The following is a 54661-nucleotide window of genomic DNA, read 5'->3' as shown; positions in this document are numbered from 1 at the left end:
GGTCCGCAAGCTCGTCGACGCCGCGCACGGCGCCGCCCGCATGTTCACCCTCGCCACCGAACTGCCCGGCGGACTGGACTCCGTACGCCTGCTCGCCGAGCACGGCGTCATCGCCGCCATCGGCCACACGGACTCCACCTACGACCAGACCCGCCAGGCCATCGACGCCGGCGCCACCGTCGCCACGCACCTCTACAACGCCATGCCGGGCCTCGAACACCGCGCGCCCGGCCCGATCGCGGCGCTGCTGGAGGACGAGCGGGTCACCGTCGAGCTCATCAACGACGGCACCCACCTGCACCCCGCCATGCTGGAGCTGGCCTTCCACCACGCGGGCGCCCACCGCGTCGCGCTGATCACCGACGCGATGGACGCGGCCGGCTTCGGCGACGGGATCTACCACCTCGGCCCGCTGGAGGTCGAGGTCAAGCAGGGCGTCGCCCGCCTCGTGGAGGGCGGCTCCATCGCCGGCTCCACCCTCACCCTGGACACCGCCTTCAAGCGGTCCGTCACCGTCGACCGGCTGCCCGTGGAATCCGTGGTCCAGGCGATCTCCGCCAACCCGGCCAAGCTCATCGGCCTCTACGACGAGGTCGGCTCGCTGGACCCCGGCAAGTACGCCGACCTCGTCGTCCTCGACGAGGCCTTCGACCTCAAGGGAGTCATGCGGCGCGGCGAATGGATCGTCAAGCCGACCGCCTGACCGGCCCCTTCGCCGACCGACGGAGCCACCGGGGCACCACCGCCGCGCCACCGGTGCGCCCGGTCGGCGGGCGACCGGCGGGCGACCGGCGTCCTTTCGGCTGCCTTTCGGCGGCTTTCGGCCGTACCGAACGGGGCGGCGGGCCCACGGGACTGGGCCCGCCGCCCCGTATTTGGCATGATCCCGGCATTCACCGAGACCGGGGCTGACCATGATCCTCACCGTGACGCTCAACACCGCACTCGACGTCACCCACCGGGTGCCGCGACTGCTCCCGCACACCTCCCACCGGGTCACCGGTGTCACCGAACGCCCCGGCGGAAAGGGCCTGAACGTGGCCCGGGTCCTCGCCGCGCTCGGCCACGAGGTGACGGCCACGGGCTTCGCGGGCGGACCGACCGGCGCCCTCGTCCGCGAACTCCTGGCCGACGGCACGGGCGTCGTCGACGCCCTCGTCCCCTGCGCGGGCGCCACCCGCCGCACCCTGGCCGTGGTCGACGAAACCACCGGCGACACCACGCAGTTCAACGAACCCGGCCCCCAGATCGACCCCGCCGAATGGGCCGCCTTCCTCCACCGCTACACCGAACTCGCCGCGAGCGCCCGCGCGGTCGCCCTGTGCGGCAGCCTCCCTCCCGGCGTACCCGTCGGCGCCTACGCGCTCCTCGTCCGCGCCGCCCGCGCGGCCGGCGCCGCCCCGGTGCTCCTCGACACCAGCGGCGAGGCCCTGCGCCGGGGAGTCGCCGCCCGACCGGAGATCATCAAGCCGAACGCCACCGAACTGGCCGAACTCACCGGCTCCCGCGACCCGCTCCCCGCCACCCGCGCCGCACGCCGGCGCGGCGCGCACGCGGTGGTCACCTCCCTGGGCCCCGCCGGACTCCTCGCCGCCACCCCCGACGGCACCTGGCGGGCGGCCCCGCCGCGCCCCCTGTCCGGCAACCCGACCGGCGCGGGCGACTCCGCGGTGGCCGGCCTCCTGTCGGGCCTCGCCGAGGACCTCCCCTGGCCCGCGCGCCTGACCCGCGCGGTCGCCCTCTCGGCGGCCACCGTCCGCTCCGCCACCGCCGGCGACTTCGACCCCGGCACCTACGAGGAGATCGCCCCGCAGATCACGGCCGTCCCGCTGCCGGCCCCGTAGCCCGCGCCCGAGGCGACCGGCGCGGGAACGACCTGCGCGGGAACGACGGAGGGGGAGACGCACCCGGTGCGTCTCCCCCTCGTCGCGTCCGTCGCCGGCGGGCCGGCGGCCGTCAGCCCCGGGACCAGCCCGAGCCCAGGCGCAGCTGGTCGAATATGGCCTCGCACTGGTTGCCGGCCTCACACGAGATCTTCATCGTGTTCGTGCCCTTCTTGAGGGTGATGAAGGCGAAGGTCCGGGTCCAGCCCTTGTCCCAGGCGCCGGCCTCGGCCTTGGAGAAGTTGGCCAGGTTCAGCGACTGCGTCGGGCTCTGCCCGTTGACCGTCAGCGTGACCTTCGCGTCCTTGCCCGGCACCGCGTAGTTGACGTGCAGCGTGTACTCGCCGCCCTCGGGCACGTCCGCGGTCCAGGTCAGCGCGGCGCCCGTCTGGTTGAAGTTGCCGACGTACTGGCCGCCGGAACTCTTCGAACCCGGAACGGAGTTCTGGAGCAGCGCGCCACCGGTCAGCGCCATGCCGCTGCCGGCCGCCTCCCCCTTGGGGAGCGGGACCTGCGAGGCCTCGGGCGAGGCCGAGTTCTGCGGGGCGGACGGGTCCTGCTTCGGCGGCACCGGCTGCCCCGACTGGGAGGCGGCCTGGTCCTTGCCCTTGTCCTTGTCGTTGTCCTTGCCGAAGACCACCGCCGCGCCGATGCCGATGCCGATCGCACCGACCACGGCGACCGCCGCGATGATCAGGCCCTTGCGGCTGGACCCGCCGCCCGCGCCGCGCGCACCGCGCCCGCCGCCGCCGTGACCGCCGCCACGCGGGGCCGGGGTCGGCTGGGAGTACTGCTGCTGCTGGGGAACGCCGTACCCACCGGCCTGGAGGGCCTCGGGGGCCTGGTACTGCGCCTGGTAGGCCGGACCCTGCTGCTGGGGCGGCACCGCCCCGCGCTGGCCGCCGTACGTCCGCTCGCCGACGGTGCGGACCTGGTTGTAGGAGGTACGGGGCACGCCGGGCTGGACCCCGGGCTGCCCTGCGCCCGTCGGGCCCGGGTAGCCGTATCCACCGCCCTGACCGGGCGGGGTGGCTCCGGCGGCCTGGCCGTCCGCGTAGAGGTAGCCGAACGGATCGTCGTCCTCGGGCTGGTTCGCCCCACCGTGCGGGCCGTTGTTCGCGGGCGTCGTCATCGCAGGTCACTCCTTTCGACCCCCGGGAGCCTACCCCGAACACGTGCACCCACGGGTGGCCGTTCCACTCAGCCGGCGCGACGGTGCGCCTTGGAGCGGGACCGCTTCTCGATGTACATCCGCTGGTCGGCCGAGCGCAGCACCTCGTCCGCGGACATCCCGCAGCTCGCCCAGCCGATCCCGAAACTCGCCCCCACGCGGACCGCCCGGCCGTCCACGCGGATCGGCGGGATGATCGCGTTGCGCAGCCGCACGGCGAGATCGGCGGCGTCCGCCGCGCCCAGCCCGTCGGCGAGGACGACGAACTCGTCACCACCCAGCCGGGCGACGGTGTCACCGTCCCTGACGCAGGTCGTCAACCGTCGGGCCACCTCGATCAGGACCGCGTCGCCCGTGTGGTGCCCGAACCGGTCGTTGATCGACTTGAAGCCGTCGAGGTCGCAGAAGAGCACCGCGAGCCCCTTCGTGCCGTCGTCGATGTCCGTGGAGGGCGCGACGGTGTGCACGTGGTGGTCGTACGGCCCGCCGTCCACCCGGTCCGGGCTGCCCGTCGGCACGGCGCCGGGGAAGTCGAAGGGGTCCCCGCCGGTCCCGGGATAGCCGCCGGCCCCGGGGTAGCCGGCCGTCCCGGGGTAGCCGGCCGCCGCCTCGCCCGGGCCCGTGTGCGGATCGGCGCCCGCGCCCTCGCCGTATCCGGGGTAACCGGGGTGGCCGCCGTATCCGGGGTGGCCGCCGTATCCGCCGTGTTCCCCGGTGCCGGCGGCCGCGCCGGGGCGTGCCTCGAAGGCCGCGTCCAGGGCCTCGACGGCGGTGGCCCGCGCGGAGGACTGGGGCCGCCTGCACAGGCGGGCGCCGAGGCGGGCGCGCAGCTCGGCGCTGTTGGGCAGGCCGGTCAGGGAGTCGTGGCTGGCGCGGTGCGCGAGCTGGAGCTCGTGCCGTTTGCGTTCCTCGATGTCCTCGACGTGCGTCAAGAGGAAGCGGGGGCCGTCGGCCGCGTCGGCGACGACGGAGTTGCGCAGCGAGACCCACACGTACGTGCCGTCGCGCCGCCCGAGGCGCAGCTCGGCCCGACCGCCCTCGGCGGAGGTGCGCAGCAGGGTGCCGATGTCCTCGGGGTGGACGAGGTCGGAGAAGGAGTAGCGGCGCAGCACGGAGGCGGGGCGGCCGAGCAGGCGACAGAGCGCGTCGTTGGTGCGCAGCAGCCGGCCGTGCTGGTCGCCGCCCATCTCGGCGATGGCCATGCCGCTGGGCGCGTACTCGAAGGCCTGCCGGAACGACTCCTCGCTGGCGCGCAGCGCCTGCTGCTCGCGCTCCAGCCGGACCAGGGCGCGCTGCATGTTCGCGCGCAGCCGCGCGTTGCTGATCGCAATCGCCGCCTGGAAGGCGTACATCTGGAGCGCCTCGCGCCCCCACGCGCCGGGGCGGCGCCCGTTGCGCGGTCTGTCCACCGAGATGACACCCAGAAGTTCCCCGCCCGTCGCGTACATGGGGGCGTAGAGGCGGTCCTCGGGATGCCATTCGTCCTCGAACCGCGGGTCGGGGCCGTCGGTGTGCCACTGGGGCACGTCGTCCTCCAGCAGGACCCAGCCCTCGGTGTGCGGGATGAAGCGCAGGCCGTCCCAGTCCTCGCCCATGGCCAGCCGGCGTTCCCAGGAGGGGCGCGATCCGACGCGGCCGGTGATCAGCGCCTCGGCGGCCGGGTCACCTGCGAAGGCGGCGACGACGAGGTCTCCGTCGGGGCGTACGAGATTGACACAGGCGAGTTCGTATCCGAGGCCCTTCACGATGCCGTCGACGACGGTCTGAAGGGTGTCGGCCAGGCTCCGGGCGGTGTTGAGCTCGGCCACCACCTGGTGCAGCTGCCGCAAGGTCGCAAGACGGACGTACGGCTCCGACTCGGTCTCCATTGCTCGCTCTCCCCGAGACCTCGACAGCAACTCCAGGTTTGTCATCGGCGTTTCGTTGCGGTGTCCCGTCCACTGAATCACAGTGAGCTGCGCGGCACGTACACAGGGTCAACAAATCTTGCTCTCTGTGACTCAAGTCACATGAGATGAATAACAGGGCGCGCTGCGGGCGGTGTTGGGTGGGAGCGCTCCCGCTCGTTCTCGCGAGCAAACGATACGCCCGGGGGCCTAGGACGGGAGGTGGGGCGCGGCTCGGACCTCGGCCCGATGTGCCCGGCGCGCGTTCGGCACTAGCGTTCGGGTCGTGCCGAACACGACCGTTGATACGACCGCAGCACCGACCGTCACCCCCCATCCTGAGGGGGTGAGCAACGACGAGTTCCGGGCCGCCATGTCCCGACTGGCCGCGGGCGTGTGCCTGATCACCGCGCACGAACCGCCCCTGACGGCCGGCGGGCCGCGTGGGGAGGACGTCGGGATGACCGCCACCGCGTTCGTGTCGGTGTCGCTGGAACCCCCGCTGGTGCTGGTCAGCGTCCGGGAGGGGTCCCGGATGGACGACCTGCTGGCGGAGCAGCCGCTGTGGGCGGTGTCGGTCCTCGCGGAGGGCCAGGTCCAGGTCGCGGGACGGTTCGCCATGAAGAACCGGATCAGCGACCGGCTGCTGTTCGAGAACCTGCCGCACGTACGGGGCGAGGTGTCGGGGGCGCTGCTGATGACGGACGCGCTGGCCACGCTGGAGTGCCGGACGGAGTCCCGCGTCCCGGCCGGGGACCACACCCTGGTGATCGGCCGCGTCCTGCGCGCCGCCGTGCCCACCCCGGAGGCGCCGCCGCTGACCTACTTCCGCGGCCGCTACCGGCACCTGGCCCCGTAGGACCGGACGCCACGGCTCACGGCCGCGGCGCCACCGGCCGCGGCGTCGCCCGTCCCGGCGTCGCCCGTCCCGGCGTCGCCCGTCCCGGCATCGCCCGTCGCGGCGTACGGATCAAGAGGCGCGGCGTGCGGGGCACGAGGAGCGGCGTACGGATCAAGAGGAGCGGCCCGGCCGTCGTCCGGCCGTCGTCCGGCGGGTCACCGGCGCGGCGGGTCGGTCACCAGTCGCGGCCGGTGCGGCCCCGCTTCGTCTCGGCGCGGGCCTTCTTCTCCCGCAGCCGTCGTTCGTTGATGCCGCGGGGGATCTTCGTGGCCCGGCGGGCCTTCGGCGGTGGCGCCGTCGCCTCCGCGAGCAGCGAGGCCAGCCGCACCATCGCCATCTCCCGGTTGCGCAGCTGCGAGCGGTGCTCGGAGGCCCGTACCGTCACCACCCCGTCCACCAGGCGGGACGCCAACCGCTCCAGGGCCCTCGCCTTCCACACCTCCGGCAGCGCGTTCGTCGCCGCCAGGTCGAACAACAGCTCCGCCCGCGAGTCCGAGGTGTTCACGTGCTGCCCGCCCGGCCCCGAGGAACGCGAGAAACGCCAGGCGAGCTCCCGCTCGGGGAGCACGACGGAACCGCGGATGACATAGGGACCAGGCATGCCCCCCATCATCGGCCCCCGTCGGCCGGCCGTCACCCATATTTCCGGGCCGGTCGGCCCCGTCGGAACCTGACGGCCCCCTCCCCGCGTTATGAAGGACAGCGGTAACTTGACCCCACATCGAGGTCATGTGACGAGGAAGGGACACCAGTCAAAATGGCAGTAAGCCTGTCCAAGGGCGGCAACGTCTCGCTCACGAAGGAGGCCCCGGGCCTCAGCGCCGTCACGGTCGGCCTGGGCTGGGACGTCCGTACGACGACCGGTGTCGACTTCGACCTGGACGCCTCCGCCATCGCGGTCAACCCCACGGGCAAGGTCGTCTCGGACGGCCACTTCGTGTTCTTCAACAACAAGTCCACCCCGGACCAGACCATCGTGCACACCGGTGACAACCGCACCGGCGAGGGCGCGGGCGACGACGAGGCCATCAACGTCAACCTCGCCGGCCTGCCCGCCGACGTCGACAAGATCGTCTTCCCGGTCTCGATCTACGACGCCGAGGCCCGCAGCCAGAACTTCGGCCAGGTCCGCAACGCCTACATCCGCGTCGTGAACCAGGCCGGCGGCGCCGAGATCGCCCGCTACGACCTCTCCGAGGACGCCGCCACCGAGACCGCCATGGTCTTCGGCGAGCTCTACCGCAACGGCGCGGAGTGGAAGTTCCGCGCGGTCGGCCAGGGGTACGCCTCCGGCCTCACCGGCATCGCCCAGGACTTCGGCGTCAACGTCTGATCCAGGCGATCGCCCCACCCCGGCGACACCTCGGCGAAGCCCCCCGCCCCGCTCGGGCGGGGGGCTTCGCTACCGTTCGACGGGTGATCATCCAACCGCTCGTCCCCGCGGACGGCGCCCTGCCCGGCCCGGTCCTCACCGAGATCGCCGCCCTCTACGCGACGAACCACGCGTTCTTCGAGCTCAGCGGCGACTTCCCCGACCCGGGCCGCATCACCGTCGAGCAGGTCGCCGCGGCCCTCGCCGACGAGCTCGCCCACGAAGGCGCCGAGGTCCTCCTCGCCCGCTCCGCCGGCCGCCTCGTCGCCCTGGCCGTCACCCTGGCGCACCACCCCGACCCCGCCGCCGCGGACCCGGACCCCTGGATCGGCCTGCTGCTCGTCGACGCCACCGCCCACCGCGAGGGCCACGGCCGCACCGTCGCCGGCCTGGTCGAGGACCGCTTCCGCGCCGCCGGACGCACCGGCGTACGGCTCGCCGTACTGGAGGCCAACACCACCGGCCTCGCCTTCTGGCGCACCCTGGGCTACACCCCCCTGCGGCAGGCCCGGGACCGCGAACGGGGCCGCCCCTGCACCGTGCTGCGCAAACCCCTCTGACCCCCGCGCCCCCGGCCGCGCACCCGCGACGCCCCGCGACGCCCCGCGACCGGCCGCTACGGGGCCTTCGGGCGCCCCTCCCCGTACAACCACACGTCCCAGACCCGCTTCAGGTCGTGCCCCGTACGCCGCTGCGCGTACGCCGTGAAGTCCGCCGTGCTCGCGTTGCCGTGCCGGTGGTCCGCGGCCCAACCCCGCAACAGGTCGAAGAACCGCTCGTCCCCGACCTCCTGCCGGATCCGGTGCAACACCATCGCCCCCCGCACGTACACCGGCCCGTCGGAGATGTGGTCCGCGCCCGGCGGATCGGCCGGCGGAAACGCCGCCCAGTCACCGTCCGCGCCCGGATCCACGGACGTGTCACCGGCCAGAAAGGCCTCGAAGCGACGCTGCGCGCTCACCCCGCCGTGATCCTCCGCCCACAACCACTCCGCGTACGTCGCGAAGCCCTCGTTGAGCCACATGTCCTTCCAGGACTTCGGCGACACCGAGTTCCCGAACCACTGGTGCGCCAACTCGTGCAGGACCAGCGTCTCGTCCGGCGCCCCCGAGTAGACCGGCTTGGTCTGCGTCTCCAACGCGTACCCCAGCGTCTCGGACGGCATCACGATCGCCCCGACCGTGCCGAAGGGGTACGGGCCGAAACGCCCGCTGCCCCACTCCACGATCTCCGAGGTCTTCGCCAGCGCCGCCGCACTGCCGGCCTCCTCCTCGGGAGAGACCGCGTTGTAGACGGCGACCCCGGACGGGGTGCTCCCCGTCGTCACCTTGAAGGGCCCCACCGCGGCGGTGACGAGGTAGCTCGCCATCGGCTCGCGGCTGCGCCAGGCGAACGCCGTCCGCCCCTCCCCCACCTCGGTACGCGAGGCCAACTCACCGTTGGACACCGCCTCGTACCCCTCGGGCACGGTGAGGGTGACGTCGTACGTCGCCTTGTCGCTCGGGTGGTGGTTGCCCGGGAACCACCCCATCGACCCGACCGGCTCACCGACGGCCACCGCCCCGTCGTCGGTGGTGATCCAGCCCTCCTCGGACCCGTCCGGATCCACCACGGGCTTCGGACGGCCGTGGTACTCGACCTCCGTACGGAAGACCTCGCCCTTCTTCAGGTCCTCCGCCGGACGCACCGTCAACTCGTTCCCGGTGCGGTTGTACCGGGCCGCGACGCCCGCCACCCGCACCGCGTCGACCTTGAGCCCGCTGAGGTCCAGGTTGAAGGAACTGAGCCCCTGCTCGGCACGGGCCGTCAACACCGCCGTACCGCGCAGCTCCCCGTCGGCGGGGTCGTAGTCCAGGTCGAGGGCGTAGTGCTCGACCTGGTAGCCGCCGTTGCCCGCCCGCGGGAAGTACGGGTCCCGCAGCCCGGACGCACCGGGCCGCCCCTGCACCGTGGCGCCCGTACACCCGCTCGCCAGAGCGGCGAGGGCGAGCAGGACGGCGACGGCGGGGGCGGCGAGACGGGGCACTGCGCGGTGGTCCACGGGTTCGATCCTAAGCGGGCGCGCGGGGCCCGCCCGTGGACCGACCGCGGCCCGTCCCCCTACTTGCCGAGGGAGTCGACGCCCGCCTTGGCGAACTTCTCGTCCAGGTCACCGCTGGGAGCGCCGGCCACGCCGACGCCGGCCACCGGCGCGCCCTTGGCCTGCACCGGGACGCCACCGCCGAGGAAGAGGGTGCCGGGGATGTCCTTCAGGTTCGGGGCCTGCGCGAGACGACCCGCGAGCACCGAGGTCGGGGCGTTCCAGGACACGGCGGTGTAAGCCTTGCGCTGGGCCGACTCGTAGGACTGCGGGCCGGCGCCGTCACCGCGCAGGGTCACGACCGTGTTGCCGTTGCGGTCCACGACCGCGACCGTCACCTTCTGGTTCTCCTTCTCGGCCGCGTCCAGCGCCGCCTGGGCGGCACGGGTCGCGGCGTCGATGGTGAGGTGCGTGGAGGTGGTGAAGTTCTTGTCGTCGTCCTTCTTCGCCGCCGCCTGGACGGGGGCCGATTCCGGCGCGGGGGTGGCGCTCGCGCTGACGGCCCCGAAGGCGCCGGCCCCGAGGGCGACGGCGAGAGCGGTACCGGTGAGAGCGGTACCGGTGAGGACGCGGGTGCGGATGTTCATGTCTGCTCCTGGCTGGGGCTGGTCATCGGCTCGACCGGCTACGTTCCAAGCCTGGCCCCGCACCCGGCACCACCCCGTCGCCGTACCGGCTCCCAACGGCGACCGCACCGGTTGACGCGGGGGTCAACCGATCGGCCGATGCGCGACACCCCCCGCCGTCGTCTCCTGGAGGGATCCCCCCGCCCGGGCCCCGTACCGCCCGGCCGGGGCGAAGCCGGGGAAGATGGAACCACCACCCCACCCCAGGAGCCCCACCGTGAGCCGTCCCCCGCGGAAGCCCGACACCCGCGCACTGGCCACCGTCATGCACACCGCGTTCTTCCTGCTCCTCGGCGCCTCGGTGGCCCGGTTCCTGCTCCGCCACCCCGGCGAACCCCGCACCCCCTGGGTCATCGCCCTCAGCATCGCGCTGGCCCTGCTCTACGTCCTCGGCCCCGCCGTCAGCGCCACCTCCACCCCCACCCCGCGCCGCAGGCTCTGGCTGCTGCTCGTCGTCGCCACCTGGGTGGTCCTCGTCGTCCTCGCCCCGAGCTTCGCCTGGTGCGCCGTCCCGCTGTTCTTCACCGCCCTGCGCACCCTGCCCCCACGCGCGGCGATCGTCCTCGTCGCCCTCCTCACGCTCTTCGTCGTCGCGGCGCAGGCCAAGCTGTCCACCGAGTTCGACCCCAACCTCCTCCTCGCGCCCCCGGCCGTCGCCGCCCTCGCCACCGCCGTCTTCGTCCACATGGAACGCCAGGCGGCCGCCCAGCGCGCCCTCATCGACGACCTGATCCGCACCCGCCGGGAACTGGCCGCCACCGAACGCCGCGAAGGCACCCTCGCCGAACGCCAACGGCTGTCCATGGAGATCCACGACACCCTCGCCCAGCACCTCTCCAGCCAGCAGATGCTCCTCCAGGCCGCCGACCGCACCTGGGACACCGACCCGACCACCGCCCGCGCCCACGTCCGCACCGCCAACGGCATCGCCGCCCGCGGCCTCGCGGAGGCCCGCCGCCTGGTCCACGACCTCGCCCCGCCCGAGCTGGAGAACGGCGCCGGCCTCGCCGAGGCCCTGCGGGCCCTGGACGCCGGCCCCGACATCGAGGTCCGCTTCCACCTGGAAGGCGCCCCCACCCACCTGCCCGACCGCGCCGAATCCGCCCTCCTGCGCATCGCGCAAGGGGCACTGGCCAACGTACGGGAACACTCGGGAGCCCGGACGGCCGCGCTGACGCTCAGCTTCCTCGGCGACCAGGTCGTCCTCGACATCGCGGACGACGGAGACGGCTTCACCGAGCCCCGCCCCGGCACGGGCACCGGTGCCGGCACCGGCACCGGCACCACCGGCGAGCGCGAGAGCGACCGCGGCCACGGCCTGCCCGCCATGCGCGCCCGGGTGCGCCAACTCGGCGGAACCCTCACCATCGAATCCACCCCGGGCGAGGGCACCGTACTCTCCGCCTCGATCCCCCTGGAGCCCGCAGGATGACCACGATCCTCCTCTGCGACGACCACGCCGTCGTCCGCGCCGGCCTGCTCGCCCTCCTCGGCAGCGAACCCGACATCGAGGTCCTCGGCGAAGCCGGCAGCGGCGAGGAAGCCGTCGCCCTGGCGGACAAGCTCCACCCGGACGTCGTCCTCATGGACCTCCAGCTCGGCGAGGGCATCGACGGCGTCGAGGCCACCCGCCGCATCACCGCCCTCCCCCACCCCCCGCACGTCCTCGTCCTGACCACCTACGACACCGACGCCGACATCACCCGCGCCATCGGCGCCGGCGCCACCGGCTACCTCCTGAAGGCCGAACGACCCGAGGAACTCTTCGCCGCCATCCACTCCGCGGCAGCCGGCCGCACCACCCTCTCCCCGCCCGTCGCCAGCCGCGTCATGGCCCACATGCGCGGCAGCCGCCCCACCCTCACCGACCGCGAACTCGACATCCTCGGCCAACTGGCACGCGGCCTCGGCAACCGCGACATCGCCCGCGCCCTGTTCATCAGCGAGGCCACGGTCAAGACCCACCTGGGCCGCATCTACGACAAGCTCGGCGTCGACACCCGCGCCGGCGCCGTCTCGGTCGCCAAGGAACAGCGCCTCCTGCCCTCCTGACCCCCTCCCCGACCCCACCCCCGGCCCCGCCCTCGCCCTCGCCCTCGCCCTCACCGCCGACCGCACCGCCACGGGGGCGGAACCGGACAGTCGACCCCGCTCTTCGGACAACCCGACCCCGGATCCCGCCGGAGCCCTGCCCTACGCCCGCCCCCCGATGGCACGCTCACTCGCGCCCCCCACCGCGAAGGAGCCCGCGTGACCCACCGCACCGGCCGCGTCGCCACCACCCTCCTCGGCCTCGCCGCCACCCTCACCCTCGCCACCCCGGCCACCGCCACCCCGACCACCGCCGCCCCGACCGGCGCCGGAACCGGCCACAGCCAGTACTCCGGCACCGTCCCCCTGGGCACCACACCCACCACCGGCGGCTTCCGACTCGTCGACCCCGACCGCGGCGGCCAACGCGTACTCGACGGCCTCAACCAGACCTCCGGCCCCGGCACCCTCTTCACCGACACCGACGACACCTGGGGCAACGGCACCCCCGCCCACCGCCAGACCGCCGCCGTCGACGTCCACTACGGAACCGCCGTCACCTGGGACTTCTACCGAGCCGCCTTCGGCCGCAACGGCGTACGCGGAGACGGCGTCGGCACCACCTCACGCGTCCACCACGGCACCAACCTCAACAACGCCTACTGGAACGACAGCTGCGCCTGCGTCACCTACGGCGACGGCACCGCCGGCCGCACCCCGACCTCCCTCGACATCGTCGGCCACGAACTCGCCCACGGCCTGACCTCCTCCACCGCCGGCCTCCTCTACAGCGGCGAAAGCGGCGGCCTGAACGAAGCCACCTCCGACATCCTCGCCACCGCCGGCGAATTCTTCGCCGACAACAAGATCGACGTCGGCGACTACCTCCTCGGCGAACGCGTCTGGCCCGACCGGGCCCGCCGCCTCGACCGCCCCAGCGCCGACGGCGTCTCCCCCGACCACTGGTCGCGCGACCTCGCCAACCTCCCGCCCCACGCCGCCTCCGGCCCCGCCCGCCACTTCTACTACCTCCTCGCCGAAGGCAGCGGCCCCAAGGTGATCAACGGCGTCTCCTACGACTCCCCCACCCACGACAACTCCAAGCTCCTCGGCATCGGCCGCGACAAGGCCACCCAGATCTGGTACCGCGCCCTCACCGTCCACATGCGCCCCACCACCAACTACGCCGGCGCCCGCACCGCCACCCTCAAGGCCGCCACCGAGCTCTACGGCCCCACCGCCCCGGAAGTCGCCCGCGTCGCCGCCGCCTGGAAGGCCGTCAACGTCGGCTGACGCCGCCCCCGACCCCGCCGCCGCGCCGGGAGCGGGCCGCCCGTGACACCATCGGGTACGTGCTCGACATCGGCTACTCCCTCTCCCGGCGCTTCCCGGACCCCCCGCAGACCGACTACCGCTCCGCGGACGTCCGCACCCTGCGCCACGACCTGTTCTGCGGCGACGTCTACCTCGCGGACACCGACAAGGACACGGAGCTGTCCACAGCCTGGGGATGGGTTCCCGTACTCGACTTCGCCTGGGCCCTGTGCGACATCGTCGAACAGCTCGACCAAGACCCGCGCGGCAGCCGCTCCGCCAACCGCCAGTACGCCGAACTCGACTTCACCGAGTCCAGCGACCGCATGCTCTTCCAGCGCCGCTTCGGCTGGGTCGACGTCGAAGCCGACTGGATGGACCCCGAGGAGGACCCGCTGACCTTCAGCCACCGCCTCCTGCGCCGCGAGGCCCGCGACTTCCTCCACGACCTGATCGCCGACCTCGTCGACATGCACGACGGACTCGCCGACAACCCCGTCATCTGGACGCTCCAGTCCCGCTTCCCCCGCGTACCGGCCTGACGCACCCCGGCCCCGGCCCCCACCCGCCACCGACGCACCGGGCCGGGGCCGGGACGAGCACGGCACGACCCCGGGCACCGGGCACCAGGCACCAGGCACCGGCCACCCACCCGACCGACCGACCGGCCCGCCGACAGGCCCGCCGACCCGGCCAGGCCGGGCCAGGCACCGAACCGCCGACCGGCCGACGCACCAGCCCGCCGACCGGCCAGGCCACGGACCGACAGGCCCGCCGACCCACCGGCGCACCCGCCGACCCACCGGCCCGCCCTACCCCACCACCCGCACCCCCAGCCGCGCCGCGAACGCCGGAGCCAGGTCGAACAACTGCGCCGAGCTGATCACAGCCCCCGACAGCGCCTCCACCCCCCGCGCCACACCCAGCTCCGAAGCCCCCCGCAGATCCACGTCCGTCATCCGGGCCCCCGTGAAATCCGCCCCCCGCACCACACACCCCCCGAAACTCCACCCGCTCCAACACCGCCCCCGCGAAATCCGGCTCCACGAGCACACACCCCTCGAACACCACGTCCCGCAACCGAGCCATACGCAGGTTCAGGTAATCCACCTTCCCGCCCCGCACCAGCACCCGCTCCAACACCGCCCCGTGCAACTGCACCCCACCCAGACGCGGCTCCACCCACTCCACGTCCCGCAACGAAGCCCCCGACAGGTCCGTCCCCACACCCCGGACCCCCTCCCACACCGAATCCAGGAACCGCGCCCGCCCCAGACCCGCCTCGTCCACCACACACCGACGCAGCGCACAGTCCATGAACCGCGCCCCCGCCCCCTCCTGGCCCGCCAGGTCCACGTCGGCGAACTCCACACCGTCGTAGTCCCCGTCCGGCTCCAGCTCCCCGCCCTCCCACGCGACGAGCTCCGGCAACCGCACCTGCGGCCGCCGCGCCTCCTTCACCGTCTCCGGCCCCCGCCGACCCTGCCGCCCCCGCTGCCCGCGCACGTCATCCGCCATCCCCCCATCGTGGCCCACCCCACCGCCATCACCCCACCCCCATCACGACACGCCGAAACCACGCCCCAACAACACCCCCGCCACCGCCACCTCCCGACGCGGAAGCCGCCGGCACCCCTCCTCCACCTCCCACAAACAGTTCTGCAACACCCGCCCCAACGTCCACGCCCGCGCCCGCGCCCGATCCACCCCCACCGCCTCCGACAACAGATCGAACCTCCACCGCACCTCCCGCTCCCGGTACTCGTTCACCAGCGACGGCAACAACTCGAACCCCGGATCCCCCGACAACGGCTTCGGATCGATCGCCAACCACGGCTCCCGCACCCCCGCCAGCACGTTCCCGAAGTGCAGGTCCCAATGCAGCAGCCGATCCCCCGGCTCACCCACCACCTCCGCCAACGCCGCCGCGCACTCCCGCACCACCCGCCGGTCCCCCGCCGAAGCCAACCGCCCCACCGCCCCCGGCACCTCCGCCAACATCCCCTCCGCGATCCCCCCGAGCCCCCGCAACCCCTCCGGCGCCCGCACCCCGCCCAACCGCGACAACAACTCCCCCAGCACCCGCACCGCCCCCCGCGGATCCCGCCGCGCCAACCGCGACAACGGCCGACGCTCGTCCAGCCGCTCCAACAACATCGACCCCGACCCCGCGTCGTACTCCAACAACCGCACGCTCCCCCGACCACCCCACGCCCGCAACGCCAACGGCTCCCCCACCGTCTCCTCGTCCGGCGTCAACACCTTCAACGCCGCCGCCGACCCGTCCCCCCGCACCACCGGCCACACCACCGCCGTCATGCCCCGCATCCCGGCCCCCGTCACCCGCAGCCCCCACCGCTCCACGCACTCCTCGACCACACCCGCGCCCACGTTCACCGCCACCCCGCACACCCCTTCCAAACCGGCACGAATCCCCACCCCACCCTACGGACGCCCACACCCCCCGCACATCGACCAACCAGCCGTCGATCACCCCCCGAAACACGACACCCGACCCCCTGGACACCCCGACGACACCCCGTGTACCAACTCCCCCATGACGATCAACGGCGGGATCTCCTTCTGGTACGCGACCCACCCCACCGGCCCCCGACCACCCCGCGCCCCCCTCACCCGCGACACCACCGCCGACGTCGTCATCGTCGGAGGCGGCTACACGGGCCTGTGGACCGCCTACCACCTCAAGCGCGCCGCCCCCGACCTGCGCGTCACCCTCCTGGAACAGAAGTTCTGCGGCTACGGCGCCTCCGGCCGCAACGGCGGCTGGCTCTACAACGGCATCGCCGGCCGCGACCGCTACGCCGACCTCCACGGCCACGACGCCGCCCAACGCCTCCAGCGCGCCATGAACGACAGCGTCACCGAGGTCATCGAAACCGCCGCCAAGGAATCCATCGACGCCGACATCCACCGCGGCGGCGTCCTCGAAGTCGCCCGCACCCCCGCCCAACTCGGCCGCCTCAAGGCCTTCCACACCACCGAGCTCTCCTACGGCGAGCACGACCGCGAACTCCTCGACGCCACCGCCACCCGCACCCGCATCGACATCGCCGACGCCGTCGGCTCCTCCTGGAGCCCCCACGGCGCCCGCATCCACCCCCTGAAACTGGCCCGCGGCCTCGCCGACGCCTGCGAACGCCTCGGCGTCGTCATCCACGAATCCACCCCGGTCACCGAGATCACCCCCCGCAAGGCCACCACCCCCTACGGCAAGGTCACCGCCCCCTACGTCCTGCGCTGCACCGAAGGCTTCACCGCCGCCCTCAAGGGCCAGAAACGCACCTGGCTCCCCATGAACTCCTCGATGATCGTCACCGCCCCCCTCCCCGCCGCCACCTGGGACCGCCTCCGCTGGAGCGACCACACCCTCCTCGGCGACATGGCCCACGCCTACATGTACGCCCAGCGCACCGCCGACGACCGCATCGCGATCGGCGGCCGCGGCGTCCCGTACCGCTTCGGCTCCCGCACCGACGCCGACGGCCGCACCCAACCGGCCACGATCGCCTCCCTCACCGCGCTCCTGACCTCCTTCTTCCCGATCCTCACCGGCACGGAGATCACCCACGCCTGGTCGGGAGTCCTCGGCGTCCCCCGCGACTGGTGCGCCACCGTCACCCTGGACCGCACCACGGGCCTCGGCTGGGCCGGCGGCTACGTCGGCTCCGGCGTCGCCACCTCGAACCTCGCCGGCCGCACCCTGCGCGACCTGGTCCTGGACCGCACCACGGAGCTCACGGACCTCCCCTGGGTCAACCACCGCGTCCGCCCCTGGGAACCCGAACCCTTCCGCTGGCTCGGCGTCCACGGCCTCTACGCCGCCTACCGCGAGGCGGACCGCCACGAGTCCGCGACCCACACCCCCACCACGACCCCCCTGGCCCGCCTGGCCAACCGCATCGCGGGCCGCCACTGACCCCGAGCACGCGAAAGGCCCCGGGTGATCACCCGGGGCCTTCCACTTCCGTACGAATCCCTTTGGTCAGCAAGCCTCTGACCTGGGACGGAGCCGCCTATCGGAATCGAACCGATGACCTACGGGTTACAAAGCCGTTGCTCTACCAACTGAGCTAAGGCGGCACAAATCGGCCCGCAAACCCGCTGCTCACGGCGCCGCCATCACTCTACACAGGGCCCGTTTCCCCGAGCCATCACATTGAAGCCGCACCCGTAACCACTCACGCAGGTGTTCGTTGAACGGACTGACGTGCTGTTCCGAAGGCCGGATGGGGGGTAGGGGCGATGGCGGACCGAATATCAGGGGAGGAAGCCCGGCGCATCAAGCGCGACCTCCTGGGAGTGGGCGACCGGACCAAGCACCGGTCGCGGGACGCCTCGCCCCTCAAGGGACTGGTCGGGCGACCGGGCGCGCAGCAGCGCGTCTACCGCTACCGCTTCTACCCGACCCCGGAGCAGGCGACGCAGCTCCGGCAGACCTTCGGCGCCTGCCGGTGGGTCTACAACGAAGGCCTCGCACTCCGGGAGCAGGCCTGGGAGCGGCACCGCGTCTCCGTCGGGTTCGCGGAGACGTGTCGCGCCCTGACGGGGTGGAAGCGGATGCCGGGGCGGGCGTGGTTGAAGGAGGCCTCGTCGACGGTCCTCCAGCAGGTGTTGCGGCATCTGGACTCGGCGTTCTCGCGGTATTTCAAGGGTTCCTCGAAGCGTCCGCAGCGCAAGAGGAAGCATCGTTCGAAGGATTCGGCGACCTACGTCCGTACCGGTTTCCGGTGGGTCGAGGATCCGGAGCGCCCGGGTACGGCTTCGGTCACCCTCGCGAAGCAGACGGTGCCCCTGGACGTGCGGTGGTCGCGCGCTCTCCCTCCGGGTGAGTTGCCGGTGAAGCTCACGGTGACCCGGGACCGTGCCGGGCGTTTCTTCCTCTCGGTCCTGGTCGAGGAGGTGATCGCGCCCTTCCCCGAGGTGTTCGCCTCCGGTGGGCGGGAGCCGAAGGCCGTGGGTCTGGACCTCGGTCTGGCGGCTCTGGTCACCCTGGACGACGGGGAGAAGCTCGCGCATCCCCGTCTGCTCGGGAAGTACGAGAAGCGGCTCGCTTCCCTCCAACGCGATCTGCACCGCAAGGCGCGGGGCTCGAAGAACCGGGGGAAGGCGCGGGAACGGATCGCCCGCCTGTACGCGAAGATCGGCGACGTCCGGCGTGATCTGCTGGACCGGTTCACCACCCGCCTCGTGCGCGAGAACCAAGTGCTCGTGGTGGAAGACCTGGCCATCGGCAATCTGATGCGCGCCGGTACCGGTACGGGAAGACGGCGCAAGGCGGCGTTGAACCGCTCGATCGGCGACGCCGCCTGGGGCGAGCTGCTGCGTCAGCTCACCTACAAGTGTGCGTGGTACGGGAGGACACTGGTGGTCGTGGACCGTTTCTTCCCGTCGACCAGGCGGTGCTCCGCCTGCCACGCGAAGGGACCGAGGCTGGACGTGTCGATCCGTGCGTGGACCTGCGCCGAGTGCGGGGCCGTCCACGACCGGGACACGAACGCGGCGGTGAACCTTCGTGACGAAGGGATGCGGCTCTACCGGATGGTGGCCTCGGCCCTGCCGCCCGGTCGAGTGCCGCCGAGCGTGATCCGGGCTTCGGACCTGGAGGATCTCGCGCCGGTGGCGTAACGAAGTGAGGTACGGACCGATGGGCTGTCGGCCGTCATGCCTGTGGAGTCCGTGTAAGACCGTCCGTGTGCGTCCCCCAGGGGCGCGCCGTCCGGCGACGGACGTCGAAGCAGGAAGCACCGCTCGCGAGGGCGGTGAGGTGTCGCAGGCACCCCAGGCCAAAAGTTCGGTGCTCTGGCAGCCGGAGCCACAAGGCAACGGCTCCGCCGCCGCTCCTGGACCGATGTCACGACCCCCGGGTACTGACAGAACGGACTCGGCCGGGTAGCGTCGGGCGGAGTCCAGGGCACTGGACTAGACCTTCCACTCGGATCGTCCGGCACGTTCCTGCCGGTAGAAGGGATTCATCACCATGGCTTCTGTCACTTTCGACAAGGCGACCCGGCTTTACCCCGGCGGCGACAAGCCCGCCGTCGACCAGCTGGAGCTGGAGATCGAGGACGGCGAGTTCCTCGTCCTCGTCGGGCCCTCCGGCTGCGGCAAGTCGACCTCCCTGCGCATGCTCGCGGGTCTGGAGGACGTCAACGGCGGCGCCATCCGCATCGGTGACCGCGACGTCACGCACCTGCCGCCGAAGGACCGGGACATCGCGATGGTGTTCCAGAACTACGCGCTGTACCCGCACATGACCGTCGCCGACAACATGGGCTTCGCGCTCAAGATCGCCGGTGAGGACAAGGCCACCATCCGCCGCAAGGTGGAGGAGGCGGCCAAGATGCTGGACCTCACCACCTACCTCGACCGCAAGCCGAAGGCCCTCTCGGGTGGTCAGCGTCAGCGCGTCGCGATGGGGCGTGCCATCGTCCGCAAGCCGCAGGTCTTCCTCATGGACGAGCCGCTGTCGAACCTGGACGCCAAGCTGCGCGTGTCCACGCGTACGCAGATCGCGGCGCTGCAGCGGGATCTGGGGATCACCACGGTCTACGTGACGCACGACCAGGTCGAGGCCATGACGATGGGTGACCGCGTGGCGGTGCTCAAGGACGGTCTGCTCCAGCAGGTGGACACGCCGCGGAACATGTACGACCGTCCGGCGAACCTGTTCGTGGCGGGGTTCATCGGTTCTCCGGCGATGAACCTCGTGGAGGTGCCGATCACCGATGGTGGTGTGCGGTTCGGTGACAGTGTCGTGCCGGTGTCGCGTGAGGCGCTGTCGGCCGCGGCGGACGCCGGCGACCGTACGGTGACGGTGGGCGTGCGTCCGGAGCACTTCGACGTCGCGGAGACCGGTGGTCTGACGATCACGGTGAACGTGGTCGAGGAGCTGGGCGCGGACGGTTACGTGTACGGCAGTGCCGCGGTGGGTTCGGAGAAGGCTCAGGACATCGTGGTGCGCGTGGGTGGTCGTCAGGTGCCGGAGAAGGGTTCGTCGCTGCACGTGGTGCCGCGTGCGGACGAGATCCACGTGTTCTCGACGTCGTCCGGGGCGCGTCTGTCCAACTGACGGGTTGTCGTGGGTGTTCGGGGCGTCCCGCCAAGGGGCGCCCCGTTCGCGCGAGTTGGGGGTGGGGGTGTGGGGTGGGGTGTTCAACGGGCGTACGAAACCCCGGCAGAGCGGGCCATTCGGCCGTAGTCGTCAACCCTTGAATCGAAAAGCCACGTCGAACCATCCCCCGACCGGGTGACTAAATGTCGCCAAATCTTCACCGAGCGCTACTCTCGCCCTCGTGACCCACACTGCCCGCCGTATCGGCCGTTCCCTCGCCCTGGTCCTGCCCGTCGTCCTGGTCCTGTCCGGGACCCTCGCGGTCACGATGGTCCCTTGGGCGGACAATTCCCCCTCTCAGATCCTGACCGCGTCCGCCGAGGACGTGTCCGTTCCCGCGAAGCCGCGTGCCGCGCATGACGTGCTGCGCGAGAAGTTGCTGGGTGAGCTCCAGCAGGGGCAGGAGCCGGGAGCCGTTCTCACGCACCTCCAGCAGGAGGTGGATCGGCGGCCTTCGCTCGCCGAGCACTGCGTGGGCATCGCGCGGGCCCTGGGCCGGGCCGCCGTGGATGCCTACGGTCCCACGAAGGCGCAGTCGTTCGCGCGTCCCGTGTGCGACACCTCGTACGCCACCGGCGTCGCCTCGATGGGCTGACGCGGGTCGTCCGCCGACGCGCCTGCCGCCGCCGGGGCAGGGGCCGTCCCTACGCTGACGGGCATGACCGAAGTCCCTTCCGTTTCACCCGAGTCGAATGTTCGCGCGGCCGCGTTCCCGGCCCTTCCCACCCAGGCTGTCGTGCTGGCGGGGGGCCAGGGTTCGCGGCTGCGTCCGTTTACGGACGATCGGCCGAAGCCGATGGTCGAGATTCCGGGGACGGGGTTGCCGATCATCGGGCACCAGTTGGCGTGGTTGGCGGCGGAGGGGGTGACGGATGCGGTGGTGTCGTGTGGGCATCTGGCCGAGGTGTTGCAGGAGTGGTTGGCGGGGGCGTCGTTGCCGTTGCGGGTGACGACGGTGGTGGAGGAGGAGCCGTTGGGGCGTGGGGGTGGGCTCAAGTTCGCGGCGCGGCGGTTGCCTTGGGGTGATCGGCCTTGGTACGCGACGAACGGTGACGTGTGGACGCGTTTCCCGTTGCGCGACATGGCGGCGTTCCACGCGGAGCGGGGGGCGACGGCGACGTTGGCGTTGGCGCGGCCGCGGATTCCGTGGGGGGTGGTGGAGACGAACGAGTTCGGGCAGGTGGTGGATTTCATCGAGGCTCCGCCGTCGCCTTATCCGATCAACGCCGGGGTGTATGTGTTCGCGCCCGAATTCGCTTCGTTGTTGCCGGATTTGGGGGATCACGAGCGGACGACGTTTCCGCGGCTGGCCCGGGAGCGGCGGTTGGCGGGGTATCCGCTGCCGCAGGGGGCTTACTGGCGGGCGATCGACACGGTGAAGGACCTGGCGGAGGCGGCGCGGGAGTTGGCGGCGCACAGCGGCGTCTGAGGCTTCGTGGTGGGGGTGTGCGGAAGGGCCCGGCGCGCTGTTGGCGTGCCGGGCCCTTCGGTGTCGGGGTGGGTGGGGGTCAGCCGAGGAGGCCGCCGACGAGGCCGGGCTTCTTGGTGGGGGTGTCGCCGCCGTTGCGGTTGCCGGTGGTGGAGGAGGGCTGCTGTTGGGGGCTGGACTGCTTGGGGGTGGTGGTGCGCGGGCTCTGGCCGGTGCCGGTGCCGGTGCCGCTCTTGGGGGTGCTGGAGGCGCCGGTTCCGTTGCCGGTGCCGGTGCCGGCGCTTTCGCGGGTGGTGGTGCCGGCGGTGCCGCGTGCGGGCTTGGAGGGGGTTCCGGAGGGGGTCGCGGAGGGGGTGGTCTGCTTGGACGGCTGCCGGCCCTGTTGCGGTGCGGTGGGCCGCTTGTCGCCGGCGGGCTGCGGGAGGGGGGTGCCGGGCAGGTAGTTGCTCGGGGCCTGGCCGGGTCCGGGGACGGTGACGACGGTGCTGGAGCGGACGGCGCCGCCGAGGAGGGAGCCGATGAGGAGGGTGAGTCCGCAGACGACGGTGGCCATGACGGCGCCGCGGCGCAGGACGCGTCGGCGCAGTCGCCAGACTTCGGTGCGGGGGCCGAGGGTGCGCCAGGCTTCGCCGGAGAGGCGTCCGTCGAGGGAGTAGACGGGGGCGCCCGCGATGATGAGGGGGCTCCAGGCGGCGAGGTAGATGATGTCGGGTGCGTCGTAGGCGGGGACGGTCTTCCAGCTGACCGTCATGAGGAGGGCGGCGGAGAGCAGGGCGCCGATGCAGGCGGCGAAGCGCTGCCAGAGGCCGAAGACGGTGAGGACGCCGACGATGACCTGGAGGAAGGCGACGGTGAGGCCGGCGCCGACGGGGTGGGCGAGGGCGAAGTCGCGCAGGGGTTCGGCGAGGGCCCAGGGGTGCAGGGTCTGGAGCCAGGTGACCATGGAGCCGCGTTCGCCGCCGTCGAAGTAGACGGGGTCGCAGAGTTTGCCCATGCCGGCGTAGATGGAGATGAAGCCGAGGAAGACGCGCAGCGGGAGCAGCACGACGCCGAGGTTCATGCGGCGGCCGGGGTAGTAGGAGGCCTGGGCGCGGGGGTCGGTGGGGGTGCGGCGGGTGGTGTGGTCCGGGTCGGGGCCGCCGCGGTGGGGGGTGTCCCAGGGGTCGTGTCCGCCGGGCCGTGTGCCGTGGGGGGTGTCGTGGGGTCCGCGGGGCAGGTCGCGTACGGCGGCGAGGGGGCGGGTTTCGTCCGGGTCGCCGTAGCTGCGTTGTTGGCCGATGACGGTGGGGGTGGCGAGGGTGTCTTCGGTGAGGTCGTGTGCGAGGTCGACCCGGGGGATGGTCTGGGTGGCTCCGCCGTCGAACTCGTCGTGGCCGCGGCCGGCCTCCCGTACGGCCTGGAGGAGTCCGCCCATGGCCGCCGCGTCTCCGGGGGCGGATTTGCCGCTCCAGACGACGGGGGCCCGGCGGCGGGAGGCTCCGGCGGCTGCCGCGACGGCGGCGCCGGCGAGGGGTGCGAGGCCGGGGGCATTCGCGGGCTTGGAACGCGCGCTCGGGCTCGGTGCGAGCCGCACGCGGAAGCTGGCGTGGTTGACGATGACCTGTGCGGGGTCGCACGGCACCTTGACCATGCTCAGCGCGGGCTGGTCGTCGAACCCTGACGTTCTGGTGTCCACACTCATCTAACCGAGTGATCAGTGTTTAGGACACTGCCTTGACAGCAGGGATCTGTCCGAGACCCGTCAAGATCAAGTCGCCCCGCCCGGAAGGGGCGGGGCGACACGCTCACGGGTCACTTCCCCTGAGCCGAGTGGATCAAGGGGTCACCCCGGTGGGGGACGCTCAGACGCGGCCCTGGACGGCGCGGCGGCGGGCGGCCTCGTAGAGGACGACGCCGGCGGCGACGCCGGCGTTGAGGGATTCGGCGCCACCGGGCATCGGGATGCGGACGAGGTAGTCGCAGTTCTCGCCGACGAGGCGGCCGAGGCCCTTGCCCTCGGAGCCGACGACGATGACGACGGGGCCGCCGAGCGCTTCGAGGTCCTGGACCTCGTGGGTGCCTTCGGCGGCGAGGCCGACGACGGCGATGCCGGCCTTCTTGTACTCCTGGAGGGCGCGGGTCAGGTTGGTGACGCGGGCGACGGGGGTGCGGGCGGCGGTGCCGGCCGAGGTCTTCCAGGCGCCGGCGGTCATGCCGGCGGCGCGGCGCTCGGGGATGACCACGCCGTGGCCGCCGAAGGCGGAGACGGAGCGGACGATGGCGCCGAGGTTGCGCGGGTCGGTGACGCCGTCGAGGGCGACGATGAGGGGGTCGTCGCCGTTGTCGTAGGCGTCGGCGGTGAGGTCCTCGGGGTGGGCGTACTCGTAGGGCGGGACCTGAAGAACCATGCCCTGGTGGTTGAGGCCGTTCGTCATGCGGTCGAGCTCGGGGCGCGGGGCTTCCATCAGGTTGATGTTGCCGCGCTCGGAGGCGAGCTGGAGGGCTTCGCGGACGCGCTCGTCGTTGTCGATGAACTGCTGGACGTAGAGGGTGGTGGCGGGGACGCCGTCGCGCAGGGCCTCGAAGACGGGGTTGCGGCCGACGACCATCTCGCTGGTGCCCTTGGGGCCGCCGCGGCGGGGGGCCGGGCGGCGCTTGGCGGCCTGGCGGGCCATGGCGTTGGCGATGCGGTTGGCCTTGTGCTTCTTGCGGTCCTCGGCCTTGGGGGTCGGGCCCTTGCCCTCCAGGCCCTTGCGCCGCTGGCCACCGCTGCCGACCGTGGCGCCCTTCTTGTTGGACGTGCGGCGGTTCCTGCGCTGGCTGTTCCCGGCCATGACCTCTACCTGTTTTCGTTGGTGCTGCGATATGTACGTATGAAGAGTGTGCCGCCCGGAGCGCCGGGCGGCACCATCGGATGCTCCGGCCGGCTCAGCGCGGGCCGAGCGTCCAGCGCGGTCCCGTGGGGCTGTCCTCGATGACCAGGCCGGACTGCTGGAGCTGGTCGCGGATCGCGTCGGCGGTCGCCCAGTCCTTGCGGGCGCGCGCGGATTCGCGCTGCTCCAGGACGAGGCGTACGAGCGTGTCGACGGCTCCGTGCAGTTCCTCGCCGCGGTCGGTCTCGCCGGACCAGTGCGGGTCGAGCGGGTCGAGGCCGAGGACGCCCAGCATGGCCCGTACCTCCGACAGGCGCGCGATGGCGGCGTCCTTGTCGTCGGCGGCGAGGGCGCTGTTTCCCTGGCGGACGGTGGTGTGGACGATGGCCAGCGCCTGCGGGACGCCGAGGTCGTCGTCCATGGCCTCGGCGAAGGCCGGCGGCACCTCGGCGGCGGCCTCGACGGGCCCGCCCGCCTTCTCGATGACGCGCTGGTAGAAGCCCTCGATGCGGGCGAAGGCGGACTCCGCCTCGCGCAGGGCCTCCTCGCTGTACTCGATCATCGAGCGGTAGTGCGGGGTGCCGAGGTAGTAGCGCAGGACGATCGGGCGCCACTGCTTGACCATCTCGGAGACGAGCACCGAGTTGCCCAGCGACTTGGACATCTTCTCGCCGGACATGGTCACCCAGGCGTTGTGCACCCAGTACTTCGCGAACTCGTCGCCGAAGGCCTTGGCCTGGGCGATCTCGTTCTCGTGGTGCGGGAAGATCAGGTCCAGGCCGCCGCCGTGGATGTCGAAGGCCTCGCCGAGGTACTTGTGGGCCATGGCGGAGCATTCGAGGTGCCAGCCCGGGCGACCGCGGCCCCAGGGGGTCTCCCAGGAGGGCTCGCCGGGCTTGGCGTTCTTCCACATGGCGAAGTCGCGGGGGTCGCGCTTGCCGGTCTCGCCCTCGGAGGAGGGCTGGAGCAGGTTGTCGAGCTCCTGGTTGGACAGGCTCAGGTAGCCCGGGAAGGAGCGCACGTCGAAGTAGACGTTGCCGTCCGACTCGTAGGCGTGGCCGCGCTCGATCAGGCCGCGCATCATCTCGATCATCTCGGGGACGTGGCCGGTGGCGCGCGGCTCGTAGGTGGGCCGCAGGCAGCCGAGGGCGTCGTACCCGGTGTTGAAGGCCTGCTCGTTCTCGTATCCGATGGACCACCAGGGGCGGCCCTGTTCGGCCGACTTCGTGATGATCTTGTCGTCGATGTCGGTGACGTTGCGGATGAAGGTGACGTCGTAGCCGCGGTAGGCGAACCAGCGGCGCATGACGTCGAAGTTCAGGTAGGACCGGATGTGCCCGATGTGCGGGGCCGCCTGCACGGTGGCGCCACAGAGGTAGATCGAGACGCAGCCCGGGACGAGCGGGGAGAAGTCGCGGATCTGCCGGGCGCTGGTGTCGTACAGGCGAATAGTCACGGCATCCAGGGTAGTGCGCGTAGGGGAGTGCCCCGCGACCCTTGGGGGGCGCGGGGCGGCATTGTTTCCGAAGTGGCGGCTTCCGGACGGTGGGCGTGCGCCGTCGGTGCCGACCGGGTTGTGGGCGTACGCCGTGGTCAGTTCGGGTTCGTCCGGTAGACGAGGGCGGTGGCGATGGCGGCGAGGCCCTCGGCGCGGCCGGTCAGCCCGAGTCCGTCGGTGGTGGTTCCGGAGACGGAGACGGGGGCGCCCGCGGCGGCGGCGAGCGCCTTCTGTGCTTCTTCGCGCCGCTTGCCGATCTTCGGGCGGACGCCGATCACCTGGATCGCGATGTTGCCGATCTCGAAGCCCTCGGCGCGCACGATCCGGGCGGCCTCGGCCAGGAGGGTGACACCGGCGGCGCCGGACCACTCGGGGCGGGAGGTGCCGAAGTGCGCGCCGAGGTCTCCGACGCCGGCGGCGGAGAAGAGGGCGTCGCAGGCGGCGTGGGCGGCGACGTCGCCGTCGGAGTGGCCGGCGAGGCCGTCCTCCCCTTCCCACAGCAGGCCCGCGCACCACAGTTCGCGGCCGGTCTCGAAGGCGTGGACGTCGGTCCCGATGCCGACGAGCGGGATCAGGGGGGCGGGGCGGTGGCTAGTAGGCATCGGTGGCCCTCCTGCGGGCGAGTACGGCCTCGGCGAGGACCAGGTCGAGCGGGCGGGTGACCTTGAAGGCCTCTTCGTGGCCGGGGACGACCACGACGGTGACCCCGGTGCGTTCCACCATGCCCGCGTCGTCGGTGGCGCCCTCGCCGGCGAGGGCGATGGTGTCGTGGGCGTGCAGCAGGGTGGTGACGTCGAAGCCCTGCGGGGTCTGTACGGCGCGCAGTCGGGCCCGTTCGGGGGTGGCGACGACCGGTTCGGGTGCGCCGGGCGCGCCGGGCTCGACCTCCTTGACGGTGTCGGCGAGCGGCAGGGCGGGGACCACGGCGGGGGCGCCCGCGCGGACGGCCTCGACGACGGCGTCGACGGTGTCGACGGGCACCAGGGGGCGGGCCGCGTCGTGGATGAGGACGGAGGTGACGTCCGCGGGCAGGGCGTCGAGGCCGGCGCGGACGGATTCCTGGCGGGTCTCGCCCCCGGGGACGACCAGCAGTTCGGTGCGGTCGGGCAGGGGGTGTTCGTCGAGCATGTGGCGCACCTCGGCGGCGCCGTCGGACGGGGCGACGACCACGACGAGGGAGACCGCGCGGGAGCGGGCCATGGCGCGGACGGCGTGGATGAGCATCGGCGTGCCGCCGAGGGACCGCAGCGCCTTGGGGGCGCCGGGGCCGAGGCGTACCCCGCGGCCGGCGGCCGGGATCACCGCGGCGGTGCGGTGCGGGCGCGTTTCGTCAGACATCAGTAGCTCCGGGCCAGGTTTGTGGCTTCGGCCGACATGGGTATGGCCGAAGGGTGCCGGGTGCGACGCCCCTCGCCCCTTCCGTGACGACCGGACGAGCAGGCTGACCGGACTCGGCACGCCAGAAGATGCCGATCGTGTCAGACACGGAGGATCGTGTCGGAGACGGTCGGTGGTGTGTGGAGAGGAAGACCGGACCACCGGGACCGGGATGCGGGCCGGCATCCGGGGTCGGGATCCGGGGCCGGACATGCCGCAGCGCCCGGCAACGAGCCCTCTCGTAGGGGAGAGGGCTTGTCATCGGGCACCGCGGCATGCTGTTCGGTTCGACGCGTCAGGACGCGAGAACCTCGTCGAGGAGGGCCTCGGCCTTGTCCTCGTTCGTGTTTTCGGCGAGCGCGAGCTCGCTGACCAGAATCTGGCGAGCCTTCGCGAGCATGCGCTTCTCACCCGCGGACAGTCCGCGCTCGCGCTCACGACGCCACAGGTCACGCACCACTTCGGCGACCTTGATGACATCGCCAGAAGCGAGCTTCTCCAGATTTGCCTTGTAGCGCCGGGACCAGTTCGTCGGCTCTTCTGCGTACGGTGCGCGAAGCACCTCGAAGACCCGGTCCAGCCCGTCCTGGCCGACTACGTCGCGAACACCGACGAACTCCGCATTGTCCGCAGGCACACGAACCGTCAGGTCGCCCTGGGCGACCTTGAGCACCAAGTAGGTCTTGTCCACGCCTTTGATCTGGCGAGTTTCGATGGCCTCGATCAGCGCGGCCCCGTGATGGGGATAGACCACGGTGTCGCCAACCTTGAACGTCATGTGACAGGTACCCCTTCCGTGGCTATCCAGGGTAACACGAGAACGGACTGTTATGAATGGCGTTTTCGCAGGTCAGGGCACATCTCGGGGCTTGACAACAGCGACACGAACGTGCTGCGGGAGGCTTCCGGAGAGGGGTATTCGCAGGTCGGAGGCTCTGTGCGGACCGGGCGAAACGACCACGTTACACCTGACGGACGAGCCCACGAGTGTGACGTACGTCCCGTTTTGCCGGATTCCTGGACCGGAAACCGACGTACTCCGTTCGACTGGCGGCCACCTGTACGGATCCGGATCCGGCCCAATCCCGGAATTGATCACGGAGCGGCCTTCCGGGGATTCCGGAAATTGATCACCGGGGCGATCGGCGCGGGATATCGGAATGCAAGATCGCCCGCGCGCGGGCCACACGGCGCAGCGTGCCGCGTGCGCTGCGGAGGGTCGGGTGCGGGGGCGGGGCGGCGGCTCGGTAACCTAAGCGCGCTGACACACCCTTAGGGCGGCTTTACCTCGGCCGTCCCGAGAGCCCACCGTCCCGTCCGTACGTCCTAGGAGTTGCCGCCGCCGTGAGCCGCAGCCTTCGACGCGGCGCCCTCGCCGCTTCCGCCGTCGTGTTCTCGATCGCCTCGCTCGCAGCGTGCGGCGCGGGCAACGACGCGCAGACTCTCCAGATCAAGCCGGACAACGCCGCCGTCACCAAGGGCGACATCAAGATCCAGAACGCACTGGTGATCACCCAGGGCGAGAAGGGCAAGAAGGGGGCCGCCGTCGTCTCGGCGACCGTCTTCAACGCCGGCGACGAACCCCAGACGCTGGACTCGATCACCCTCAAGGGTGCCAAGGCCAAGGTCGCCCTGAAGGGCGCCGAGGGCGCCGGCAAGGTCACCGTCCCGGCCGGCGGCTCCGTCGTGATCGGCGGCAAGAGCAACGCCAGCGCGGTCGTCGAGGGCGGCAACGAGGCGGTGAAGAACGGCGACGTCCAGGAGCTCGTCTTCCAGCTGAGCCGCACCGGCGACGTGGCGCTGGACGCCTTCATCGTCCCGAGCACGGGCATGTACGCGCAGTACGGTCCGACCGAGGCCCCGGCCCCGCCGGCCGCGTCCCCGTCGGGCACCCCCTCGGGCTCGCCGTCCGGCACCCCGTCCGGCGCCGCCGCCTCGGGCACCCCGTCCGCCGGCGCCTCGGGCACCCCCGCGGGCGGCCCGTCGGGTTCGCCGTCCGGCTCCCCGTCGCGCGCCGCCGGCCACTGAGCCGCCGCACCACCACGAGGAAGGGCCCCCGACCGCTGCGGCCGGGGGCCCTTCTCCGTTTTCCGTTCCCTGTCCCGCGTACGCACCACGGCGAACCCGCTCCGGCGAACCCGCTCCGGCGCACCCGCTCCGGCGTACGCGCCCGCGCGCGGGTTCCCGTACGGGTGGTTCACGAACGGGTGGTTCACGAACGGTTCACGGACCACCGCGTCCACGGAGGCCGTCCACGGTCGAAACCGCGGAGAGGACGGCTCGAAACCGTGCGGTCTACGGCTCGAACTTGTAGCCCAGGCCGCGCACCGTGACCAGGTAGCGGGGCGCGCCCGGGTCCGGTTCGATCTTGGCGCGCAGGCGCTTGACGTGGACGTCGAGGGTCTTGGTGTCGCCGACGTAGTCCGCGCCCCACACCCGGTCGATCAGCTGCATGCGGGTCAGTACGCGACCGGCGTTGCGCAGCAGCATCTCCAGGAGGTCGAACTCCTTCAGCGGCAGGTCCACCTTGGCCCCGGCGACGGTGACCACGTGCCGGTCCACGTCCATCCGTACGGGTCCGGCCTCCAGGGCCGCCGGGGTGACCTCCTCCGGCTCGCCGCGGCGGCGCAGGACCGCGCGGATGCGGGCGACCAGCTCGCGGGAGGAGAAGGGCTTGGTGACGTAGTCGTCGGCTCCTATCTCCAGCCCGACGACCTTGTCGATCTCGCTGTCCTTGGCCGTCACCATGATCACGGGGACGTTGGAGCGGCCGCGCAGCTGCCGGCAGACCTCGGTGCCCGGCAGGCCGGGCAGCATCAGGTCCAGGAGGACGAGGTCGGCGCCGTTGCGCTCGAACTCGTCGAGCCCGTCGGGGCCCGTCGCGGCGATGGCGACCTCGAAGCCTTCCTTGCGGAGCATGTAGGACAGGGCGTCGCTGAAGGATTCCTCATCCTCTACGACGAGCACTCGGGTCACGGAAGGACCTCCGGGGCAGGAACGACGGGTTCTGGTTCGGTCAGGGGTGGGGCGGTCTCGGGGGCCGGCGCGGGCCTGGCGGGCTCGGCGGCCGGTGCGGGGGCGGCTGGGGCGGCGGGGGCGGCCGGGGCGGCGGCCTCGGGCAGGCGCAGGGTGAAGGTGGAGCCCTGACCCTCCGAGCTCCAGACCGACACCTCACCGCCGTGCGAGGCCGCGACGTGCTTCACGATCGCGAGGCCGAGTCCGGTTCCGCCGGTGGCTCGGGAGCGGGCCGGGTCGACGCGGTAGAAGCGCTCGAAGATGCGCTCGCGGTCCTTCTCCGGGATGCCGATGCCCTGGTCGGTCACGGCCACCTCGATCAGGTCGCCGCCCGGCGCGGTGACCCGGCGCGCGGCGATGCCGACGCGGGTGCGGGCCGGGCTGTAGTTGACGGCGTTCTCCACCAGGTTCCCCAGGGCCGCCGCGAGCTGGCCGCGGTTGCCCCAGACCCGCAGGTCGGCCGTGCCGCCCGAGGCCATGGTGATCTGCTTGGAGGTGGCCGTGTGCCGGCAGCGGTCGATGGCCTCGGCCACGAGCGTGTCGACCCGTACGGGCTCGGCGTCCTCCAGAGGGTCGTCGTTCTGCACCCGGGAGAGGTCGATGAGCTCCTGTACGAGGTTGATCAGGCGGGTCGACTCGATCTGCATGCGGCCCGCGAAGCGGCTGACCGCCTCGGGGTCGTCGCAGGCGTCCATGACGGCCTCCGAGAGCAGGGAGATCGCCCCGACCGGGGTCTTCAGCTCGTGCGACACGTTCGCGACGAAGTCGCGGCGCACCGCCTCGATGCGGCGGGCCTCGGTGAGGTCCTCGACGAGCAGGAGCACCAGGCGCGAGCCCAGGGGCGCGACGCGGGCGGAGACGGCGAGGGCCTCGCCGCGGCCGGTGCCGCGCCGGGGCAGGTCGAGCTCGATCTGGCGTATCTCGCCGTCGCGGCGGGTGTCGCGGGCCATGTGGAGCATGGGCTCGACGGCGAGTTTGCCGCCGCGCACCAGTCCGAGGGCGTACGCCGCCGAGCTGGCCTTGACGACGGCGTCCCCCTCGTCGAGGACGACCGCGGAGGAGCGCAGTACGGACAGCACCGTGTCCACGCCGGGCGGGAGCACGGCGTTGATGTCGGGGCGCATGGAGCTCCGGGTGGGGCGGGCCTGGTCGCGCTCGCTCCAGCGGAACGCCAGCATCGCGATCACACCGGTGCAAAGACCGGCGATCGCGGCAGCTGCGGCGACCGCCGCGTTCACGTCCATGTATCCAGGTTAAGCAGGCAGAACGACACTTCCACAGCCGTTCGGGTGGCACCTCGAACAGTCGTCGCCCAGAGTTCACCCTGGCGACGGGGTTGATTCACTTGTGGTGCCGGAGTCGGACGCGTTGGGGGCCGAACGTGTCAACGTGGGGCAAGAAGGCCACGCAGCAGCCGAGAAGGCAGTAAGAGCGGTAAGAGAGGGACACCACCATGCGCGACGCGTACCACGAGGAACTGGACTCGATCGGAGAGAGCCTGGTCGAGATGGCCCGGCTCGTCGGTTCCGCGATCGGGCGGGCCACCACCTCCATGCTGGACGCCGACCTGAAGCTCGCGGAGAGCGTCATCGCCGCCGACCAGAAGGTGGACGACCTCCAGCACGACCTCGAAGCGCGTGCCATCGCCCTGCTGGCCCGCCAGCAGCCGGTCGCCACCGACCTGCGCATCGTCGTCACCTCGCTGCGCATGAGCGCCGACCTGGAGCGTTCGGGCGACCTGGCGCAGCACGTGGCGAAGCTGGCGCGGCTGCGCTTCCCGGACACGGCGGTGCCGCGTGACCTGCACGCCACGATCCTGGAGATGGGGCAGCTGGCGCAGCGGCTGATGGCGAAGGCGGCCGAGGTGATCATCACCAAGGACGTGGACCTCGCGCTCCAGCTGGAGCAGGACGACGACGAGATGGACCAGCTGCACCGCACGCTGTTCCAGCACCTGATGGACGACCGCTGGAAGCACGGCATCGAGACGGCCGTCGACGTGACGCTGCTGGGCCGCTACTACGAGCGTTTCGCCGACCACGCGGTGTCGGTGGCCAAGCGTGTCGTGTACCTGGTGACGGGAGAGCACGCGGACGAGCTCCAGCAGCCGACGCCGGTCGAGGGCGTCTGACGGTCGGGGCGTCCGACCGTCGGGGCGTCCGACCGTCGGGTGCCGTCGCGGGGTGGTGGCGCGGGGTGGTCGCGGGGTGGTGGCGGGGCCGTTGCGGGACCGAGCCCCAATGCGCCGTTGACGCGCCGGTGTGGCTGGGCATGAATGAGGCGAAGGCACCACGACTTCCCGTACGCCGCCTGCGAGGAGGCACCATGCCCGATTCCCCTGTCCCCATCACTCCGGAACAGGAGCAGCCGCCCCGACCGGAGCCGCTGCGCCTACCGCTGCTCGCGGCCTGCGGCTGCGGCTCGGGCTGCGGCTGCGGCTGCCAGTCCGGTGCCCCCTGCCAGTGCGGTGGCTGATCCCGCCCCACACGTCACGAGGGCCCCGTCCGATTCCCGGACGGGGCCCTTGGCGCGTTCCGGCCGCGGCGGCCGCGGGTCAGTCGCCGGTGTTGGTGGCCCAGACGGGGCGGCCGGAGGCGTCGTAGACGACCGCGTTGCCGTCGTCCTGGACGGCGAGGTAGCGGCCCTTGTGCCAGGTGCCGGCGGCCCAGACGGGCCGGCCGGAGCTGTCGTAGACCACGAAGTTGCCGTCCTCCTGCATCACGGCGCGGTCGGCCTTGGGCCACACGTTGGGGGCCTGCCAGGCGGCGCGGCCGTCCTTGTAGAGGACGAAGTTGCCGTCCTCCTGGACGCGGAGCACGGTCCGGCCGTTGCCGGAGGTCCAGGCCTGGTTCCTGTAGAGGGTGGCGGGGGCGTAGAAGTGGGCGTCGCTGCGGGCGGCGGCGTGCGCGCCGCCGGAGGCGACGGCGGAGGCGTCCGCGGTCGGCACGGAGGCCATGACGGGCAGGAGGGCGAGAGCGAGCGCGGGCAGACCGCGCCGCACGAGGTTCGTGATCATGCCCCGGTTTCTAGCCCCCCGCCCACCGCCGGGAACAGCGCAGAAACGACCGCCTCACCCGTCCGGCCGATCCCTTTCACCACGGAAACGTCACCGCACCCCGGGCCCACCCAAACGAAGGGCCCCTCCCGGCGACCTCGCCGAAAGGGGCCCACACACCGACCCCGCTCACGGGGGCGCTGTTCGCTCGCTACTTCTTCTTGCCCTGGTTGTTGCTCCGGCCTGGGGCTTTACCCGGCACCCCGGCCCTGACCTGCGGTCGAGCGGTCAGCGATGGTCACCGCCGGCCACCCCCGATCACCCTTCCACGGCCCGGGGACGGCCCGGCGACGGCCCCGAGCTCGCGCGTGCGCAGGGGCCCGCGGCCCTCACTGCGACCGCTCCAGCCCCTCCATCACGGAGTTGTGGAAGGCGAGCTCGTCGGCCCGGCAGGGAGCGGTGAGGAACATCGCCTGAGCCTCGCCGAGATCGCATCCGACCACGGCCTTGGTCACGAGGACCGCGTCCACGCCGTCGCAGCCAATCCCTTTCAGATACTCCTGAAAGGCCGCACCGTCCGGGTTCCCCTCCCAGACTGGTCGGGCCGTCTCCGTCAGGCCGGCTATCCGCATGCTTCGTTCAGCGTCCACAGGGCCTTCCCCAGTCGGTCGAATGGTCAGGACGGCGTCAGCTGCGGTTGACGGGGATCTCATAGACGACCTCGCACAGTGCGGCGGGAATCACGATGTCCGCCGTCTCCACGGGCCGGCCCTGGTCGCTGTAGTACGTCCGCCGGATGTGGGTGACGAGCGCGCCCTTCTGGATCCCGAGGAGCGAGGCCTCCTCGGCGCTCGCGTGCCGCGGCTCGGGCTGCTCGACGGCATGGCTGACCGTGACGCCGATCTCGGCCATGCGGTTGACGACGCCGACCCCGGCGTGGGGCCCGCCCTCCGGGAGCACGACGAGGGTGCCGGCGGTGAGCTCGTACGGCTCCCAGCTCGTCGACAGCTGCACGGGCCGGCCGTCGGCGAGGAACTCGTAGACGGTCCGTACGCACAGATCGCCTTCGCCGATCCCGAGCCGCACCGCGATCTCCGCGGGGGCCGGCACCTTCGCCTCGGTACGGCTCTCCCAGTGCCCCTGCTTCCCCAGGGCCTGCATGTCCGAGCGGAACGGGGAGCCGCCGGGCTGCTCCCGTGCCGACGACCGGACCACGCGTACCCGCCGACGGGGCTCGGCCACGTAGGTTCCCGAACCGGCGCGCCCCTCCAACACACCCTGCGAGATCAGCAGCTCCTGCGCCCTGCGGACCACGTTCTCGCCGACGCCGCACTCATCGGCGATCTGGGCGCGGGAGGGGAGCCGATCGCCGGCCGTCCACTCCTGGTCCGCGATCCGCTGTCGCAGGACATCGGCGATGCGGAGATACGGCGGCTTCTCAGGCATGTGGAAAATCTAGTCCACTAGCTCTAATCTAGTTAACTAGCTTCACTCAACGTGAGTTTTCCGCAACGGAGGCCGACCTGTGCCCGCTTCGGAAGCACGGGCCGACGACCTCGCCGCCCGCCTGTCGGCCCTCGGGCTGACCACGCGTGTGAAGCAGCACGCGACCTACACGTCGGTCGAAGCGGAGGTGCCGGAAACGCTTCCCGACACGACGTGGCGGGAGGTCCTGGAAGTACTGACGGCGGCCGACCGCTTCGGGCTCGTCGCCGGCAGCTCGACCGGCCGCATCCTCTGGGCCGCCGTACGCAAAGAGGCCGACCAGCAGCGATAGGAGCTGATCAGCGTGTTCAACCGTACGAGCCCCACCGCGGCCACACCGGCCGCACGCCGGAGGAGGCGCACCCGTGCCTCCTAGCCGGCAGCCCTCGACAGGGCACGCGAGAACCCCCGCCTACCGATCGACCTCGTGCGCGATCGGCACACACGACGACTGCGCCCACTCGTCGCCGGCCCGGGCCCCGATTGACGTCCCGGTGATCTACGAAACGTGCGACTGCCCGTGTCACCCCGTAGGCGACCCGGCGGAGGTGCCGCGGTGAAGGGACGCACCCCCGCCGGGGCGCCGGCCGCCAACGCCGGGTCCATCACCCCGAACGTGCGGCCGCACTTCGAGCCGAACAACGCACGGACTTCCCTCCGCTGGACCAGGAAGCGGTGACCGCCCCGTGCCTTCCCGCCGCCAATCCATCGCCGATGACCTGCGCCGCCAGATCACCGCGGGCCACTTCAAGGCCGGCGAACGCCTTCCCTCGGAGGCCCAGCTCGCCGCGCACTACACGGTCAGCACGCCGACGCTCCGCAACGCGCTCTCGCTACTCCAGGGCGAGGGCCTGGTGGAGAAGATCCACGGCAGCGGCAACTTCGTCCGCCACCCGCGTAGCAGGACCACATACACAGGCGGCCGTCCCTCGGCCTGGATCACGCCCTCCGCACCGCTCCGATCAACCGTCCACGCCAGGCACCTCCGGGCCCACGATCCCCTGACCACGCTCCTCAACGTGGCCCCCGGCACCTCGCTCACCGAAGTCCTCTGCGTCACCCACGAAGACCGGTCGCCGCACAGCCTGTCCCGCATCTACATCCCCCGCGACTTGGTCCCGGCCGGCCTGTCGGCCCCCGCCGACATAGCGGCCCACCTGACCGAACTCGGCCTGCCCCTCTCCGAAGTACGGGAAACGGCCTGCTCACGCCTCCCCACCCCCGAAGAAGCGACCACCCTCCGGATCAGCCCATCGCTGGCGGTCCTCTCGATCACCCGAGTGGCGATCGACACCACCGGCCGCGTGGTCGAGGCGGCGCTCATCGCCTACCCGGGCGACAGAGCGGACGCCCTCTTCATCACCAGCCACCCGACCGAAGAGAGGACCCCAAGGCCATGACCCCGCACAACGAACTCCGCCTGCTCCCCTGGTCGGGCCCCGACGGCAAGCCCTGCTTCCTCAGCACCGACTCCCCCGACAGCCACCTCTCCCGCCTGGCCGACAACATGGAGGAGATACAGCTCGGCCTGGCCACCGAACTCCTGACCCACGCGCACGAACTACTCGCCGACCCGGAGGCAGACCGCGTGGAACTCCACCTCTTGGCCTCAGACCTCAAGGGTGCCCTCCACGCCGCAATCCGAGTAGCGCGCAGCCGCGGCCACCGCCTACCCCACCCCGCCTTCGGCGCCTTGGCCGAACCATCCATGCCCCCGCATCCGCACTAGCCACAGCACCCCTCAAGCAGCGACAGGGCGACCCCAACACACCACGGGGCCGCCCTGTCGTGCTACGCACATGGCTCCGGAAGGGCCGTGCTTCTGAGGCGTCCGTACAGGTGGGAGAACTATAGGTTGGCAGCCAGGTCTGACCGGTCCGCAAGTAGGCCGCATCCCGCGAGAGTGCCGCGGCGACTCACCAGGCAGTGATGTGGGCTCGCGGGTTTCGTTGTTGGTATCCGAGTCAGGAGCAGGTCAGGCGCGCTACCCTCACGCTCATCACTGAGTATGGGAGCCTCGGATGTCCACACCTACTGGCACGGAATTGTCCGTTGAAGGCGAGAGCATTCAGCAGCTCTACAATGATTACACATCCAGTAAATTCTTGGTGAATCGTCGCTACCAGAGGAAGCTGGTTTGGGGGGTTGAGGAAAAGGAACGCCTCATTGATTCAGTAGTTCAAAAACTTCCAATCCCGCTTATCCTTCTGGCCGAGTCTTCCGGGGATCACTTTGGACGCCTTGAGGTGATCGACGGGCTCCAGCGGCTCAACTCTGTTTTCTCATTCATCGAGAATGAGTTTTCGTTGAATGGCGAATATTTCGACCTAGAAACGCTTGCAGACACCAAAATTCGCCTCGACAGCGGGTCCATCTCACAGAAGTCCCCGGTGCTCGATCGCGACACCTGTCGAAAGATTGCCAACTATCGCCTCCCCGTTTCCATCTATCGATCGGCAAGTGACGAATCGGTCGATGAAGTATTTCGGAGAATCAATTCCAGCGGGCGCCATCTCAGCCCTCATGAAATTCGCCAGGCGGGCGCAACCCAGGCGATCGCCACTCTTGTGCGGCGGCTGGCTTCCACAGTGCGCGGTGACGCTTCCTTTACGGACTTTGTACCCTTGTCCGGTATGGCGAAGATCAGCATTACGAATCATGACCTGCCGTACGGTATTTACGTCGAGGATATCTTCTGGGTTAAGCAGGGGATCTTGACCCGTGAGTCCGTGCGTGAATCAAGGGACGAAGAGCTGATCCTAGACATCCTTCTGGATTTGCTACTGGAGCGGCCAGCTGCAACAGGGCTTAGGTATCGCGACTCGGCCTACGGCGTCGAGAACGATCGAGCCGTCACGAGTGCGGATGTCGTTCACCGCAGGATCGCTTCGATGGGCGAGAGTGAACTCGAAGACCGTTTCGTCAACACTCTGGAAGTGATTCGAGCCGCGCTTGAAGAATCTGCCAAGCCGTTCGCTACCCTCACTGTCACCCAGCAGAACTACAGAGGAGTCCCTAGGCACTTCCAAGCGATCTTCGTCGCTATCAATCAGCTGCTGCACGAAGACAGCCTGGAGCCAAAGAGCAGCAAGGATCTACTCTGCCTCCTCTCTGGTTTTTGGGACGGAGACCTGAGCATCCCGTCGGGTGGCGGCGACTGGGGGGCTGAACGCAAGAATCAACTCCTGGAAATGGCAAAGGCGGCGCTACGTCCAGCTTTCAAGAAAAAGACGGACGCCAAGAGTACGCACCTCAAAGACCATTCGGTCCGTTTCGAAGCAGCGCTCTCAATGGCACTGACGGAAGACGCCCTATTTGAACTCAAGCAAGGGTTTTGCCGCATCAACGACAGCGGCACTTTCGATGATGCGAGCTTCGGCAAGATTCTCCGCACGGCGAGCGCTATGGCAAATCACGGTCGCGGAACTAAGGGGGTCATCTTCATTGGCGTCGCCGACGATGAAAGTGACGCCAGATCCGTGGAGCGCTTCGCTGGGATCGAGGCTCTAAAATACGAAGAATTCTTCGTCACGGGAACCCAGCATGAACTATCAGCTCTCGGTAAGTCCCCAGACGAGCTTTGGCGCGAATTGATTCAGAGAATTAAGAGCTCAAAGCTCGATCTCGATTTCGCCGAGAACTTGGCGCGCAGCCTTATGCCTTTCCGCTACCAGGGCTACTTGATCTGGCGCCTCGATCCCGCGAGCACTGGAAATCCGGTTACGTATGACAACCGCTTCTATGAAAGGGTTGGTCCGCAAACGGTAGAGGTTGTGGGGCAATCAATCATCAGTCTGGTGAATCGCTTCCAGTAGCAGTTAAGTTGATGAAGCGGGCCTGGCCGGCGGTCTGCTCGGGCTGGATTTGATAGAGCCCAGGGTCCGTACGCCCAGTCAATGTGGTCCGCCTTTGAACTGGCCTGGTAGCGGAACCGGTTCGCCATATTGACTACCTCCGACTCCCATCCCGTCTGCCGTCGACCCACACGCCGTGGAGCAGGCGCAGGCCCTGGCGTCCAGGTGGAGCGCGCCACTGTACGAACGACCTGGACGCCAGGGCCTGCGCCTGCTCGGCTCTGCCTGGGTCGATGGCAGACGGGATGGGAGTCCCCACAGCTACCACCCATCGGTCGGCACCCGCGTACGGTCCTCTCCCATCCCGGAGCCTGAGCGCCCCCGCCGGAGGCATTCGTTCTGACCGGCAGCCGACGGATCGGCTCGGTTCACCCCATCGAGCCCTGAGCCACAGTGGCGCGCGGCCGGCGGGCCGGGCGGGAGCGGGGCGGAGACAGGAGCGCAGGCCCGGGGCGACGGGCGCGCGACGCCGCCTTGGCGGCGGAAGCGCCCTTGATGAAGTAGAGAAACTCTTACCGCGCCGCCCGGCTCAGAGCGCGAAGGGCTTGTAGGACAGGGCTCGGTCCACGACCTTCTCGGCGGTCAGGTCGGGGTCGAAGTCCCAGTAGATGTAGTCGCTGATGTGGGGGCACCTGAGGCCTGAGGTGAGGGTGGCCAGGGCTGCGTTGGCCTCGGACTCGTCGGTGGTGGTGCCGTCCAGGAGGCGGGCGACGAGGGCTACCGCTTCTTCGCGGGTCACGCCGGGAGGAGTTGGCGGCCGTCGTGGCTGCGGACGTGGGGGCCTGCTTCGTCCAAGGCGTCCAGAAGGCGGATCGCGAAGACTTCGGACATCTGCGCGGAGACCTCCTCCGGGGTGAGCCACGCAACCGCGGTCGACTCCTCCGAAGTGCGTTCCGTGCCGCCGGTCGGGGTGCAGCGGAAGACCAGGGCGACGATGCCGCGGGTGGTGTTCTTGTAGACCCCGGTCAGGTCGTTGACCTCGACCTCGATCCCCGTCTCCTCCAGGACCTCGCGGCGGACACCGGCCTCCGGGGATTCGGTGAGTTCGAGCACTCCGCCCGGCAGTTCCCAAGTCCCGTTGTCCGCCCGGCGGATAGCCAGGAGCCGGCCGTCCTCGCGCAGGACCGCCCCGGCCACGGACACGGAATGCAGTGGCGTTGACTTGACCTGCGGGGAACCCGTACTCATGTACAGGAGCATAGGAGGAAGAGAAGGACTATGGGAACCGCAGTGGGAGGTGGCCGAGGGGCTGTGCCGCGCTACGTGCAGATCGCCGACGACATCGTTCAGCAGATCCGGGCCGGCGCGCTCAAGGCCGGCGACATGGTGCCGAGTGAAGCCGAGCTGGTGGAGCGCTACGGCGTCGCCGGCGGGACGGTACGCAAGGCCATGGTCGAGGTACGGGCCAGCGGGCTGGTCGAGACACGGCACGGCAAGGGGTCCATCGTGAAGGCCCGGCCGCCCGTGCGACACCGGTCCTCGGACCGTTTCCGGCGTACGCACCGCCAGGAGGGCAGGGCCGCGTACCTCGCGGAGTCCGCGCAGTCGGGCGCCGAGGCCAAGGTGAGCGTGCTGTTCATCGGGCCGATGGAGGCGCCGGAGGAGATCGCGGAGCGGCTCGGTGTTGCCGCGGGGACGCAGGTGCTCGCCCGTCGCCGGCTGTACTTCCGCAACGGCACCCCCGTGGAGACGGCCACCTCGTACCTGCCGTGGGACGTCGTGAAGGACATCCCCGAGCTGTTCGCCGAGAATCCCGGCCCCGGCGGGATCTACGCCCGGCTGGAAGACCACAACCACGTCTTCGCCGAGTACGTGGAGACGCTCCAGGCCCGACCGGCGGCCAAGGCCGAGGCGACGGAGCTGTCGCTGACGCCCGGCGCCCCGGTGGTGCACCTGCTGCGGGCCGCGGTCACCGAGGAAGGACGCGTGGTCGAGGTCTGCGACACCCTCATGGCCGCTGACCAGTTCGTCTTCGAGTACCGCATCCCCGCACGCGACTGACGGAACCTCAACTCCTCACAGCCCGCCGCGAGTTTCTCTTCGCGGCGGGTTGACTCATGTATAGGAGTCAGGCACTCTTCTTCATGTCACTCATGTACATGAGTGAAGGAGTTGTACCTCTATAGAGGAGTGATCTGCTGTGCGTCAGATTCCCGTCGACACCAACGGCGCGACCGTGATGGTCGCCCAGCCCCCGCAGCTCAAGATGCGCGACAAGAAGACCGGCCAGGTCGCCGTCGACAACGAGACCGGCAACAGCCTCATGACCGTAGACGTCCTGTTCGTCCTGAACGGCAACGCCGACGTCCTCTCCGTCACCGTGGCGGAGCCCGACATCTCCGGTGAGCTGGCCACGGGTACCCCGGTCGCTCTGACCGGCCTGGTCGCCCGGCCCTGGGAGAACGAGTTCAACGGCCAGAAGCGCCACGGACTCAGCTTCCGCGCCGTCGCCGTCACCTCCCTCGCCGCCAAGGCCGGCTGACCATGAGCGCCTTATGGATCACGTCGGCCGTGCTGCTGGTCGCCGTACTCCTGCTGCGCCGGCTGCGGCCCACCTGGTACTGGATGACCTTCGGGGTCACCCTCGCCGGGCTCCGGATCTTGGTCCGCTACCGCTCGGTAATGGACGCCTGCGGGCTCACCGTCCCGCCCTCCCGCTGGCGACTGGCGCTCGCCCGCCTGGCCAACCGTCCCGTCCCCGAGGCTCGTTCGCCGCGGATCCTGCGGCTACGACCCACCTCGACCGGCCTGGTCCTCAGGTTGAAACTCCGACCGGGTCAGGACGCCTTCGACTTCTCCGCCTCCTCCGACCGGCTAAGGCACTCCTTCGCCCTCCACAACGTCGTCTCCCGGGAGATCCGCTCCGGCGTGGTCGAACTGCGGATGACCGGCTACGACATCCTCAAGCGGGTCCGCATGCCGCCGGTCGACCCCGCGCCCGACGGGGCGCTCCGGATCCCGGTGGCCCTGCGGGAGGACGGAGAGGTCCACCACCGGGACTACCGGGAGGTCCCGCACGCGCTGAACGTCGGCGCGACCAAGTCCGGGAAGTCGGTCTACCAACGCACGCTCGTGGCCGGCCTCGCGCCGCGGAACGTCGCGCTCGTCGGCATCGACTGCAAGAACGGCGTCGAACTCTCCCCACTGGGCGCACGGTTCACCGCCCTGGCCGACAATCCCGACGAGGCCGGCGAACTGCTCGTCGCGCTCGTCGCCTACTTGGGACGGGTCTACGAGCTGATCCGGGCCGAGCAGCGCATCAGCGTCGGTCTCCCGGACACGGAGATCACCGCCGACATCTGGGACCTGCCCGTACACCTGCGCCCCGTACCCGTCGTCCTCCTGGTGGACGAGGTCGCGGAGCTCGCCCTCGCCGCGAACAAGGCGGAGGAAGCTCGCCGGGACCAGATCGTCACCAACCTGGTCCGCCTCTCCCAGCTGGGCCGCGCCGCGGGCATCCACCTGGAGGTCTGCGGGCAACGCTTCGGCTCCGAACTCGGCAAGGGCATCACCATGCTCCGCGCCCAACTCACTGGCCGTACCGCACACCGCGTCAACGACGAGACCTCCGCGAACATGGCCTTCGGGGACATCTCCCCGGACGCCGTCCTCGCCGCCGTCCAGATCGACAAGGACCGTCCCGGCACCGCGGTGGCCGGCGACTCCTCCGGCGGCTGGTCCCGCATCCGAGCCCCGCACACCACGCTCCGCAAGGCCGTGGACATCTGCAACGCCCACGCGCACCGCACCCCGGAGATCCCGGAGCTGGCTCCCTTCAGGCCCCAGCAGCCGGCCCGCGTCCTGGTCGGCGAGATCCACCCACCGAAGCCCGCGGCGGCAAGCGCCTTCTAAGCGCTTGGCCCAACCCCAGGTCGGCGCGGCCCCTCGCGCCACGTCCCTACCCCACCCATGCCTGAAAGGAGGTGAACCCCCATGACCCGCCGCCTTTCCCGCCCGGACGCCGTCCTCGTCCAGGCCGTCATCGCCGGAGCCCTCTCCTTCGCCCACCTGCACGACCTCGCCGAAGCCGCGGGGCAGACCGGATGGAAGGCCTGGGCCTACCCGGTGAGCGTGGACCTGCTCCTCGTCGCGGCGTGGCACCGCCTACGCGCCCTGCGGGACTCGGGGGAGCCGGCCCGCTCGGCCTGGTCCTGGTTCGCCATTGCCTTGGCGGCCTCGCTCGGCGCGAACGTCGCGACCGCTGGCCTCCTCGACCTCGGCGACGTCCCGGACTGGCTCCGGATCCTCGTCGCTGGCTGGCCCGCGCTCGCCTTCCTCGGCGCCACGCTCCTGGTCCACGGGCCTACGCCGACCAGTGGGCCGGCCCCCGAGCCGGAGCCGGCCCCGGACCTCCTGCCTGTAGTCGAGCGGGAGCCGGAGGCGGAGCCAGAGCCCGATGCCGCGCAGCCCGAACCCGAAGCACTGGCCGTCCCGGCTCTGCCGGCCCCACCGGCATCGGTCACCGCCCCGCCGGCCCTCGTCGCCCACGCCCGCAAGATCGCCGCCGATCACCGCGCCCGTACCGGCTCGGACATCGACGCCGAGACCCTGCGCTCCCGGCTCGGCGTCCCGTACCCCCTCGCCGAAGCCATCGCCGCCCAGCTCGCCTGACGACAGGAGACCGCCATGCCCACCCGGATCAACTTCCGCTCGCTCCTGAAGATCGGCCCCGTCCAGATCGGCAGCTACCGCGACCGGCACGGCCGCACGAAGGACGCCGCGGTCTGCACCGCCGACTCCTGCGGCTGGTCCGCCGACTACAGCTCCGCGACCGCCGCCCAGCTCGCCGCCCGCTCCCACCGCTGCCGCGTCAGCTGACCCGAAAGGCCACCGCCATGGACGTCCCGCTCTGGCTCGCCCTGATCGTCGTCGGGGTCCTCGGCTACAAGCTCGTCCGCCCGCCGCTGTGGCTCGTCGCCGTGATCCTCCTCGGCGGATTCCTTCTGGCGGACAGCTTCCTCGCGCCGGCCATCGACACCGCGATCAACAAGTAACCCACCCCGGAAGGAGAACGGCCGTGTTCAAGCCCCGGTACCCGCGCCCCGACACCTACGCCCCGGCGACGATCCGCCCCACCCCGGCGCCCGTCGAGCACTCCGTCCCGGCCCCGGCCCCGGCTGCCGCCGCGCCGTCCGCCCTCGCCGGTCTGGGCCGTCAGTCGCCCGGAACCCTGCTGGCCCTCGCCGCGGGCGGAGTCGCCGGTGTCCTCGCCCTGGCCTCCGTCGCCGTCTCGCTGCTCCTGGCCGTCGCCGTCACCGCGGTCGCCCTGTCCGTCAGCAGCCTCGTCCTCCTCTTCCTCGTCCGGGCCCTGCGCCAGGAGTTCAAGGGCCGCTGACCGAACCGGGTCCGGGCGGTGGCCGTGCGCTGCGCCCTGCCGTCCGGGCCCGCCCTGAAAGGAACGCCTTCATGACCCACCCCCGCCGCCGGCCGGTGACGGCGTGACCGCCCCCGCGACCGTCACCGGCCTGGACCCCCGACTCCTCGACGACGTGCTGAAGGTGGCCGCCGCCCCCGGATACGGCCGCTGGGAAGACCAGGTCCGCCGTACAGGCGGCTGCTCCGACCCGATCCACATCACCGGGTGGACCGTCGCCAAGGACACGGCCTCGGGCGAGGTACTGCACCGCTACTCCACCGCCGACGAACCCGGCGCCCGCCTCCGCATCGCCTGCGGCAACCGCCGCGCCTCGCGCTGCCCCGCCTGCGCCTGGACGTACTCCGGCGACACCTACCACCTCATCCGGGCCGGCCTCGCCGGAGACGACCGCCGCGACATCCCGGCCACGGTCCGCGAGCACCCCCGCGCCTTCGCCACCCTCACCGCCCCGTCCTTCGGCCCCGTCCACAACCGCCCCACCGGCCGGCCCTGCCGCTGCGGCACTCACCACCAGGAGGACGCCGCCGAACTGGGCACCGCCCTCGACCCGACCACGTACGACTACGAAGCCGCCGTCCTCTTCAACAACCACGCCGGTCAGCTCTGGCAGCGCTTCACCACCCGGCTGCGCCGCGAGATCGCCGCCCACGCCGGACTGACCCAGCGGGAGCTGAAGGAGGTGGCCCGGATCTCCTACGGCAAGGTCGCCGAATTCCAGAAGCGCGGCGCCGTCCACTTCCACGCGGTGATCCGCGTCGACGGTCCGGACGGGCCTTCCTCGCCCCCGCCCTCCTGGGCCGGCGCCGAACTCCTCGACCGCTCGATTCGCGCCGCGGCCGGCCACTCCTACACCTCGGTCACCGTCCCGGCGGCGGGCGACCGGCCGGCCCGCACCTTCCGGTGGGGCACCCAGCTCGACGTCCGCCCCATCAAGGCCTTCGGCGACGGCTCCGACATCACCGAACAGGCCGTGGCCTCGTACATCGCCAAGTACGCGACCAAAGCCGCCGAGAACACCGGAACCCTCGACCGCCGCATCGGCAACCGCGAAGCGCTCGTCCTCCTCGACGTCCCGGCGCACGCCGCCCGACTGATCGAAGCCTGCCTCGACCTGGACCCGCTGTACCCGGACCGTCGCCTCGCGGCCTGGTCCCACATGCTCGGCTTCCGGGGCCACTTCTCCACCAAGTCGCGGCAGTACTCGACCACCCTCGGCGCCCTCCGCCAGACCCGCGCCGACTACCGCGCCGCCCAAGAACGCGAAGCCCGGGGCCTGGACGACATCCAGCCGGACACCGTGCTCCTCCTCGCCTCCTGGCAGTACGCCGGCCACGGCCACACCCCCGGCGAAGCCGTCCTCGCCTCCACCATCGCGCGCGGCATCCACCTCAACCGCCAGACCGCCCGCGAAGCCCTGACACAGCTCGACGTCCAAGAGGAGTGGTGACCGTGCCCCGTCTTCTCCCTGAGCGCTACTTCACTCCGGTCGACCTCGCGGGCCTGCTCGGCGTCCCGTTGGAGACGGTCTACCAGTGGCGCCGCAAGCGCACCGGGCCCCGCGGCTTCCGGGTCGGCGTCCATCTGCGCTACGACCCCGAGGACGTACGCGTGTGGGTCACCTCCCTCATGGACCGGGAGGAGGCCGCCTGATGGCCGGGCACATCCAGGACCGCTGGTACAAGGTCGAACCCGGTACCGGCGGCAAGCCCGTCAAGGTCAAGACCGAGCGCTACGGATCCGGGCTCCGCTATCGGGCCCGGTACGTCGGACCGGACGGCACGGAGAAGAGCAAGTCCTTCCCGGACCGTCAGAAGCGGTTGGCCGAGCAGTGGCTCGCGCACATCGAGGCCGACATGTCGCGCGGCGCGTACATCGACCCGAAAGCCGGCCGCGTCACCTTCCAGCAGTACGCGGAGCGGTGGCTCGGCAACCACGGAGCCGACCCGAACACCGGCTTCTCGATGGAATCGCAGCTGCGGCTGCATGCCTTCCCGTATCTGGGCTCGCGCCCGCTGGCCTCCTTCCAGCCGGCTCACATCCGGGACTGGGTGGCCCAGCTCAAGACGGCCGGCCTGTCCGGGTCGTACGCGAGGGTCATCTACTCGAACGTGCGGAGCGTGCTGAACGCGGCGGTCGATGACACCCTCCTGGCCAAGAACCCGTGCGCGGCCCGGTCGGTGAAGGCCCCGACGGTCGAGGCCAAACGGGTGATCCCCTGGACCGCCGAGCGGGTCTTCGCTGTACGGGCCGAGCTGCCGGAGCGGTACCGCGCGGTCGTGGACCTGGGGGCGGGGTGCGGGCTGCGGCAGGGCGAGATCCTTGGCATCGACGTGGACGCAATCGACTTCGCCGCGGACACCGTGCACGTGGTCCAGCAGCTCAAGCTGAGCCGGAGCAAGCCCGTCTTCGCTCCCCCAAAGGGCGGCAAGCTCCGGGACGTCCCGCTGCCGGGTCCGGTTGCCGATGCGCTGCGGGCGCACATGAAGCGGTGCCCGCCCGTCGCCATCACCCTGCCGTGGGGTGTGGCGGGCGGACCGCTGGTGACGAAGCGGCTCGTCTTCACGGCGCCGATGGGCGGCCACGTGTGGCGGGGCATGTTCAACACCGACCAGTGGAAGCCGGCCCTCGCCGCCGCGGGCGTCATCGCCGAGCGGGAGACGGGGCAGCAGACCTATGCCGCCGCCCGGGAGCACGGGATGCATGCGTTGCGGCACTTCTACGCGTCGGTGCTGCTGGACTCGGGTGAGAACGTGAAGGCGCTTGCCGAGTACCTGGGGCACTCGGACCCCGGGCTGACGCTGCGGGTCTACGCGCACCTGATGCCGACGAGCAGGGCCAGGACACGGAGGGCGGTTGCGGCGGTGTACAAGTAGGAGGAAATCTCGCCGGAAATCTGCTCCGCCAGCCGCGAATCTGTGTGGGGAAATCTATCGAGAGATTCGAGAGATTCGAGACTCGCGTAATTCTTGCGCGCAAGACAGGAAGCGGGCCGCATTTTTGCCTAGCTAGGCAGATTCGGATGACCGTTCGACCACTCTCCGGCAGGTCGCCGCAGGTCAGTTATGGCGTACGCCATAAATGTCACATCCCAACCAGCCGTCAAACCTGTCCACCGAAGCAGGCCGGATAACCCTTCAACCCCGCCCAGCCAGCAGGTTTGTAGCGCCGAGAGGGAACCCACTACAGTCCTCGCTGTAAATAAAAGAAGCCGCCCGGCCAGGGGCGGCTTCATCTCCATGCATGGCCATAAAACTCTGTTACCAGTTCACAAGACACCCACGGAGGACTCCCATGGTGCCACGGCGAGGGCTGACCATCGACATCACGATCCGCGAAGCCCCGTTTCTGATCATCGGAGCGGCCGGCGGAGCGCTCGCGGTGTGGACGGGGGCACCCCTGGAGGTGACGCTCCCGGCGGCGCTGCTGGTGGCGCTTCGCATCACGGCCCGGCGCCGGCGTCACGCCTGACGGCCCAGAGACGGCCCCAGGGCAACGAGAAGCCCCCTACCCGCCGGAAAACGGCAGGTAGGGGGCTGTTTGGTGCTTCGGGGTTACTTCTTGCCCTGGTTCTTGACGGCCTCGATGGCGGCCGCGGCGGCCGTCGGGTCGAGGTAGGTGCCGCCCGGGTTGAGGGGCTTGAAGGAGGCGTCCAGCTCGTAGGCGAGGGGGATGCCGGTCGGGATGTTGAGGCCCGCGATGTCGGCGTCGGAGATGCCGTCCAGGTGCTTGACCAGGGCGCGGAGGCTGTTGCCGTGCGCGGCCACGAGGACCGTGCGGCCCGCGAGGAGGTCCGGGACGATCGCGTCGTACCAGTACGGGAGCATGCGGACGACGACGTCCTTCAGGCACTCGGTCCGCGGGCGCAGCTCCGGCGGGATCGAGGCGTAGCGCGGGTCCTCGGACTGGGAGAACTCGGTGCCGTCCTCGAGCGCCGGCGGCGGGGTGTCGTAGGAGCGGCGCCACAGCATGAACTGCTCCTCGCCGAACTCGGCGAGGGTCTGCGCCTTGTCCTTGCCCTGGAGGGCGCCGTAGTGGCGCTCGTTCAGGCGCCAGGAACGGTGGACGGGGATCCAGTGGCGGTCGGCGGCCTCCAGCGCGAGCTGGGAGGTGCGGATCGCGCGCTTCTGGAGCGACGTGTGGACCACGTCGGGGAGGAGGTCGGCGTCCTTCAGGAGTTCGCCACCGCGGACAGCCTCCTTCTCGCCCTTCTCGTTGAGATTGACGTCCACCCAGCCGGTGAACAGGTTCTTCGCGTTCCACTCGCTCTCGCCGTGACGGAGGAGGATGAGCTTGTACGGTGCGTCGGCCATGCGTACGAGCCTAATGGACGGGCCGAGGCGCTCGCGCGCGGTGCGCGGGGGTCTCCGATTGACGTCCGGCGTCAATTGAGTGGCGGCGGCAGGGGTCTGCTCGTAACGTGCGGGGAGCCGTAGAGACACTTACACCGCCGGGGGGATCCCTTATGTCCGTTGCCAGTCTCAGACGGGCCGCCCGGGAGAGCGTGTCGGGTCTGCCGCGGGCGTTCTGGTGGTTGTGGGCGAGCACCCTCGTCAACCGGCTCGGGGCCTTCGTCGCGACATTCATGACCTTGTACCTGACGCTCGACCGGGGCTATTCGGCCTCCTTCGCGGGACTCGTGGTGGCGCTGCACGGGCTCGGTGGCGTGGTGTCCTCGCTGGTGGCCGGTGTGATGACGGACCGGTTGGGGCGGCGGCCGACGATGCTGGCGGCGAACGTGGGCACGGCCGCGTCGGTGGCGCTGCTGGGCTTCATGGAGCACCCGGCGGCGATCGCGGCGGTCGCCCTGCTGGTCGGCATGGCCTCGAACGCCTCGCGGCCCGCGGTCTCCGCGATGATGGCCGACATCGTCCGGCCGGAGGACCGCGTACGGGCCTTCGCGCTGAACTACTGGGCCATCAACCTCGGCTTCGCGATCAGCGCGACGCTGGCGGGGTTCGTGGCCGAGTACAGCTACCTGGCCGGGTTCCTCGGCGAGGCGGCGCTGACGCTCGTGTGCGCGGTGCTGGTGTTCCTGAAGTTGCCGGAGTCCCGTCCGGAGAAGGGGACGTCCTCGGCGCGGGAGGCGGACGAGCCGGAGATCGGGCTCGGGACCGTGCTGCGCGACGGCCGGTTCATGGGGGTCGTCGGCCTGTCGTTCCTGATCTCGCTGATCTTCACGCAGGGTTCGGTGGGGCTGCCGGTGGCGATGGGCGCGGCCGGGTTCTCGCCGGGTGACTACGGGCTCGTCGTGGCCGTGAACGGCCTGCTGATCGTGCTGCTCCAGATCCCGGTGACCCGGTTCATCGAGCACCGCGACCCGCGCCGGCTGCTGGTGGCCTCGGCGCTGCTGGCCGGGTACGGGTTCGCGATGACGGCGTTCGCGGGGCCGCTGTGGGCGTACGCGCTGACGGTGTGCGTGTGGACGCTGGCGGAGATCGTGAACTCGCCGATCCAGATGGGGCTCGTGGTGCGGCTGTCGCCGGCGCACGGCCGGGGGCGCTACCAGGGCATGTACACGATGTCGTGGTCGGTGGCGGCGCTGGTGGCCCCGTTGATGGCGGGGTTCGTCATCGACCGGCTGGGCGCGCAGTGGCTGTGGGGGGCCACCGGCGTGCTGGGGACGGTGGCGGCGGCGGGGTACTGGCTGCTGATGCGCGGCATCCCGGCCGAGGCCAAGGAGGTCGCCAAGGAGGTCGCGAAGGACGTGCCGACGGGGGCGGAGCCGGCTCGGGCCGAGGTGGCGTAGCGGGGTGGGCCCGCGGCCGTCACGCCGGGCGGGTCAGGTGCTTGAAGGCGTCCAGGTTGCGGGTGGACTCGCCGCGCGAGACGCGCCACTCGTACTCGCGCCGGATCGCGCTCGCGAAGCCCAGCTCCAGCAGGGTGTTGAAGGCCCCGTCCGCGGCCTCCAGGACGGTGCCGAGGAGCCGGTCGAGGTCGTCGGGGGTGACGACGGACAGGGGGAGGCGGGCCGTCAGGTAGACGTCGCCGAGCGGGTCGACGGCGTAGGCCATCCCGTACAGCTTGAGGTTGCGTTCCAGCAGCCAGCGGTGGACGCCGGCCTCGTTCTCGTCGGGGTGGCGGATGACGAAGGCGTTCACCGAGAGGGAGTGCCGGCCGACGCGCAGGGAGCAGGTGGTGCTCAGCTTGCGGGTGCCGGGGAGCTGGACGACGTAAGTGCCCGGCCCGGGGCTCTCCCAGCTCAGGTCGGCGCCGGTCAGGACGGTCTCGATGATCGCGGCGGTGTCAGCCATGGTGGGAGCGTACGCGACGGCGGTGGTCGTGCATGGCGGCGGTGTAGACGTCCGCGGTGCCGCTCGCGGCGGTGTCCCAGCCGAAGAAGCGGGCGTGTCGGGCGGCCTGCCCGCCCATGCGGTCGGTGAGGCCGGGCTCGTCGACGAAGCGGCGCAGTTCGCGGGCGTAGTCGACGGGGTCGTGTCCGGGTACGAGGATGCCGGTCACCCCGTCGTCGACGGCGACGGGCAGCCCGCCGACGGCGGCGGCGAGCACCGGGGTGCCGGTGGCCTGGGCCTCGATCGCGACGAGCCCGAAGGACTCGTTGTAGGAGGGCATCACCAGGACGGACGCGGCCCGGAACCAGTCGGCGAGGGCGTCCTGGCGCACCGGCGGGTGGAAGTGCACGAGGTCGGTGATGCCGAGCTTCGCGGCGAGCTTCTGGAGCCCCTCGGGCTTGGCGAGGCCGCTGCCGCTGGGGCCGCCGACGACGGGGACGAAGAGGCGGCGGCGCAGCGAGGGGTCGCGGTCGACGAGCTCGGCGACGGCCCGCAGCAGGATGTCGGGGGCCTTGAGGGGCTGGATGCGGCCCGCGAACAGCGGGATCACGGCGTCCTGGGGCAGGCCGAGGCGGGTGCGGGCGGCGGCGCGGCCGTCGCCGACGGTGAAGCGGTCGAGGTTCACGCCGGGGTGGACGACGGCGACCTTGCCGGGGTCGGCCTCGTAGTGGCGTACGAGTTCGTCGGCCTCCTCGGCGGTGTTGGCGATGAGGCGGTCGGCGGCGGCGACGATCTGGGTCTCGCCGATGACGCGGGCGGCCGGCTCGGGGGTGTCGCCCTCGGCAAGGGAGGCGTTCTTGACCTTGGCCATGGTGTGCATGGCATGGACGAGGGGGACGCCCCAGCGTTCGGCGGCGAGCCAGCCGACGTGGCCGGAGAGCCAGTAGTGGGAGTGCACGAGGTCGTAGTAGCCGGGGCGGTGGCCGGCCCAGGCCTGCATCACGCCGTGGGTGAAGGCGCACAGCTGTGCCGGGAGCTCCTCCTTGGCGAGGCCCTCGTAGGGGCCGGCGTCCACGTGCCGTACGAGGACCCCGGGCGCGAGCTCGACGGCGGGGGGCAGGCCGCCGGTGGTGGCCCGGGTGAAGATCTCCACCTCGATGTTGATCGCGGCGAGGCGCTTGGCCAGCTCGACGATGTACACGTTCATGCCGCCGGCGTCGCCGGTGCCGGGCTGGTGCAGGGGTGAGGTGTGCACGCTGAGCATGGCGACCCGGCGGGGCTTGCGGTGGTGGCCCACGGCGGGCAGGCGCAGGCGGGGCGGGTCGTGCCGGGTGGCGCGCGCGGCGGCGATGCGGCCGCTGATGCTGCCGCCGAGACGGGACACGTACTGGCTCAAGGGGGCGGTTCCTCTCGCTCGGACGATTGCGCTCGGCGCAGGGGCGGGGCGGACGACGGTCGGGGCGGACGATCGGGCCGCGGGTGACGGCATGGCTGCGGGAGCGCGGTCGGTGCGCCCTGCAAGCAGTGCAACCCGGATGGGCGTGCCGCGCATTCCGGGGTGTGGAAATTCCTCGTCGGTTTGCCGGCTTTTTATCTCGCGCGGGCGTTCCGCTTACGCTCCCCCCATGGCTTCCCGCAGCACCCCGCCGCCGAGGCGCCCTGTCGGCACCGTGACGCGGGGGACCACGAACCCGAACCGGCTGCGCCGCATGGACCGCTGGATCGCGGCGGCGCACGGGGCGGCGCTGCGGCGCGCGGACGCGCCGGTGGCGGTGGACCTGGGCTACGGGGCCGCTCCCTGGACGGCGGTCGAGCTGCTGGGGCGGCTGCGGTCGGCGGCGCCCGGGGTGCGGGTGGTGGGCATCGAGATCGAGCCGGCGCGGGTGTCGGGGGCGAAGCCGTACGAGCGGGAGGGGCTGACCTTCCGGCACGGCGGCTTCGAGGTGCCGCTGGACGGCGGGCAGCGGCCGGCGCTGATCCGGGCGGCGAACGTGTTGCGCCAGTACGACGAGGAGCAGGTGGCCCGGGTGTGGGGGCTGCTGTGCGGACGACTGGCTCCGGACGGGTTGCTGGTGGAGGGGACCTGTGACGAGATCGGGCGGCGACACGTGTGGGTGGCGCTGGGGCCGGAGGGGCCGCGCACGGTGACGTTCGCGACGCGGTTGGGGTCGTTGGAGCGGCCCTCGGACCTGGCGGAGCGGCTGCCGAAGGCGCTGATCCACCGGAACGTGCCGGGCGAGCCGGTGCACGCGTTCCTGCGGGACTTCGACCGGGCCTGGTCGGCGGCGGCGCCGTACGCCTCCTACGGGGCGCGGCAGCGGTGGATCCGGACGGCGCGGGCGCTGGCCGGGGACTGGCCGCTGGCGGACGGTCCGGGGCGGTGGCGGCAGGGGGAACTGACGGTGCGCTGGGAGGCGTTGCGCCCGGCGGGGTGAATCTCGCGCGGTGGGGAACGGGTGTCGGGGCCGGCCCGTTGAGTCGTCTGGGGTGGGCGGGGCCGGGGAGTTCATGATCGGAGGGGCATCCGCAGGGTGTCGGAATTCACCGAGTCGTGGCACCATCCCGAAGGCAATGCAAAGTTACTGATGAATAGTCAGATCTGATGTCGGGTGACGTCGGTTCTGACCCGGGGCGCCTGGGGGAGCCATGGGGACCGCGAAGCGAGCTTCGTCACGACGACGGGGTGCGTCCGCTCTGACGCTGCTGTGCGCGATGGCGATACTGACGGCCCCCGGCCTGGCCGTGGGCGGCGCGTACGCGGCTCCGACGCCCCCCGCCCCCTCCCCCTCGGCACCCGCCGCACCGGGCGCGCCGGCGCCGGACCCGGGCGCGAAGTCCCTGGACGAGGTGCGCAAGGAGATAGAGGGCCTCCTGCGTCAGGCCGGCGCGGCGACGGACGCGTACAACCTCGCGGAGAGCGAGACCAAGGCGCAGACGGAGCGGATCGTCGAGATCGCCAAGCTGGTGGTGGCGGGCCAGGACCGGATCGCCACCCTGAAGAACCGCGCGGGCGCCGCCGCCCGCGCCCAGTACCGCTCGAACGGGCTGCCGCCGGGCGCGCGGCTGGCGCTGAGCGACAGTCCGGCCGACTTCCTCGACGGCGCGGGCCGGCTGCGGCAGGGCGAGAAGGCCACCACGGACCTGCTGTCCGAACTGAACCGGACCCAGACGGACTTGGAGCGGTACGCCAAGGACGCGAGCGCCGTCTGGCAGAAGATGGAGGAGAACCGGGTCAGGCAGGAGGCCGCCAAGAAGGAGATCGAGGAGAAGATCAAGGCGGCCGAGGCGCTGGAGAACAAGCTGGAGGCCGAGGAGAAGGCCCGGCTGATCCAGCTGGAGCAGGAAGCCCAGTACAAGGCGCAGACGGCCTGGCTGTCGACGGGCGCGATGAAGGGCGTCAACGGCGCGGCGACGGACGCGGGGCTGCGGGCGGTGCAGTTCGCCACGGCGCAGATAGGGAAGCCGTACGTGTGGGGCGCGGCCGGTCCGGACTCCTTCGACTGCTCGGGGCTGACCTCGCAGGCGTGGCTGAAGGCGGGGCGCGGCATCCCGCGCACCTCGCAGGAGCAGCTGCGGCTGCTGCCGAAGGTCGCGGTGAAGGACATGCGCCCCGGCGACCTGATCATCTACTTCGACGACGCCACGCACGTCGGCATGTACGTCGGGGACGGCGCGATGGTCCACGCCCCGCGACCGGGCCGCAACGTGACGATGGCGGGCGCGGGCTCGATGCCGATCAAGGCGGTCGTCCGCCCCGACGCGTAGCCCCTGCGGGGAGCCGCGGGGAGGGACCCGTGCCCCGGCGCCGCGCCCCCGGAGCGGAGCCCCTGCGGGGAGCCCCCGCACGGACCCGCGGCGCGGGCCGGGGCCAAGGCCCGGGGGCGCGGGTTCCCTGCGCGGGTGCGGGGTCTCGGTGGGCGGGACGGGCGGGGGTGGGGTGGTGACGTTCGTCATCCCCTCGGTACGGGTTTCCCCCGCGATAAGGGCATATGACGGAGGCGGGCCGCCCGGCCCCCGTTCCCCTCGCCGGAACCGGCCGCTAGGGTCGGCGCATGAGCGCACCCTCGGGGGGAGGGAAGGAACCGGAAACGATGCCCGTACCCGTACCGCGGCAGAGGGACACCCCGGCCGCGGAGAGCGGTCCGGCGGCTCC

General features: G+C 71.3%; 58 protein-coding genes, 1 tRNA gene and 1 pseudogene (2 of these 60 cut by a window edge). 36 read left to right on the top strand and 24 right to left on the bottom strand.

The features are described 5' to 3' along the window. Both nagA and ACZ6ZI_RS24335 read left to right on the top strand, forming a co-directional pair. Nucleotides 1–703, top strand: partial view of an N-acetylglucosamine-6-phosphate deacetylase gene (nagA, locus tag ACZ6ZI_RS24340; protein ID WP_469524162.1) — the 3' portion only. Its footprint begins 449 nt before the window's first position; the window shows 703 of its 1152 coding nt (coding positions 450–1152); its start codon lies beyond the left edge, outside the window; the stop codon is at nucleotides 701–703. A gap of 211 nt (nucleotides 704–914) precedes the next feature. Continuing rightward, on the top strand, nucleotides 915–1844 hold the full coding sequence (locus ACZ6ZI_RS24335; RefSeq protein WP_469524160.1) for a 1-phosphofructokinase family hexose kinase: 930 nt from the start codon (nucleotides 915–917) through the stop codon (nucleotides 1842–1844). Nucleotides 1845–1956: 112 nt separating this feature from the next. On the opposite strand, the gene ACZ6ZI_RS24330 is transcribed toward ACZ6ZI_RS24335, so the two are convergent. Then, nucleotides 1957–3015, bottom strand: a complete 1059-nt coding sequence (locus tag ACZ6ZI_RS24330; RefSeq protein ID WP_469524158.1) for a CBM35 domain-containing protein — start codon at nucleotides 3013–3015, stop codon at nucleotides 1957–1959. Nucleotides 3016–3083: 68 nt separating this feature from the next. Further along, complete coding sequence (gene cdgB / locus ACZ6ZI_RS24325) at nucleotides 3084–4922, bottom strand: diguanylate cyclase CdgB (protein ID WP_469524156.1); 1839 nt, start codon at nucleotides 4920–4922, stop codon at nucleotides 3084–3086. A 391-nt stretch (nucleotides 4923–5313) separates the two neighbouring features. On the opposite strand from cdgB, the gene ACZ6ZI_RS24320 reads away from it, so the two are divergent. After that, nucleotides 5314–5799, top strand: a complete 486-nt coding sequence (locus ACZ6ZI_RS24320) for a flavin reductase family protein (protein ID WP_469524451.1) — start codon at nucleotides 5314–5316, stop codon at nucleotides 5797–5799. A gap of 217 nt (nucleotides 5800–6016) precedes the next feature. Here the strand turns inward: ACZ6ZI_RS24320 and arfB are convergent, their stop codons facing one another. Beyond that, complete coding sequence (gene arfB / locus ACZ6ZI_RS24315; RefSeq protein WP_363055522.1) at nucleotides 6017–6451, bottom strand: alternative ribosome rescue aminoacyl-tRNA hydrolase ArfB; 435 nt, start codon at nucleotides 6449–6451, stop codon at nucleotides 6017–6019. 147 nt (nucleotides 6452–6598) lie between these two features. On the opposite strand from arfB, the gene ACZ6ZI_RS24310 reads away from it, so the two are divergent. Further along, the gene (locus ACZ6ZI_RS24310) at nucleotides 6599–7174 is read left to right on the top strand and encodes a TerD family protein (protein ID WP_363055523.1); all 576 of its coding nucleotides are present in this window, start codon (nucleotides 6599–6601) and stop codon (nucleotides 7172–7174) included. 83 nt (nucleotides 7175–7257) lie between these two features. After that, complete coding sequence (locus tag ACZ6ZI_RS24305) at nucleotides 7258–7773, top strand: GNAT family N-acetyltransferase (protein WP_363055524.1); 516 nt, start codon at nucleotides 7258–7260, stop codon at nucleotides 7771–7773. A 56-nt stretch (nucleotides 7774–7829) separates the two neighbouring features. Here the strand turns inward: ACZ6ZI_RS24305 and ACZ6ZI_RS24300 are convergent, their stop codons facing one another. Continuing rightward, a complete protein-coding gene (locus ACZ6ZI_RS24300; RefSeq protein WP_469524154.1) occupies nucleotides 7830–9254 on the bottom strand; it encodes a M1 family metallopeptidase in 1425 nt (474 codons plus the stop codon). Nucleotides 9255–9313: 59 nt separating this feature from the next. Then, a complete protein-coding gene (locus ACZ6ZI_RS24295; protein WP_469524152.1) occupies nucleotides 9314–9880 on the bottom strand; it encodes a GlcG/HbpS family heme-binding protein in 567 nt (188 codons plus the stop codon). Nucleotides 9881–10103: 223 nt separating this feature from the next. On the opposite strand from ACZ6ZI_RS24295, the gene ACZ6ZI_RS24290 reads away from it, so the two are divergent. The 4 genes from ACZ6ZI_RS24290 (at nucleotide 10104) to ACZ6ZI_RS24275 (ending at nucleotide 13806) form a co-directional block, all read left to right on the top strand. After that, a complete protein-coding gene (locus tag ACZ6ZI_RS24290) occupies nucleotides 10104–11351 on the top strand; it encodes a sensor histidine kinase (RefSeq protein ID WP_469524151.1) in 1248 nt (415 codons plus the stop codon). Next, on the top strand, nucleotides 11348–11971 hold the full coding sequence (locus tag ACZ6ZI_RS24285; protein WP_469524149.1) for a response regulator: 624 nt from the start codon (nucleotides 11348–11350) through the stop codon (nucleotides 11969–11971). The genes ACZ6ZI_RS24290 and ACZ6ZI_RS24285 overlap by 4 nt, the downstream gene beginning before the upstream one ends. A gap of 198 nt (nucleotides 11972–12169) precedes the next feature. Beyond that, entirely contained in the window at nucleotides 12170–13243 is a 1074-nt protein-coding gene (locus ACZ6ZI_RS24280; RefSeq protein WP_469524147.1) for a M4 family metallopeptidase, read from the top strand. Between the two features lie 59 nt (nucleotides 13244–13302). Further along, on the top strand, nucleotides 13303–13806 hold the full coding sequence (locus ACZ6ZI_RS24275) for a hypothetical protein (RefSeq protein ID WP_469524145.1): 504 nt from the start codon (nucleotides 13303–13305) through the stop codon (nucleotides 13804–13806). Between the two features lie 270 nt (nucleotides 13807–14076). Here the strand turns inward: ACZ6ZI_RS24275 and ACZ6ZI_RS24270 are convergent. Beyond that, nucleotides 14077–14782, bottom strand: a pseudogene (locus ACZ6ZI_RS24270) (pentapeptide repeat-containing protein). A 42-nt stretch (nucleotides 14783–14824) separates the two neighbouring features. Beyond that, entirely contained in the window at nucleotides 14825–15667 is an 843-nt protein-coding gene (locus ACZ6ZI_RS24265) for an aminoglycoside phosphotransferase family protein (protein WP_469524144.1), read from the bottom strand. 154 nt (nucleotides 15668–15821) lie between these two features. Between ACZ6ZI_RS24265 and ACZ6ZI_RS24260 the strand changes: the two genes are divergently transcribed. Then, nucleotides 15822–17201, top strand: coding sequence for an NAD(P)/FAD-dependent oxidoreductase (locus ACZ6ZI_RS24260; RefSeq protein ID WP_469524143.1), 1380 nt, complete (start codon nucleotides 15822–15824; stop codon nucleotides 17199–17201). 91 nt (nucleotides 17202–17292) lie between these two features. Here the strand turns inward: ACZ6ZI_RS24260 and ACZ6ZI_RS24255 are convergent. Beyond that, nucleotides 17293–17365, bottom strand: a tRNA-Thr gene (locus ACZ6ZI_RS24255). Nucleotides 17366–17527: 162 nt separating this feature from the next. Here ACZ6ZI_RS24255 and ACZ6ZI_RS24250 point away from each other — a divergent pair. The 4 genes from ACZ6ZI_RS24250 to ACZ6ZI_RS24235 all read left to right on the top strand — a co-directional run bounded on the left by ACZ6ZI_RS24250 (nucleotide 17528) and on the right by ACZ6ZI_RS24235 (nucleotide 21825). Beyond that, complete coding sequence (locus tag ACZ6ZI_RS24250) at nucleotides 17528–18910, top strand: RNA-guided endonuclease InsQ/TnpB family protein (RefSeq protein WP_469524142.1); 1383 nt, start codon at nucleotides 17528–17530, stop codon at nucleotides 18908–18910. Nucleotides 18911–19262: 352 nt separating this feature from the next. Then, nucleotides 19263–20354, top strand: a complete 1092-nt coding sequence (locus tag ACZ6ZI_RS24245; RefSeq protein ID WP_363055534.1) for an ABC transporter ATP-binding protein — start codon at nucleotides 19263–19265, stop codon at nucleotides 20352–20354. Between the two features lie 223 nt (nucleotides 20355–20577). Then, nucleotides 20578–20991 (top strand): hypothetical protein, encoded by a 414-nt coding sequence (locus tag ACZ6ZI_RS24240; protein ID WP_469524139.1) that lies wholly within the window; start codon nucleotides 20578–20580, stop codon nucleotides 20989–20991. Between the two features lie 63 nt (nucleotides 20992–21054). Continuing rightward, nucleotides 21055–21825 carry a nucleotidyltransferase family protein gene (locus tag ACZ6ZI_RS24235; protein ID WP_469524138.1) on the top strand — a complete coding sequence of 257 codons (771 nt, stop codon included), beginning with the start codon at nucleotides 21055–21057 and terminating at the stop codon, nucleotides 21823–21825. Nucleotides 21826–21904: 79 nt separating this feature from the next. Here the strand turns inward: ACZ6ZI_RS24235 and ACZ6ZI_RS24230 are convergent, their stop codons facing one another. The 6 genes from ACZ6ZI_RS24230 to ACZ6ZI_RS24205 form a co-directional block, all read right to left on the bottom strand. Further along, a complete protein-coding gene (locus ACZ6ZI_RS24230; protein ID WP_469524136.1) occupies nucleotides 21905–23506 on the bottom strand; it encodes a DoxX family membrane protein in 1602 nt (533 codons plus the stop codon). A gap of 160 nt (nucleotides 23507–23666) precedes the next feature. Further along, entirely contained in the window at nucleotides 23667–24638 is a 972-nt protein-coding gene (rlmB, locus tag ACZ6ZI_RS24225) for a 23S rRNA (guanosine(2251)-2'-O)-methyltransferase RlmB (protein ID WP_469524134.1), read from the bottom strand. Between the two features lie 94 nt (nucleotides 24639–24732). Further along, entirely contained in the window at nucleotides 24733–26133 is a 1401-nt protein-coding gene (gene cysS, locus ACZ6ZI_RS24220; RefSeq protein WP_469524132.1) for a cysteine--tRNA ligase, read from the bottom strand. Nucleotides 26134–26270: 137 nt separating this feature from the next. Then, the gene (ispF, locus tag ACZ6ZI_RS24215) at nucleotides 26271–26777 is read right to left on the bottom strand and encodes a 2-C-methyl-D-erythritol 2,4-cyclodiphosphate synthase (protein ID WP_363055540.1); all 507 of its coding nucleotides are present in this window, start codon (nucleotides 26775–26777) and stop codon (nucleotides 26271–26273) included. After that, nucleotides 26767–27513 (bottom strand): 2-C-methyl-D-erythritol 4-phosphate cytidylyltransferase, encoded by a 747-nt coding sequence (gene ispD / locus ACZ6ZI_RS24210; protein WP_469524130.1) that lies wholly within the window; start codon nucleotides 27511–27513, stop codon nucleotides 26767–26769. Before ispD ends, ispF begins: the two co-directional genes overlap by 11 nt. A 334-nt stretch (nucleotides 27514–27847) precedes the next feature. Then, complete coding sequence (locus tag ACZ6ZI_RS24205) at nucleotides 27848–28330, bottom strand: CarD family transcriptional regulator (protein ID WP_003953493.1); 483 nt, start codon at nucleotides 28328–28330, stop codon at nucleotides 27848–27850. 566 nt (nucleotides 28331–28896) lie between these two features. Between ACZ6ZI_RS24205 and ACZ6ZI_RS24200 the strand changes: the two genes are divergently transcribed. Further along, entirely contained in the window at nucleotides 28897–29580 is a 684-nt protein-coding gene (locus ACZ6ZI_RS24200; RefSeq protein WP_469524129.1) for a DUF461 domain-containing protein, read from the top strand. 267 nt (nucleotides 29581–29847) lie between these two features. On the opposite strand, the gene phoP is transcribed toward ACZ6ZI_RS24200, so the two are convergent. Further along, on the bottom strand, nucleotides 29848–30519 hold the full coding sequence (gene phoP / locus ACZ6ZI_RS24195; RefSeq protein WP_466527820.1) for a two-component system response regulator PhoP: 672 nt from the start codon (nucleotides 30517–30519) through the stop codon (nucleotides 29848–29850). A gap of 5 nt (nucleotides 30520–30524) precedes the next feature. Next, a complete protein-coding gene (gene phoR, locus ACZ6ZI_RS24190) occupies nucleotides 30525–31811 on the bottom strand; it encodes a two-component system sensor histidine kinase PhoR (RefSeq protein ID WP_469524127.1) in 1287 nt (428 codons plus the stop codon). A 209-nt stretch (nucleotides 31812–32020) separates the two neighbouring features. On the opposite strand from phoR, the gene phoU reads away from it, so the two are divergent. Together phoU and ACZ6ZI_RS24180 are read left to right on the top strand one after the other, a co-directional pair. Next, nucleotides 32021–32698 carry a phosphate signaling complex protein PhoU gene (phoU, locus tag ACZ6ZI_RS24185; RefSeq protein ID WP_469524125.1) on the top strand — a complete coding sequence of 226 codons (678 nt, stop codon included), beginning with the start codon at nucleotides 32021–32023 and terminating at the stop codon, nucleotides 32696–32698. 194 nt (nucleotides 32699–32892) lie between these two features. After that, nucleotides 32893–33042, top strand: coding sequence for a hypothetical protein (locus ACZ6ZI_RS24180; protein WP_167344738.1), 150 nt, complete (start codon nucleotides 32893–32895; stop codon nucleotides 33040–33042). A gap of 79 nt (nucleotides 33043–33121) precedes the next feature. Here ACZ6ZI_RS24180 and ACZ6ZI_RS24175 read toward each other — a convergent pair whose 3' ends face one another. From ACZ6ZI_RS24175 to ACZ6ZI_RS24165, 3 genes are all read right to left on the bottom strand, one after another. After that, nucleotides 33122–33583 carry a hypothetical protein gene (locus ACZ6ZI_RS24175; RefSeq protein ID WP_469524124.1) on the bottom strand — a complete coding sequence of 154 codons (462 nt, stop codon included), beginning with the start codon at nucleotides 33581–33583 and terminating at the stop codon, nucleotides 33122–33124. 368 nt (nucleotides 33584–33951) lie between these two features. Next, entirely contained in the window at nucleotides 33952–34092 is a 141-nt protein-coding gene (locus tag ACZ6ZI_RS24170; protein ID WP_469524122.1) for a hypothetical protein, read from the bottom strand. 157 nt (nucleotides 34093–34249) lie between these two features. Next, nucleotides 34250–35008 (bottom strand): GntR family transcriptional regulator, encoded by a 759-nt coding sequence (locus ACZ6ZI_RS24165; RefSeq protein ID WP_469524120.1) that lies wholly within the window; start codon nucleotides 35006–35008, stop codon nucleotides 34250–34252. 79 nt (nucleotides 35009–35087) lie between these two features. On the opposite strand from ACZ6ZI_RS24165, the gene ACZ6ZI_RS24160 reads away from it, so the two are divergent. The 4 genes from ACZ6ZI_RS24160 to ACZ6ZI_RS24145 all read left to right on the top strand — a co-directional run bounded on the left by ACZ6ZI_RS24160 (nucleotide 35088) and on the right by ACZ6ZI_RS24145 (nucleotide 38862). After that, complete coding sequence (locus tag ACZ6ZI_RS24160; RefSeq protein ID WP_469524119.1) at nucleotides 35088–35339, top strand: hypothetical protein; 252 nt, start codon at nucleotides 35088–35090, stop codon at nucleotides 35337–35339. A gap of 394 nt (nucleotides 35340–35733) precedes the next feature. Beyond that, nucleotides 35734–36447, top strand: coding sequence for a GntR family transcriptional regulator (locus tag ACZ6ZI_RS24155; protein ID WP_350998659.1), 714 nt, complete (start codon nucleotides 35734–35736; stop codon nucleotides 36445–36447). Beyond that, nucleotides 36444–36776 (top strand): hypothetical protein, encoded by a 333-nt coding sequence (locus ACZ6ZI_RS24150; RefSeq protein ID WP_350998656.1) that lies wholly within the window; start codon nucleotides 36444–36446, stop codon nucleotides 36774–36776. The genes ACZ6ZI_RS24155 and ACZ6ZI_RS24150 overlap by 4 nt, the downstream gene beginning before the upstream one ends. A gap of 292 nt (nucleotides 36777–37068) precedes the next feature. Continuing rightward, the gene (locus ACZ6ZI_RS24145) at nucleotides 37069–38862 is read left to right on the top strand and encodes a GmrSD restriction endonuclease domain-containing protein (RefSeq protein WP_350998654.1); all 1794 of its coding nucleotides are present in this window, start codon (nucleotides 37069–37071) and stop codon (nucleotides 38860–38862) included. A gap of 568 nt (nucleotides 38863–39430) precedes the next feature. Here the strand turns inward: ACZ6ZI_RS24145 and ACZ6ZI_RS24140 are convergent. Both ACZ6ZI_RS24140 and ACZ6ZI_RS24135 read right to left on the bottom strand, forming a co-directional pair. Next, nucleotides 39431–39640: an e9imm peptide gene (locus tag ACZ6ZI_RS24140; protein WP_469524117.1), complete on the bottom strand. Its 210-nt coding sequence runs from the start codon at nucleotides 39638–39640 to the stop codon at nucleotides 39431–39433. Next, complete coding sequence (locus tag ACZ6ZI_RS24135; RefSeq protein WP_469524115.1) at nucleotides 39637–40101, bottom strand: NUDIX hydrolase; 465 nt, start codon at nucleotides 40099–40101, stop codon at nucleotides 39637–39639. The genes ACZ6ZI_RS24140 and ACZ6ZI_RS24135 overlap by 4 nt, the downstream gene beginning before the upstream one ends. A gap of 18 nt (nucleotides 40102–40119) precedes the next feature. Here ACZ6ZI_RS24135 and ACZ6ZI_RS24130 point away from each other — a divergent pair, with 18 nt between their 5' ends. From ACZ6ZI_RS24130 to ACZ6ZI_RS24080, 11 genes are all read left to right on the top strand, one after another. Continuing rightward, nucleotides 40120–40902: a GntR family transcriptional regulator gene (locus ACZ6ZI_RS24130; protein ID WP_469524112.1), complete on the top strand. Its 783-nt coding sequence runs from the start codon at nucleotides 40120–40122 to the stop codon at nucleotides 40900–40902. Nucleotides 40903–41041: 139 nt separating this feature from the next. Next, nucleotides 41042–41383 carry an SCO3933 family regulatory protein gene (locus tag ACZ6ZI_RS24125; protein WP_469524110.1) on the top strand — a complete coding sequence of 114 codons (342 nt, stop codon included), beginning with the start codon at nucleotides 41042–41044 and terminating at the stop codon, nucleotides 41381–41383. Between the two features lie 2 nt (nucleotides 41384–41385). After that, entirely contained in the window at nucleotides 41386–42753 is a 1368-nt protein-coding gene (locus ACZ6ZI_RS24120) for an FtsK/SpoIIIE domain-containing protein (protein WP_469524109.1), read from the top strand. 81 nt (nucleotides 42754–42834) lie between these two features. Continuing rightward, on the top strand, nucleotides 42835–43512 hold the full coding sequence (locus ACZ6ZI_RS24115) for a DUF2637 domain-containing protein (protein ID WP_469524107.1): 678 nt from the start codon (nucleotides 42835–42837) through the stop codon (nucleotides 43510–43512). 15 nt (nucleotides 43513–43527) lie between these two features. After that, complete coding sequence (locus tag ACZ6ZI_RS24110) at nucleotides 43528–43719, top strand: mobile element transfer protein (protein WP_469524105.1); 192 nt, start codon at nucleotides 43528–43530, stop codon at nucleotides 43717–43719. Nucleotides 43720–43736: 17 nt separating this feature from the next. Beyond that, entirely contained in the window at nucleotides 43737–43895 is a 159-nt protein-coding gene (locus ACZ6ZI_RS24105) for a hypothetical protein (RefSeq protein ID WP_125813824.1), read from the top strand. Between the two features lie 23 nt (nucleotides 43896–43918). Further along, entirely contained in the window at nucleotides 43919–44236 is a 318-nt protein-coding gene (locus ACZ6ZI_RS24100; RefSeq protein ID WP_469524104.1) for a hypothetical protein, read from the top strand. A 103-nt stretch (nucleotides 44237–44339) separates the two neighbouring features. Next, entirely contained in the window at nucleotides 44340–45725 is a 1386-nt protein-coding gene (repSA, locus tag ACZ6ZI_RS24095) for a replication initiator protein RepSA (RefSeq protein WP_469524102.1), read from the top strand. 2 nt (nucleotides 45726–45727) lie between these two features. Then, nucleotides 45728–45928, top strand: coding sequence for a helix-turn-helix domain-containing protein (locus ACZ6ZI_RS24090; protein WP_285345262.1), 201 nt, complete (start codon nucleotides 45728–45730; stop codon nucleotides 45926–45928). Further along, nucleotides 45928–47151, top strand: coding sequence for a site-specific integrase (locus ACZ6ZI_RS24085; RefSeq protein ID WP_469524100.1), 1224 nt, complete (start codon nucleotides 45928–45930; stop codon nucleotides 47149–47151). The genes ACZ6ZI_RS24090 and ACZ6ZI_RS24085 overlap by 1 nt, the downstream gene beginning before the upstream one ends. A 418-nt stretch (nucleotides 47152–47569) precedes the next feature. After that, nucleotides 47570–47746: a hypothetical protein gene (locus tag ACZ6ZI_RS24080; protein WP_469524098.1), complete on the top strand. Its 177-nt coding sequence runs from the start codon at nucleotides 47570–47572 to the stop codon at nucleotides 47744–47746. 83 nt (nucleotides 47747–47829) lie between these two features. Here ACZ6ZI_RS24080 and ACZ6ZI_RS24075 read toward each other — a convergent pair whose 3' ends face one another. Next, entirely contained in the window at nucleotides 47830–48588 is a 759-nt protein-coding gene (locus tag ACZ6ZI_RS24075) for a phosphoglyceromutase (RefSeq protein ID WP_469524096.1), read from the bottom strand. Nucleotides 48589–48740: 152 nt separating this feature from the next. Between ACZ6ZI_RS24075 and ACZ6ZI_RS24070 the strand changes: the two genes are divergently transcribed. Next, a complete protein-coding gene (locus tag ACZ6ZI_RS24070; protein WP_469524094.1) occupies nucleotides 48741–50024 on the top strand; it encodes an MDR family MFS transporter in 1284 nt (427 codons plus the stop codon). Nucleotides 50025–50043: 19 nt separating this feature from the next. Here the strand turns inward: ACZ6ZI_RS24070 and ACZ6ZI_RS24065 are convergent, their stop codons facing one another. Further along, nucleotides 50044–50529, bottom strand: coding sequence for a type III secretion system chaperone family protein (locus ACZ6ZI_RS24065; RefSeq protein ID WP_469524092.1), 486 nt, complete (start codon nucleotides 50527–50529; stop codon nucleotides 50044–50046). After that, entirely contained in the window at nucleotides 50522–51904 is a 1383-nt protein-coding gene (gene mshA / locus ACZ6ZI_RS24060; protein WP_469524090.1) for a D-inositol-3-phosphate glycosyltransferase, read from the bottom strand. Before mshA ends, ACZ6ZI_RS24065 begins: the two co-directional genes overlap by 8 nt. A gap of 229 nt (nucleotides 51905–52133) precedes the next feature. On the opposite strand from mshA, the gene ACZ6ZI_RS24055 reads away from it, so the two are divergent. The 3 genes from ACZ6ZI_RS24055 to ACZ6ZI_RS24045 form a co-directional block, all read left to right on the top strand. Beyond that, nucleotides 52134–52943, top strand: a complete 810-nt coding sequence (locus ACZ6ZI_RS24055) for a class I SAM-dependent methyltransferase (protein ID WP_469524088.1) — start codon at nucleotides 52134–52136, stop codon at nucleotides 52941–52943. Between the two features lie 211 nt (nucleotides 52944–53154). Beyond that, nucleotides 53155–54273, top strand: a complete 1119-nt coding sequence (locus ACZ6ZI_RS24050) for a C40 family peptidase (protein ID WP_469524086.1) — start codon at nucleotides 53155–53157, stop codon at nucleotides 54271–54273. Nucleotides 54274–54599: 326 nt separating this feature from the next. Next, a protein-coding gene (locus ACZ6ZI_RS24045; protein ID WP_469524084.1) for a PP2C family protein-serine/threonine phosphatase crosses the window boundary here: on the top strand, nucleotides 54600–54661 show its beginning. It continues 1249 nt past the right edge of the window; only the first 62 of its 1311 coding nucleotides appear in the window; the start codon lies at nucleotides 54600–54602; the stop codon falls past the right edge of the window.

The sequence above is a fragment of the Streptomyces sp. NPDC103540 genome (assembly GCF_055584445.1).
This window is presented reverse-complemented; position numbering and strand designations above follow the sequence as displayed.

Bases quoted from the DNA above. Each gene is read 5' to 3' on its own strand.
- ACZ6ZI_RS24335 (WP_469524160.1), top strand. From the start codon at position 915: ATGATCCTCACCGTGACGCTCAACACCGCACTCGACGTCACCCACCGG.
- ACZ6ZI_RS24330 (WP_469524158.1), bottom strand. From the start codon at position 3,015: ATGACGACGCCCGCGAACAACGGCCCGCACGGTGGGGCGAACCAGCCC.
- cdgB (WP_469524156.1), bottom strand. From the start codon at position 4,922: ATGGAGACCGAGTCGGAGCCGTACGTCCGTCTTGCGACCTTGCGGCAG.
- ACZ6ZI_RS24320 (WP_469524451.1), top strand. From the start codon at position 5,314: ATGTCCCGACTGGCCGCGGGCGTGTGCCTGATCACCGCGCACGAACCG.
- arfB (WP_363055522.1), bottom strand. From the start codon at position 6,451: ATGGGGGGCATGCCTGGTCCCTATGTCATCCGCGGTTCCGTCGTGCTC.
- ACZ6ZI_RS24310 (WP_363055523.1), top strand. From the start codon at position 6,599: ATGGCAGTAAGCCTGTCCAAGGGCGGCAACGTCTCGCTCACGAAGGAG.
- ACZ6ZI_RS24295 (WP_469524152.1), bottom strand. From the start codon at position 9,880: ATGAACATCCGCACCCGCGTCCTCACCGGTACCGCTCTCACCGGTACC.
- ACZ6ZI_RS24290 (WP_469524151.1), top strand. From the start codon at position 10,104: ATGGAACCACCACCCCACCCCAGGAGCCCCACCGTGAGCCGTCCCCCG.
- ACZ6ZI_RS24285 (WP_469524149.1), top strand. From the start codon at position 11,348: ATGACCACGATCCTCCTCTGCGACGACCACGCCGTCGTCCGCGCCGGC.
- ACZ6ZI_RS24260 (WP_469524143.1), top strand. From the start codon at position 15,822: ATGACGATCAACGGCGGGATCTCCTTCTGGTACGCGACCCACCCCACC.
- ACZ6ZI_RS24250 (WP_469524142.1), top strand. From the start codon at position 17,528: ATGGCGGACCGAATATCAGGGGAGGAAGCCCGGCGCATCAAGCGCGAC.
- ACZ6ZI_RS24245 (WP_363055534.1), top strand. From the start codon at position 19,263: ATGGCTTCTGTCACTTTCGACAAGGCGACCCGGCTTTACCCCGGCGGC.
- ACZ6ZI_RS24235 (WP_469524138.1), top strand. From the start codon at position 21,055: ATGACCGAAGTCCCTTCCGTTTCACCCGAGTCGAATGTTCGCGCGGCC.
- ACZ6ZI_RS24230 (WP_469524136.1), bottom strand. From the start codon at position 23,506: ATGAGTGTGGACACCAGAACGTCAGGGTTCGACGACCAGCCCGCGCTG.
- rlmB (WP_469524134.1), bottom strand. From the start codon at position 24,638: ATGGCCGGGAACAGCCAGCGCAGGAACCGCCGCACGTCCAACAAGAAG.
- ispF (WP_363055540.1), bottom strand. From the start codon at position 26,777: ATGCCTACTAGCCACCGCCCCGCCCCCCTGATCCCGCTCGTCGGCATC.
- ispD (WP_469524130.1), bottom strand. From the start codon at position 27,513: ATGTCTGACGAAACGCGCCCGCACCGCACCGCCGCGGTGATCCCGGCC.
- ACZ6ZI_RS24205 (WP_003953493.1), bottom strand. From the start codon at position 28,330: ATGACGTTCAAGGTTGGCGACACCGTGGTCTATCCCCATCACGGGGCC.
- phoR (WP_469524127.1), bottom strand. From the start codon at position 31,811: ATGGACGTGAACGCGGCGGTCGCCGCAGCTGCCGCGATCGCCGGTCTT.
- phoU (WP_469524125.1), top strand. From the start codon at position 32,021: ATGCGCGACGCGTACCACGAGGAACTGGACTCGATCGGAGAGAGCCTG.
- ACZ6ZI_RS24180 (WP_167344738.1), top strand. From the start codon at position 32,893: ATGCCCGATTCCCCTGTCCCCATCACTCCGGAACAGGAGCAGCCGCCC.
- ACZ6ZI_RS24175 (WP_469524124.1), bottom strand. From the start codon at position 33,583: ATGATCACGAACCTCGTGCGGCGCGGTCTGCCCGCGCTCGCTCTCGCC.
- ACZ6ZI_RS24165 (WP_469524120.1), bottom strand. From the start codon at position 35,008: ATGCCTGAGAAGCCGCCGTATCTCCGCATCGCCGATGTCCTGCGACAG.
- ACZ6ZI_RS24150 (WP_350998656.1), top strand. From the start codon at position 36,444: ATGACCCCGCACAACGAACTCCGCCTGCTCCCCTGGTCGGGCCCCGAC.
- ACZ6ZI_RS24145 (WP_350998654.1), top strand. From the start codon at position 37,069: ATGTCCACACCTACTGGCACGGAATTGTCCGTTGAAGGCGAGAGCATT.
- ACZ6ZI_RS24135 (WP_469524115.1), bottom strand. From the start codon at position 40,101: ATGCTCCTGTACATGAGTACGGGTTCCCCGCAGGTCAAGTCAACGCCA.
- ACZ6ZI_RS24130 (WP_469524112.1), top strand. From the start codon at position 40,120: ATGGGAACCGCAGTGGGAGGTGGCCGAGGGGCTGTGCCGCGCTACGTG.
- ACZ6ZI_RS24120 (WP_469524109.1), top strand. From the start codon at position 41,386: ATGAGCGCCTTATGGATCACGTCGGCCGTGCTGCTGGTCGCCGTACTC.
- ACZ6ZI_RS24115 (WP_469524107.1), top strand. From the start codon at position 42,835: ATGACCCGCCGCCTTTCCCGCCCGGACGCCGTCCTCGTCCAGGCCGTC.
- ACZ6ZI_RS24110 (WP_469524105.1), top strand. From the start codon at position 43,528: ATGCCCACCCGGATCAACTTCCGCTCGCTCCTGAAGATCGGCCCCGTC.
- ACZ6ZI_RS24105 (WP_125813824.1), top strand. From the start codon at position 43,737: ATGGACGTCCCGCTCTGGCTCGCCCTGATCGTCGTCGGGGTCCTCGGC.
- ACZ6ZI_RS24085 (WP_469524100.1), top strand. From the start codon at position 45,928: ATGGCCGGGCACATCCAGGACCGCTGGTACAAGGTCGAACCCGGTACC.
- ACZ6ZI_RS24080 (WP_469524098.1), top strand. From the start codon at position 47,570: ATGGTGCCACGGCGAGGGCTGACCATCGACATCACGATCCGCGAAGCC.
- ACZ6ZI_RS24075 (WP_469524096.1), bottom strand. From the start codon at position 48,588: ATGGCCGACGCACCGTACAAGCTCATCCTCCTCCGTCACGGCGAGAGC.
- ACZ6ZI_RS24070 (WP_469524094.1), top strand. From the start codon at position 48,741: ATGTCCGTTGCCAGTCTCAGACGGGCCGCCCGGGAGAGCGTGTCGGGT.
- ACZ6ZI_RS24065 (WP_469524092.1), bottom strand. From the start codon at position 50,529: ATGGCTGACACCGCCGCGATCATCGAGACCGTCCTGACCGGCGCCGAC.
- ACZ6ZI_RS24055 (WP_469524088.1), top strand. From the start codon at position 52,134: ATGGCTTCCCGCAGCACCCCGCCGCCGAGGCGCCCTGTCGGCACCGTG.
- ACZ6ZI_RS24050 (WP_469524086.1), top strand. From the start codon at position 53,155: ATGGGGACCGCGAAGCGAGCTTCGTCACGACGACGGGGTGCGTCCGCT.